General features: G+C 33.1%; 46 protein-coding genes and 1 tRNA gene (2 of these 47 only partly in view). 17 read left to right on the top strand and 30 right to left on the bottom strand.

All coding sequences use genetic code 11. The features are described 5' to 3' along the window. From Q0876_RS07635 to Q0876_RS07600, 8 genes are all read right to left on the bottom strand, one after another. Positions 1-406, bottom strand: the 5' portion of a protein-coding gene (locus tag Q0876_RS07635) for a pseudouridine synthase (RefSeq protein ID WP_299225789.1). 470 nt of this gene lie to the left of the window's left edge; 406 of the gene's 876 nt are visible here — the first part of the coding sequence; it begins with the start codon at positions 404-406; its stop codon lies off the left edge, out of view. 40 nt (positions 407-446) lie between these two features. Beyond that, entirely contained in the window at positions 447-1,397 is a 951-nt protein-coding gene (locus Q0876_RS07630; RefSeq protein WP_299225786.1) for a carbon-nitrogen hydrolase family protein, read from the bottom strand. A 2-nt stretch (positions 1,398-1,399) separates the two neighbouring features. Beyond that, entirely contained in the window at positions 1,400-2,302 is a 903-nt protein-coding gene (locus tag Q0876_RS07625; protein ID WP_299225783.1) for a geranylgeranylglycerol-phosphate geranylgeranyltransferase, read from the bottom strand. Positions 2,303-2,312: 10 nt separating this feature from the next. Then, positions 2,313-3,242 carry a mevalonate kinase gene (locus Q0876_RS07620; protein ID WP_299225780.1) on the bottom strand — a complete coding sequence of 310 codons (930 nt, stop codon included), beginning with the start codon at positions 3,240-3,242 and terminating at the stop codon, positions 2,313-2,315. Between the two features lie 38 nt (positions 3,243-3,280). Continuing rightward, positions 3,281-4,363 carry a diphosphomevalonate decarboxylase gene (locus Q0876_RS07615; protein ID WP_299225778.1) on the bottom strand — a complete coding sequence of 361 codons (1,083 nt, stop codon included), beginning with the start codon at positions 4,361-4,363 and terminating at the stop codon, positions 3,281-3,283. Between the two features lie 77 nt (positions 4,364-4,440). Beyond that, on the bottom strand, positions 4,441-4,986 hold the full coding sequence (locus Q0876_RS07610) for a DUF1697 domain-containing protein (RefSeq protein ID WP_299225775.1): 546 nt from the start codon (positions 4,984-4,986) through the stop codon (positions 4,441-4,443). Next, complete coding sequence (locus Q0876_RS07605) at positions 4,983-6,197, bottom strand: NAD(P)/FAD-dependent oxidoreductase (RefSeq protein ID WP_299225772.1); 1,215 nt, start codon at positions 6,195-6,197, stop codon at positions 4,983-4,985. The genes Q0876_RS07610 and Q0876_RS07605 overlap by 4 nt, the downstream gene beginning before the upstream one ends. Before the next feature lie 59 nt (positions 6,198-6,256). After that, positions 6,257-6,943: a glycerophosphodiester phosphodiesterase family protein gene (locus Q0876_RS07600; protein WP_299225770.1), complete on the bottom strand. Its 687-nt coding sequence runs from the start codon at positions 6,941-6,943 to the stop codon at positions 6,257-6,259. A 120-nt stretch (positions 6,944-7,063) separates the two neighbouring features. Between Q0876_RS07600 and Q0876_RS07595 the strand changes: the two genes are divergently transcribed. Continuing rightward, entirely contained in the window at positions 7,064-7,873 is an 810-nt protein-coding gene (locus Q0876_RS07595) for a hypothetical protein (protein WP_299225767.1), read from the top strand. Here Q0876_RS07595 and Q0876_RS07590 read toward each other — a convergent pair whose 3' ends face one another. The 6 genes from Q0876_RS07590 to msrB form a co-directional block, all read right to left on the bottom strand. Continuing rightward, the gene (locus Q0876_RS07590; protein WP_299225764.1) at positions 7,874-11,584 is read right to left on the bottom strand and encodes a metallophosphoesterase; all 3,711 of its coding nucleotides are present in this window, start codon (positions 11,582-11,584) and stop codon (positions 7,874-7,876) included. A 96-nt stretch (positions 11,585-11,680) separates the two neighbouring features. Next, positions 11,681-12,904, bottom strand: a complete 1,224-nt coding sequence (locus tag Q0876_RS07585) for a bifunctional alpha/beta hydrolase/OsmC family protein (protein ID WP_299225762.1) — start codon at positions 12,902-12,904, stop codon at positions 11,681-11,683. Next, positions 12,901-13,404 carry a peptide-methionine (S)-S-oxide reductase gene (locus tag Q0876_RS07580; RefSeq protein WP_299225759.1) on the bottom strand — a complete coding sequence of 168 codons (504 nt, stop codon included), beginning with the start codon at positions 13,402-13,404 and terminating at the stop codon, positions 12,901-12,903. The genes Q0876_RS07585 and Q0876_RS07580 overlap by 4 nt, the downstream gene beginning before the upstream one ends. Then, a complete protein-coding gene (locus tag Q0876_RS07575) occupies positions 13,397-13,678 on the bottom strand; it encodes a DUF427 domain-containing protein (protein WP_299225756.1) in 282 nt (93 codons plus the stop codon). Before Q0876_RS07575 ends, Q0876_RS07580 begins: the two co-directional genes overlap by 8 nt. A gap of 6 nt (positions 13,679-13,684) precedes the next feature. Further along, positions 13,685-14,230, bottom strand: coding sequence for a peptide-methionine (S)-S-oxide reductase MsrA (gene msrA, locus Q0876_RS07570; protein ID WP_299225753.1), 546 nt, complete (start codon positions 14,228-14,230; stop codon positions 13,685-13,687). Continuing rightward, positions 14,220-14,681: a peptide-methionine (R)-S-oxide reductase MsrB gene (gene msrB / locus Q0876_RS07565; RefSeq protein ID WP_299225750.1), complete on the bottom strand. Its 462-nt coding sequence runs from the start codon at positions 14,679-14,681 to the stop codon at positions 14,220-14,222. The genes msrA and msrB overlap by 11 nt, the downstream gene beginning before the upstream one ends. A 145-nt stretch (positions 14,682-14,826) precedes the next feature. Here msrB and Q0876_RS07560 point away from each other — a divergent pair, with 145 nt between their 5' ends. Beyond that, positions 14,827-16,092, top strand: a complete 1,266-nt coding sequence (locus Q0876_RS07560; protein WP_299225747.1) for a Pycsar system effector family protein — start codon at positions 14,827-14,829, stop codon at positions 16,090-16,092. On the opposite strand, the gene Q0876_RS07555 is transcribed toward Q0876_RS07560, so the two are convergent. The 10 genes from Q0876_RS07555 to Q0876_RS07510 all read right to left on the bottom strand — a co-directional run bounded on the left by Q0876_RS07555 (position 16,082) and on the right by Q0876_RS07510 (position 33,226). Further along, the gene (locus Q0876_RS07555; protein WP_299225744.1) at positions 16,082-18,460 is read right to left on the bottom strand and encodes a GAF domain-containing protein; all 2,379 of its coding nucleotides are present in this window, start codon (positions 18,458-18,460) and stop codon (positions 16,082-16,084) included. The two genes, Q0876_RS07560 and Q0876_RS07555, sit on opposite strands and share 11 nt — an antisense overlap. A 186-nt stretch (positions 18,461-18,646) precedes the next feature. After that, entirely contained in the window at positions 18,647-20,320 is a 1,674-nt protein-coding gene (locus Q0876_RS07550) for an alpha-amylase family glycosyl hydrolase (RefSeq protein ID WP_299225741.1), read from the bottom strand. A 2-nt stretch (positions 20,321-20,322) separates the two neighbouring features. Continuing rightward, positions 20,323-22,203 (bottom strand): alpha-amylase family glycosyl hydrolase, encoded by a 1,881-nt coding sequence (locus Q0876_RS07545; RefSeq protein ID WP_299225738.1) that lies wholly within the window; start codon positions 22,201-22,203, stop codon positions 20,323-20,325. A 6-nt stretch (positions 22,204-22,209) separates the two neighbouring features. Next, positions 22,210-24,690, bottom strand: a complete 2,481-nt coding sequence (locus tag Q0876_RS07540) for a TIM-barrel domain-containing protein (RefSeq protein WP_299225735.1) — start codon at positions 24,688-24,690, stop codon at positions 22,210-22,212. Next, positions 24,687-25,670, bottom strand: a complete 984-nt coding sequence (locus Q0876_RS07535) for an alpha/beta hydrolase-fold protein (RefSeq protein WP_299225733.1) — start codon at positions 25,668-25,670, stop codon at positions 24,687-24,689. Before Q0876_RS07535 ends, Q0876_RS07540 begins: the two co-directional genes overlap by 4 nt. 2 nt (positions 25,671-25,672) lie before the next feature. Continuing rightward, positions 25,673-27,640 (bottom strand): glycoside hydrolase family 13 protein, encoded by a 1,968-nt coding sequence (locus Q0876_RS07530; protein ID WP_299225730.1) that lies wholly within the window; start codon positions 27,638-27,640, stop codon positions 25,673-25,675. A 25-nt stretch (positions 27,641-27,665) separates the two neighbouring features. Next, positions 27,666-29,972: a glycoside hydrolase family 65 protein gene (locus Q0876_RS07525; RefSeq protein WP_299225727.1), complete on the bottom strand. Its 2,307-nt coding sequence runs from the start codon at positions 29,970-29,972 to the stop codon at positions 27,666-27,668. A 12-nt stretch (positions 29,973-29,984) separates the two neighbouring features. Beyond that, complete coding sequence (pgmB, locus tag Q0876_RS07520; protein WP_299225724.1) at positions 29,985-30,677, bottom strand: beta-phosphoglucomutase; 693 nt, start codon at positions 30,675-30,677, stop codon at positions 29,985-29,987. Beyond that, positions 30,670-32,034, bottom strand: a complete 1,365-nt coding sequence (locus Q0876_RS07515; RefSeq protein ID WP_299225721.1) for an MFS transporter — start codon at positions 32,032-32,034, stop codon at positions 30,670-30,672. Before Q0876_RS07515 ends, pgmB begins: the two co-directional genes overlap by 8 nt. A 127-nt stretch (positions 32,035-32,161) precedes the next feature. After that, positions 32,162-33,226: a LacI family DNA-binding transcriptional regulator gene (locus tag Q0876_RS07510; protein WP_299225718.1), complete on the bottom strand. Its 1,065-nt coding sequence runs from the start codon at positions 33,224-33,226 to the stop codon at positions 32,162-32,164. 343 nt (positions 33,227-33,569) lie between these two features. Between Q0876_RS07510 and Q0876_RS07505 the strand changes: the two genes are divergently transcribed. The 4 genes from Q0876_RS07505 (at position 33,570) to Q0876_RS07490 (ending at position 42,331) form a co-directional block, all read left to right on the top strand. After that, entirely contained in the window at positions 33,570-36,674 is a 3,105-nt protein-coding gene (locus Q0876_RS07505; RefSeq protein ID WP_299225715.1) for a TonB-dependent receptor, read from the top strand. Between the two features lie 11 nt (positions 36,675-36,685). Next, on the top strand, positions 36,686-38,239 hold the full coding sequence (locus Q0876_RS07500; protein ID WP_299225712.1) for a RagB/SusD family nutrient uptake outer membrane protein: 1,554 nt from the start codon (positions 36,686-36,688) through the stop codon (positions 38,237-38,239). Between the two features lie 19 nt (positions 38,240-38,258). Continuing rightward, positions 38,259-39,371 (top strand): SusE domain-containing protein, encoded by a 1,113-nt coding sequence (locus Q0876_RS07495; RefSeq protein WP_299225709.1) that lies wholly within the window; start codon positions 38,259-38,261, stop codon positions 39,369-39,371. Between the two features lie 65 nt (positions 39,372-39,436). Beyond that, positions 39,437-42,331 carry an alpha-amylase family glycosyl hydrolase gene (locus Q0876_RS07490; RefSeq protein ID WP_299225706.1) on the top strand — a complete coding sequence of 965 codons (2,895 nt, stop codon included), beginning with the start codon at positions 39,437-39,439 and terminating at the stop codon, positions 42,329-42,331. 113 nt (positions 42,332-42,444) lie between these two features. Here Q0876_RS07490 and Q0876_RS07485 read toward each other — a convergent pair. Then, positions 42,445-42,534, bottom strand: a tRNA-Leu gene (locus Q0876_RS07485). 168 nt (positions 42,535-42,702) lie between these two features. On the opposite strand from Q0876_RS07485, the gene Q0876_RS07480 reads away from it, so the two are divergent. Beyond that, on the top strand, positions 42,703-43,917 hold the full coding sequence (locus tag Q0876_RS07480) for a site-specific integrase (protein ID WP_299225703.1): 1,215 nt from the start codon (positions 42,703-42,705) through the stop codon (positions 43,915-43,917). Position 43,918: 1 nt separating this feature from the next. On the opposite strand, the gene Q0876_RS07475 is transcribed toward Q0876_RS07480, so the two are convergent. After that, a complete protein-coding gene (locus tag Q0876_RS07475; protein ID WP_299225700.1) occupies positions 43,919-44,899 on the bottom strand; it encodes a D-cysteine desulfhydrase family protein in 981 nt (326 codons plus the stop codon). A 92-nt stretch (positions 44,900-44,991) separates the two neighbouring features. Between Q0876_RS07475 and Q0876_RS07470 the strand changes: the two genes are divergently transcribed. From Q0876_RS07470 to Q0876_RS07445, 6 genes are all read left to right on the top strand, one after another. Next, positions 44,992-45,906, top strand: a complete 915-nt coding sequence (locus tag Q0876_RS07470; protein WP_084553660.1) for a helix-turn-helix transcriptional regulator — start codon at positions 44,992-44,994, stop codon at positions 45,904-45,906. A gap of 192 nt (positions 45,907-46,098) precedes the next feature. Continuing rightward, positions 46,099-46,926 carry an RteC domain-containing protein gene (locus tag Q0876_RS07465; protein WP_299225695.1) on the top strand — a complete coding sequence of 276 codons (828 nt, stop codon included), beginning with the start codon at positions 46,099-46,101 and terminating at the stop codon, positions 46,924-46,926. 280 nt (positions 46,927-47,206) lie between these two features. Continuing rightward, positions 47,207-47,488, top strand: coding sequence for a helix-turn-helix domain-containing protein (locus Q0876_RS07460; RefSeq protein ID WP_028283588.1), 282 nt, complete (start codon positions 47,207-47,209; stop codon positions 47,486-47,488). Between the two features lie 6 nt (positions 47,489-47,494). Continuing rightward, positions 47,495-48,142 carry a hypothetical protein gene (locus Q0876_RS07455; RefSeq protein WP_299225691.1) on the top strand — a complete coding sequence of 216 codons (648 nt, stop codon included), beginning with the start codon at positions 47,495-47,497 and terminating at the stop codon, positions 48,140-48,142. Continuing rightward, positions 48,126-48,782: an ATPase gene (locus Q0876_RS07450; RefSeq protein ID WP_299225688.1), complete on the top strand. Its 657-nt coding sequence runs from the start codon at positions 48,126-48,128 to the stop codon at positions 48,780-48,782. Before Q0876_RS07455 ends, Q0876_RS07450 begins: the two co-directional genes overlap by 17 nt. 13 nt (positions 48,783-48,795) lie before the next feature. After that, a complete protein-coding gene (locus tag Q0876_RS07445; protein ID WP_299225685.1) occupies positions 48,796-49,914 on the top strand; it encodes a hypothetical protein in 1,119 nt (372 codons plus the stop codon). Positions 49,915-49,989: 75 nt separating this feature from the next. Here the strand turns inward: Q0876_RS07445 and Q0876_RS07440 are convergent, their stop codons facing one another. From Q0876_RS07440 to Q0876_RS07430, 4 genes are all read right to left on the bottom strand, one after another. After that, positions 49,990-51,687 carry a DUF2326 domain-containing protein gene (locus Q0876_RS07440; RefSeq protein WP_299225682.1) on the bottom strand — a complete coding sequence of 566 codons (1,698 nt, stop codon included), beginning with the start codon at positions 51,685-51,687 and terminating at the stop codon, positions 49,990-49,992. Next, on the bottom strand, positions 51,678-51,908 hold the full coding sequence (locus Q0876_RS15685) for an ABC-three component system middle component 6 (protein ID WP_367276637.1): 231 nt from the start codon (positions 51,906-51,908) through the stop codon (positions 51,678-51,680). Before Q0876_RS15685 ends, Q0876_RS07440 begins: the two co-directional genes overlap by 10 nt. Beyond that, a complete protein-coding gene (locus tag Q0876_RS07435) occupies positions 51,905-52,729 on the bottom strand; it encodes an ABC-three component system protein (RefSeq protein ID WP_299225679.1) in 825 nt (274 codons plus the stop codon). Before Q0876_RS07435 ends, Q0876_RS15685 begins: the two co-directional genes overlap by 4 nt. Before the next feature lie 218 nt (positions 52,730-52,947). Further along, positions 52,948-53,601 (bottom strand): N-acetylmuramoyl-L-alanine amidase, encoded by a 654-nt coding sequence (locus tag Q0876_RS07430; protein ID WP_299225677.1) that lies wholly within the window; start codon positions 53,599-53,601, stop codon positions 52,948-52,950. A gap of 175 nt (positions 53,602-53,776) precedes the next feature. Here Q0876_RS07430 and Q0876_RS07425 point away from each other — a divergent pair, with 175 nt between their 5' ends. The 4 genes from Q0876_RS07425 to Q0876_RS07405 form a co-directional block, all read left to right on the top strand. Further along, a complete protein-coding gene (locus Q0876_RS07425) occupies positions 53,777-54,064 on the top strand; it encodes a hypothetical protein (RefSeq protein WP_299225675.1) in 288 nt (95 codons plus the stop codon). 305 nt (positions 54,065-54,369) lie between these two features. Next, positions 54,370-56,772, top strand: coding sequence for a TraG family conjugative transposon ATPase (locus Q0876_RS07415; RefSeq protein ID WP_299225670.1), 2,403 nt, complete (start codon positions 54,370-54,372; stop codon positions 56,770-56,772). Positions 56,773-56,777: 5 nt separating this feature from the next. Beyond that, positions 56,778-57,365, top strand: a complete 588-nt coding sequence (locus Q0876_RS07410; protein ID WP_299225668.1) for a conjugal transfer protein — start codon at positions 56,778-56,780, stop codon at positions 57,363-57,365. 2 nt (positions 57,366-57,367) lie between these two features. Next, positions 57,368-57,671: the 5' end (the start) of a hypothetical protein gene (locus Q0876_RS07405; RefSeq protein WP_299225666.1), read on the top strand. It continues 539 nt past the right edge of the window; 304 of the gene's 843 nt are visible here — the first part of the coding sequence; the start codon lies at positions 57,368-57,370; its stop codon lies off the right edge, out of view.

Here is a 57,671-nt window from a genome sequence, read left to right as displayed (position 1 = left end):
TTTCACTTGTGGTAGTTGCAAACCCTTTTGGTTTATTGAGTAACACGTACGTTTTCTTTTCAGGGTTAATTCTTGCGCCATCAAATTTTACTTCATCATCTAATTTTACCTTATAACCCATTTCGGTCACTACTTTACCGTTAACAGTGACGCTCCCTACAGCTATGTGCATATCTGCATCTCTACGAGAACAAATCCCAGAGTTAGCAATATATTTATTCAATCTAATTTCATCAGGATGAGATGATCTTGATGTAGTTTGCTTTTGTCTTGTTGGAGCATTTTTGTTAGAAACCTGCTTTCCTTTAACGTTGTCTTTACTGTAATCTGCAGATTTGTTGGTAGGTTTGTAAGATCTTCTTCCTGAAGGTTTCCCTTTTCCTTGTGCACCTTGTTGTCTACTCATGATAACTTAATTTTGCGCAAAGGTACTATATTAGTTCATACTAATCGAAATATTGTGTTGTAGATTGTCGTTCTCTATTAACAGTCAATTTGGTCACATCTGGCCTAGAATAGTGACCTACTGGATCAAAATTCTGCCGCTCTTCTAGAACACGATTAAAATCAATACTTTCAATAATTAAGCCTTCTTTGTTTAGAACGGGTTTTACAATCCATTCACCATCTGGTCCAGCAATACAACTTCCGCCATTTGCTAATATCTCTGGTGATTTTTCTAATATTTGATCTACATGAGGTGTTGCTTTTGGAAAATCTGCCTTTGACATTAAACTTGATACAGAAATCACATACGAACGTGACTCTCTAGCTATAAATCTGGTAATATCTTTAGTGTTGTGATCACTTCCTGGCCAAACTGCAATATGCAGGTTTTCGCCTAAACCGTAAAGTGCAGTTCTAGGTAATGGCATCCAATTTTCCCAACAATTAAGTCCACCTACAGTAAAATCTTTTAGCGCATGTACTTTCAAACCATTTCCATCACCAGGTGACCATGTAAGTCGCTCATCATATGTTGGTTGTAGTTTTCGGTGTACTGATTGAATAATCCCTTCATTATTAACATAAACTAAAGATGCATAAATACTGTGACCTCCTCGATCTAAAGGGCGTTCAATAACACCTAAATACACTGCCATTTTATACTGCTTTGCCAAATTACATATGGCATCTAAATCACCTTTTTCAATCGTAACTGATTGCTTAACGTAATATGAATGCAATTCTTTGTTAACCTTCGTGTTCCACTCTGCTCCTCCAGTTAAGGCTAACCAAAATGGATAGCCAGGCACTAAACCTTCTCCAAAAACAATAAGCTCTACCTTACTTTTCGATGCTTCTATAATGGCATGCTCTACCTTTTTAAGTGTTTCATTTTTATCTAACCAAACTGGTGAGATTTGAGCTAATGCAACTTTTAATTGATGGTTCATGTTTAGATACGATTTAAAACAACATTCACATTGATAAGTATAATACAGAACACACCAGCAACAATAATAAACTTAAGAATGTTGTGTAATATCAAAAAGTGTGTTTTCGTTTTAGATTTCCAAAGCAGTAGTAGAAAAATGAGCAGTAACATTACAGATAGGTAAAAGAAAATATACATATGTCCAATTTGGTAACAACTAAGCAATAAATAAACAGGAATTGAAGTCAGCCCAATTAAAACAGTTAACATCAGTTTTGAGGCTTTTTCTCCATACACAATTGGAATTGTTTTATATCCTAATAATAAATCGCCTTTTATATTCTCTAAATCTTTAGTTAGCTCTCTCATAGAAATCATTAAGAACAGGAAAATAGCATGTACAAAAATGACTGTTTCAAAATTTCCGTAATATAAGAAAATGGCGAAAAATGGTGTAATTGTTAGTATAGCAGAAGTTAGGTTGCCAATAAAAGGTAGTTTTTTAAGCTTATGCGAATAAAACCAAATTCCGAAGATATAGATAGAAAAAAATAAAACAGCATTAAACGAGACATAACTCGCCATAATTACAGCAAAAAAATTAAGTACAAAATAAAAAGAGAGTTTAGTATTTTGACTTACCAAGCGGTCTAATTTAGATTTTTGAGGACGATTGATAAGATCTTTTTCTGAATCATAAAAATTATTTATAATATAACCTGCAGCTATAGTAGCAGCAGAAGCTAACACAAGCATCAATAGATTAACATCTAATAACACGACCTTCAAGGGCTTATCATGAGCCAATATATATACAGAAGTTAAATATTGGGCGATAACTACGATAAGTATATTATAACCTCGCACAACAGAGAACATACTAAAAAATTTTAGCATAATGTGTTTTTGTCTGCGGGAAAACATAGGTGACGTTTTAGAAGTTATAAACCACTTCTAATTTATAATCTTTTAAGGACTGTTTTGCAGTTTCTATATCTTCAGTAAAGCCTAAAATATAGCCTCCACCTCCTGAACCACAAAGTTTTAAGTAATATTCATTGGTTTCAATACCCTTTTTCCAAAGTTCATGGAATTGTTGAGGAATCATAGGTTTGAAATGATTTAGCACCACTTTAGACAATTGTTTTGTGTTTTTAAATAAAGACTTGATATCGCCTTTTAAGAAATCATCAACGCAAGCATCAGTATGTTTAATAAATTGATCTTTAAGCATACTTCTAAATCCTTCTTGTTTCATATTCTCCATGAAAATACGAACCATAGGTGCAGTTTCACCTATTATACCTGAGTCTAATAAAAACACAGCACCTTTCCCCTCAGTTTGTTGCGCAGGAATACCTGTAGCTTCAATATTGTCTTTTGAATTGATTAGAATTGGAATACTCAAATAACTATTCAAAGGATCTAATCCTGAAGACTTTCCGTGGAAAAACGATTCCATTTCTGAAAAAACAGCTTTGAGTTTCAATAACTTCTCTCTAGTTAAATTCTCTAGAACTGTAATCTTATTATGAGCATATTTATCATAAATAGCAGCAACTAAAGCGCCACTACTCCCAACACCATAGCCTTGAGGGATAGAAGAATCAAAATACATACCCTCTTCAACATCATTCTGAAGAGTAGTAATATCGAATGTTACTAATTTTGCATCGATGTTTTTTAAATACGACACAAAGTCTTTTAAACTTTTATTTGATCTAATTGCTTCCTCTGAAGGATTTTCATCGGTCTTTAGTGCACCATTATAAAAATTATATGGAATAGATAAACCTTTAGAATCTTTAATAATCCCATACTCTCCGAAGAGTAAAATTTTTGAGTAAAAAAGGGGTCCTTTCATTTATTTAGAATAATTTCCTTTAACAAATATACGTATTATTATTGTATTTGGTTCGCGCCAAAACCAATTTGATCGCATATGTAATGTCCGTTTTGGCAAAAGCCAACTAATTCATTCTTAATGAATTCAAGCACATTGTCTTTCTCGTTTTCAGGATACAACACATGCACATTGGCTCCTGCATCTAAAGTAAAACAAATATTAGAATCATTATTGGTTCTATATAACCATATTTTATTGATGATCTCTAACGTGTTTGGTTTCATTAAAATGAAATACGGCATACTTGTCATCATCATTGCATGTAACGTCAATGCTTCACTTTCTACTATCTTAACGAATGCGTTTAAATCACCATTTTGAAACACTGAGATTAGCTTAGACAGGTTATCATGAGCTTGCGCAAAACGTTGCGTTGCATAAGGGTGGTCATGCATCAAATTATGACCTACTGTACTACTCACTTGTTTTTCTCCTTTATCAACTAAAAGTATGGTGTCTTGATAATTTTTAAAGTTTTTATGAACTTCAAATGGATACTTAATTCCAAAAAAATTTGAGCTACCTTCAATATCTTCATGTGCTCCCCAAACTATCAAATCGCCTTCTATACTTCTACAAGCACTTCCAGAGCCTAAACGCGCAAGAAATGAAGCCTTTTTATTGAAAAACTCATCAGAGATTTGCTCGTTGAGCTCTCGTTCAATACTCATCAAACAAACAGCTAAAGCACTCATTCCTGAAGCTGAAGAGGCAATACCAGAACTATGAGGAAACGTATTAGAAGTTTCAATCTTGAAGTGATATTCTTTCAAAAACGGCAGGTATCTTTCTATACGCTTAAAAAAGGTTTCTATTTTTGGCTTAAAGTCTTCTTTTTGTTCACCATCTAAAAGCACTTCAAACGAAAAATCGTCGTTAGAGTCTTTTTTAGAAAAACTAAGTTTGGTCGTCGTCTTGCAATAGTCTAATGTAAAACTAACAGATGGGTTTTCAGGAATTTGACTTTCTTTTTTTCCCCAGTATTTTACTAGTGCAATATTACTTGGTGATGACCAAGTGTAGCTGCCATTATTGATTGTTTTTGAATAGGTTTCAGGAATAAATGTATGTTCAGTCATGTTTTGGTCTACTAACAGATACTATTAAAATAGTTCAACTTCAGTATTAATTTCTCTTTTGCAAAAATAAGCAATATCTATTGGTCTTTTTCATTTTCTGAAGACATTGCTATTAACTTCGCCATTGTTTTGTAGTTTCTAGATGTAGCAGATACTTCAAGCTTTTTTTCTATAGTATTCATATTGAATTTAGTGCGCCCATAACCTGCAGAACTGTAAAAATATAGGCAATCTTTTATAATTTTAAACTCTTCATCTTCGTAAGTTACTTTCAGAACCTCATCTACCAGCTTTCTATTTGGGGTTTTATCAAATAAGACAAAATAACTACTCGCCTTTTTTTCTTTGGAAAACGGACAGGCATCAAAAACCTTTAACAACTCATTTTTAGTTTTCGCTATAGCTGAAACTTCAAACCCAAAACGAGCCTTAATGGCTTCTTGAATTTTTACTTCTATGTTGCGTTTACTTTCTGAAGATCTTAAGATAATGTTTCCGCTTTGGATATATGTTCTAACCCCTTCGAAGCCTGTTCTAATAAGCAATTCACGCAACTCTGCCATAGGCACTTTTTTATGACCGCCAACATTAATCCCTCTTAATAATACAATGAATATATTCATGATCGTGACATCGCTTTTGCTGCAATATAGGCACCAGACCAAGCATTTTGAAAATTAAATCCTCCTGTAACCGCATCAATATTTAATACTTCACCAGCAAAGTACATGTTTTTATGTAGTTTACTTTCAAAAGCTTTAAAATTCACTTCTTTTAAACTAATCCCTCCAGCCGTTACGAACTCTTCCTTAAAAGTACTTTTTCCTTTAACATCAAAAATAGCTTTGGTCAACTGAGAAGCTAACCTTTCTATTTGCATCTTATTTAAATCTGCCCAACGTGTTTCTGTTGTTATATTAGAAGCTAAAACCAACTTTTGCCATAAACGTTTTGGTAATTCATAAAGAGTAACTTTAACAACTGTTTTTTTTGCGAAATTTTGCTTCAAATCTTTTAGTTGGTTCATGCAATCATTATAAGATTGTTTTATAAAATTGATTTCAATTTGAAACTTATAGTTACGTTGGGCTAATTCTATCGCACCAAAAGCAGATAATTTTAAAATTGCTGGAGCACTCATCCCTACGTGAGTGATTAATAATGGTCCTTCACTATACAAGTTAGAATTAACGACTTTTACCTCAACGTTTGATGCAACAACTCCAGGAATACCTGCAATACGCTCGTCATCAATATCAAACGTAAAGAGTGATGGCACTGGTTTAGAAATGGTATGTCCTAGCTGTTCCAAGAGTTTCCATACTTTTGGATTACTTCCTGTAGATATCATTACGCTTTTAGCAAAAAAATCGCCTTGTGTTGTTTCCAGTTTCCAATGTTCATTTGATTTGCTAATGCCTTTCAATGCATGATTGTAATGTATGTTCACATTATATGTTCTTGCTTCTTTTAAAAAACAATCGATAATGGTTTGTGATGAATCTGTAATAGGGAAGATACGACCATCATCTTCAATTTTTAATGTAACACCTCTTTCTTCAAACCATGCTATGGTATCACCAGTCATGAATTGATGAAAAGGACCTAATAATTCTTTTTCGCCTCTTGGATAATTACGTATTAATTCTGAAGGAACAAACTCTGCGTGAGTAACATTACATCGTCCTCCACCTGAGACCTTTACTTTTTGAAGCCCTTGCTTCCCACGTTCTAGAATAGCAACTTTAAGTTTTGAATTTTGTTGTGCACAGTTTATTGCTGCAAAAAAACCTGCTGCTCCTCCTCCTACTATAATTATATCGTATGTATTCATTAATTTAAAATTACAGGCAAATCTTTATATATAAAAATCATTACTTTAGTATTGCAGTGTTATAAGCGATCAGGAACATCAGAAATAATTGCATCTACTCCATAAGCTTTCATACGATCAATAGTACCGTCATCATTAACTGTCCATGTGTAGACCTTAAAGCCCAATTGTTGAGCAAACTTCACATTGTTTTTAGTAAGTAATGCCACGTTAGGATGTACTGCAAAGGCATTTATAGTACTAGCAAATTCAATGGCATCTGTAACGCTAGCTTTTGTTAATACGCCTAACCGAAAGTCTTCATCTATTTTGAAAACCGTTTCAAGCTCATGATGTTGAAAACTAGATATCAAAAAATCGTCTTTATGCCAATTCTTTTGATCAATGTAATGTTTTAATACATTGCACGTTTGCATGGCAGTATTCTTCCCTTTAAGTTCAACATTTAAAAAACATCTATGGTCTATCAAATCTATAACATCTTCTAGTGTTGGTATAACAAATCGTTCTTTTACTTTCAACTGTTTTAGTTGTGTTAATGTGTGTTTACTAACTTCACCAGAGCCATTTGTCATTCTATCTAAGGTAAAATCATGAAATACTACTAATTCTCCCGAAGCACATAAATGCACATCAATTTCAACACCATCAACATGGAGTTCTAAGGCTTTCTCTATGGACTCTAATGTGTTTTCTACAACATATCCTTTTGCGCCTCGATGCCCTATTTTAAGTAATTTTTGCATGGACCATAAAAGTATTAATTTTGCTTATACAATTGTGCCAAAAAAAGATTTTATAAAATCTTTAAGACTTGTAATTTCTTATTCTTAATAAAAAGCTATTGTTTTAATTAAAATTGATCTATGAATACACCAACTTACGTCCTTGTTTTGGTTTTGTTTTTTTCAACCTCATGTAATTCTGGAAAGCTAACTCCAATTGTAGACTTACCTTCTAGTTTAAAAGAAACTTCAGCTATTGAAAAAACTAGTGCCTCAAATTTATTGTGGGTTATTGAAGATGCTGGAAATAAAAATCATTTATATGGTATAAACGAAAAAGGCCACATTGAAAAGGATATCGATATTGAGAACATTCAAAATATAGATTGGGAAGACCTAACTTCAGATAGCCAAGGAAATATCTATATAGGTGATTTTGGTAACAATTCTAAAAAACGAAAACAATTTGCCATCTATAAAATTTCTTCTCCTGAGAATACTACCAAGAGTGCAAAAGCAGAGGTGATTAGTTTTTCTCTACCAAAGGATATGAAATCTGAAGATTTTGAATCCTTCTTCTTACATAATAACATGTTTTATATCTTTAGTAAACACAATAAAAAGTGTGAACTGATTAAAGTTCCAAATATTATTGGTGACCATACAGCGGTATATATATCGAAATACAAATTTGAAAGTAAAAACACAAAAGTTACCTCAGCAGATATTAGTGATGATGGCAAAACAGTTGTGCTATTAAATCATGACAGGCTTTGGAAGCTTACTAATTTTAAAGGTGACAACTTTTTTAATGGTGTTGTGGAAGCTGTTGATTTTAAACATGATTCACAAAAGGAAGGTATTAACTTTATTGGCCCAAAAACACTGTTAATCACAGATGAAAAAAACAAGAGTGAGGGTGGAAATCTATATCGTTTCCGTATGGATTGATTAAAAATTTAATCCGAAACCAAATGAAAACCGTAAGCCTTCTACACTATTAAATAAATTAAATGTTCCTGAAAGTGTTTCTGCAGCTGTAACCCAAAATCCACCTCCATAATCATTATGCCATTTATCAGAAAAATCATCTTTTATCCACACTCTTCCAACATCAAAACCACCAAATACACCAAACTGCAAGGGTAAGATACTTGTTTTGAAAGTATTAAAACTGTAACGAAGATCTGTACTTCCAACAAATGAGTTCTGACCTGTGAAGCGTTCTGTCCTATAGCCTCTTAATCCATTTCTTCCACCAATATTTGCAGCTTGATAGAAAATGAGGTCATTACCAATTCTAAACTGAGCTCTTGCATCTGTTTTAAGTACTAATTTTCTGTTTTTAGTTAACGCATTATAGAAACCAAGATTAGAATTTATATAGCCATAGGTATAGTCTGTATTTTCAAATTCTGTTTTAGCTCCAAGATTTAATAGAAATGTCATCCCTCGAGTTGGATTTAATTTATCATCAAAACTTGCATAATTATATTCTGCTTCCAACGCTCCAAAAACACGCCTATCATAAAAATTTTCAGATGAAGAAGACGGCATAAACTGTGTTATAAATCGGTTTGGCGTATCATCAAGTTCAATAGCTTCAACGATAGTTCTAAAACCATAATCACTACCAAAGTTTCCTTTTTTTAGTATTCCAACTTTAGCCATATATATACTTGTTCTTACACGATTGAAGTCTAAATCTAAATCATCATCATTATTTACTGTTTCATTACCATAACCAAAAAAGTTATTTGTAAAATTTGCAGATGTGAATTGACCTCCAACATGCAAATTCCAATCATTCATTATATTGGCAAATTCGCCATCATAATTAAGAGAGAAGCCTTCAGTAGCAAAAAAGTATCCGCCTTTGAATCGATGTTGTTGTGAGAATGGGTTTCGTTGAAATCCGTTTTTAGTTCTTACATAAGAAATTCCTAGAGAGATACCGTCGTCAGGATTAAATCCAATAGCTGGAGTTATAACACTATTATTAACAATGTTTTTTTGAAAATCAAAGAGGTTGAGTTTATATACATCTGTAAGCCTTATGGTACCGCGCTTATTTTCTTTAATCGTATTGGGTTTACTTTCATGATCATACACTTTTACTCTACGACCTGACTTGATGATATAGGTGTCATTTTCTTGACCTCCAATAAGCCTTGTGAAGATTAAGTTATTGGCTTTTCCTGTTACTTCAAAAACATCTTTATCATCAAGACCGTAAATCCATAACTCTTTAGTAATATCCTTATTAAAGATTTTATCAACTATTACTTCGCCCTTTTCACCATCAATAATTCTAGAGATGATAACCTGTGTTTCATTATCACCAATTCGCTTTACTTCAATATAGTCGTCTTTATCTGTACCTGTAAGAATTACTAATTCGTTCAAGTAGTTATAATATCGCGTAGCAATGTCTATAAGATTAGAACGCCGTCCTTTGAGTTTCTTTTTAATGTCTTCAAGTGTTTCATCTTGTACTTCCTTTGGTACTTTTAAAAACGCTTTTTCAATAACCTCATCTGTGATATTCTCTTGTAAAAACTGTGCATGTTCAATCCATTTTTCCTTATCAGCTTGCTGAATCAGTACACGGTCTAATTTAATTCCTGCGGCATTCATCCATTTGATATCTTCTAAGGTTTCATCATAAACTTGGAGCTGTTTTGTTGAGCCAGATATTTTTTTCATAATGCCTAATAAAGCACCATCGAAGTTCGAAAACACTTGATCGCGATCTCTAGGTATTGGTCGATACCATTTATCTCCATTTTCCTGATCAAATTGTGCCCAACGCCATTGATCTTGATGTCTATCCCAGTCACCTACAAGCATGTCAAATAAACGCGCTCTAACTAGTGCGTTCTCATCAATCTTATATTTTTCGTCTTCTCTAATTTTTTCAATAATATCATGAGTACTTTCAATATCGTCTGCAAATCCAAAGTTCCTATCGTTAGCGTAGTTTTCTTCTGGGCGTTCTTCTATCATGTAAAGTTCGTCGCCGTAATCATTATTATATTTTCCTAAATGTTTATGTTTTGGAATATAATATAGTTTTGGGTTAGTGTGATAAATTTTCGCTGCATCAGATAAATCTGGAATGGCTTTAAATGCATAAGGATGAGCCGCAGTATAAAAATCAAAAATCAAACTTTCTATAGCTGTTTTTTCAAACTCTTCTTCAATGTAAGTTTCTTTAAATAAAACAGTCTGTAAATATTGCGTAGCACTTTTTCTCAAGGCTCTCATGTTAAGTTCTCTGCCATCTTTAGTTTTTAAACGCAAAGATCTTGTTTGGTGACCTCCTCCTGCTCTTACGATTTCTAAACCGCCATAAAGCGTATCTAGAGTAGCAACTTTAGCTTTTATTTTTGTGCTATACACATCTCTGTAGTGATCACCCCAAACAGTTTCAAAGAAACCAGTTCTGTCGGTTTCATTTTCAGAATATACTGAGGTTTCGATTTCTTGAGGAAAATTATCTGGAAGCATAGAAAGGTCAAAATCTTTTGTAGGCATAAATACTTCTCGAGTAAATAATAGTTTAGGGATTCCATTTTCTTCACCATAAAAGCTTACCCAACTACTTCCATCTTTATAAACTGTTAATTCAGCAAAACCTTGCTTCCCGTAAGAAAACAAACCATTATCTCTTAAGGCAGCATATGATTCTTTTGCTCCAGAACCTGATACAATTTGCTTTGTGCCCTCATTTTCAATATACTGAAGTGTATGTTCATGACCAGAAACAAAGACAATATTGTTAGAGTCGAACGTTAGTGTTTCTAGCCGTTTCATAAGTTTATGATAACGCTCATTATATCGGTCTTGAATAGACACCCCTCCTTGTGTTCTTATTTGAGTAACCAAAGATGCAAAGATTGGTACTGGAATTTTCTTCTGACCAGGAAAAAGGTGTTTTGAAAAGGCATACTGACCTCCATGTACACCATTGGTATACATTGGGTGATGCATAGCAAAAATGATGGTTTTATCACCTGCCTTTTTAATCTCGCCTTCTACTTCTTCAAAAAACCGCTCTCTGGTCTTTATCTCACATTCGTCATTTATTGTTGGGTTATCATTCCAGTTCTCTAAGTACCATTGCGTATCTACAATAATCAATTGAATTGTCTCTCCAACATCAATACTCTCTAGTGGACAACCATTTTCGGGCTGAAAAGTATTCTTACCTAATGCATCTTCAATATACTTTTCTTGGCGCTTAAGACCTTTTAACCCATTTGCGTACCAATCGTGATTTCCTGGGATGAACAAAGTAGTTCCTTTGAAATTCTCTACAGCTAAAATTTGACCATTGAGTGCATTTTCAGCTTCAGATCGTTCTTTTTTATCTTTCGCAGGTAAACCACTTGGATAAATATTATCACCCAAAAAGATAGTATAATCGTTTTTTGTGTCTTTGTTTTCGATGTGATTATTAAATGCAGATAATGCTTTAGACATTCCGCCTTTTGGAGATTTCCCAGCATCACCTATTAAGTAAAAAACCCGATCTACTTCTTTATCTGGTAAACTATAGGTTTTTTGGTCTTCGTCAGCATATTGTGCTTTGTAAGTTGCACAAGCATTAAAAATAAATAAGGCAATAATGAGGGTAATTATTTTATATGGCTTTATCATATTTAAGTATCTAAATGTTTTCAGAACTAATAAAGTTAGCGTTTAGTATGAATGATAAAGATATTAATTATAAAAGCAACTATGGTGCTTTTTTGTTTAATTGTCGACGATTTTTGTGTCAATAATAACTTCGTTTTGTAAGGTTTTATGAACAGGACATTTGGATGCAATCTCTTTAAGTCGTTGTTTTTGAGATTCATCCAGATTACCTACAAACTTTAGTGTTTTTTCTAAATGATCTATTTTTATTGGTTTGTCATAATCCATCATAATATCATCACTATGCTTTTTTGAATATGTTATATATGCATATACTTCTTGCAGATCCCATTCCTTACGTTCAGCATATAACTTTAAAGTCATCACAGTACAAGCTGCCAGGCCTGCACTTAAAAAATCATAGGGAGAGGGTCCAAAATCATCACCACCAATACTCTGAGGTTCATCAGCAATAAAATTATGTTTGATGGTTTGAATTGAAGTTGTAAAGTTATTTTCTTTCAAGTTCAGGTGTGCAACCAATTGTTCACCTTCAGTACTTAACATTTGATTGTCTTTAGGATCAAAATAACGTTGTACCCAAGCTCCAATCATATTTCCAACATAATTACTATCTCTTGAATCTGACAATAAATGATCTGCTTGATCTAAACTTATAAAACTTTTGGGATGATGTGCATTATGATATAATTTATTTGCATTCTCTATGCTTACGATTTGGTCGAAAGGGGCATGCATAATGAGCAAAGGCTTCCTGAGGTTTTTTGTGATTTCAGGCAAATCTGTTTTACTAAAATCTTCAACAAATTTTTCATTTATCTTAAAAGGTCTACCACCAATATTAACTTCTACTTCTCCTTTTTCTTTGACTTCTTCGATACTATGAGAAAACAAATGAGTGACATGACTAACTGTAGCTGGCGCACCAATAGTTGCTACTACTTTTATATTATCTAATTTTGATGCTGCTACGATCACAGCAGCACCTCCAAGCGAATGACCTACCAATAGTGAAGGCGCTTCATAATTAGACTCTAAATGATCACTAACCGCAAGCAAATCGTCGACGTTTGAAGAAAAGTGACTGTCTGCAAATTCACCTTCACTTCTTCCTAAGCCTGTAAAATCAAACCGCACTACTCCAAAACCATGGTTTGTCAATGCTCTACTTATATTCTTGACTGCATTTAAAGTGCTATTACATGTAAAACAATGGGCAAAAACAGCATAGTAATTTGGTTTTTGGTTAGCAGGCAATTCAAGGTAAGCTTGTAGTTTGTTGCCTTGCTTACTTTCAATCTGTAGCTTTACACTTTTCATATTAACTGCTTTAAGTTATTCGTATTTATATATTCAGAATACTGACTAAAAATTAATTGCAATTTTGGGTTAATAAACGTTTTACAAAATGGCTTGTTAGGATTATTTTGATAGTAATTTTGAATACTTTCTCTAGAGGGTCTAAATTTAGAAAACTCCAGAATTTTAGTAATCAATTGTATTTTAAATGTTTTTTGAAGCATTTTTAATATAGATATACATTCCGCTTTTTGTTCTTGTGAAAACACATAAACCGCTGAACGGTATTTATCTCTCATACTATGATAAACCGCACTTTTATGAGTATACAAATGCACTTCTACAAGGGTTTTTAAACTTATTATTGTTTCGTCAAAAGTTACGATAACTGCTTCAGAAAATGAAGCATTTATACCTGTTGAAGCTACATAACCTTGCTCAACTAGTTCAACACCTTTCAAGTGCTGAAAAACAGCCTCGGTACACCAATGACAACCACCTCCTAATGCAATTTTATTCAATGACTTCAACCCCTCTCCAAAAAGCAATTTTATTCTTAATTCCTTTAGCTAGTTCAGAAACTTCTGGATAATACCAAGCAGCATCTCTATTTTCTTTACCATTAACCTCTAACGTATAGTAAGATGCTTCTCCTTTCCATGCACATGTGGTGTGAGTATCACTAGGTTTAAAATATTGTTTCTTAATGCTTTCGTGAGGGAAGTAGTGATTGTTCTCAATAACAACCGTATGTTGACTTTCTGCAATGACCTCGTTATTCCATATCGCTTTCATGATCTTCTAATTTGTTTTTAATTTATCGGCATAAAGTTTTCTCAGTTTTGCAAGTTTTGGTTCAATTACAAAACTACAATACCCTTGAGTTTGATGATTTCTATAATAATCTTGATGTTCTTTTTCTGCTTCATAAAATACATCAAGTGGTGATATCTCAGTAACTATTGGGTTCTTGTAATAAAGAGAAACTTTTTTGACCACAGTTTCAGCAACGGCCTTTTGTTCATTATTATGATAAAAAATGACCGAACGGTATTGAGTTCCTCGATCAGCACCTTGTCGATTGAGAGTTGTTGGGTCATGAGTGGTCATGAAAATTACCAAAATTTCTTCAAAAGTGATAACATCAGCATCAAATAGGATTTGAATAACCTCAGCATGGCCTGTTAAACCAGAGCAAATCTCTCTATATGTTGGTCGTCCAGGTACAGTTCCACCTGAATACCCTGAAACCACATGTTCTACACCTCTTACCTCTTGAAATACAGCTTCTGTACACCAAAAACAACCACCTCCTAATGTAGCTGTTTGCATACTATTAGTCGTCATTAGTTACCTCCTTTTGTAGTTGCATAGATTCTGAATTGATACAATATCTCAGTCCGCTAGGTTCTGGTCCGTCTGGAAAAATATGTCCTAAATGCGCATCACAAGTATTACACATAACCTCAACTCTTACCATCCCATACGAGGTATCCCTTTCATATTTAATTGCATTTTCTTTGATAGGCTGCGTAAAGCTAGGCCAACCTGTACCCGAACTAAATTTAATCGTTGAATCAAATAATGGCGAGCTACAGCATATACAATTGTATTGTCCTTCATCATAGATACTGCATAACGCTCCAGTATGAGCTCGTTCGGTTCCTTTTTGCCTTGTAATTCTATATTGTTCAGGTGTTAATTGCGCTCTCCATTGGTCTTCTGTTTTTTCAACACGCTGATCTGGTGTTGGATTTCCATTTACTGAAAAACTGATAATATCTTTCCAAGTAAGCATATGATTGTTCCTTTCGTTTATATTGATGCTTCGTAATTATGTCGTAATTGATCTAGTATCATTACAAACAAAATCTTTATAGATAAAGCGCCTATAATATATTTAATTTTTAGTAATTTGTATCAATAAAATCGACTAATTGATTATGTCTAAATTAATTGAAAATGCTGAAAAATTTGTATTCGATCTATTAAAAAATGAATTAGATCAAACTTTTCTCTATCACAATTACAAGCATACAGAACGTGTGCTTAAGAGTACCAGAGAAATTATTGAAAATACAGATATTTCAAAAGAAAATGCTGAAATACTAGAACTTGCTGCTATATTTCATGATACTGGTTATATTGATGGTGCTGAAGATCACGAAGAGAAAAGCTGCAAAATAGCCAAGGAGTTTTTAACTAAACAAGACGTTGATGAGGCTAAAATTGAAGCTGTAAACAAATGTATTATGGCAACTAAGTTCAAAGATTCTCCAACAACAGATCTAGAGAAGATGATCAGAGATGCAGATGCATCTCATTTTGGTAAAAAATATTTTGAAGAGGCCAGCGAGTTTTTAAGAAAAGAACTTGAGATAAGAAATGTACGTCAGTTTTCTCCATCAGAATGGCGTAATGAGAACATTAGAGTGTTGGCAAAAAAGCATCAATTTTATACGGATTATGCTTTGAAAAACTGGCAACCTAGAAAAGATAAGAATCTCGCCAAGCTCATGAAAGCCAAGAAGAAGCAAAAAACTAAGCTTAAAACAGAAGAATTAAAAGCAAAATACAAGGCGCAATATAAAAATGAAAGTCCAGAACGTGCCATTCAGTCATTTTATAGAACAGCTTTAAAGAATCATATTAAATTGAGTGATATAGCAGACACAAAAGCCAACATATTGCTATCAGTTAATGCTATTATAATTTCGGTTGTTCTTGCTAATTTAATTTCTAAGCTTGACACTAATCCTTATTTAACATGGCCAACAGTAGTTTTTACATTGTTTAGTGTTATTTCAATGGTTATGTCAATTATAGCTACACGACCAAATGTAACAAGTGGTCAGTTTACAAAAGAGGATGTAAAGAATCAAAAAGTTAATCTCATTTTTTTCGGAAACTTTCATAAAATGGATTTACAAGAATATGAATGGGCTATAGCCGAGATGATTAAAGATAAAGATTATATTTATAAAGCGTTAACCAAAGACTTGTACTTTTTAGGGAAAGTACTAGAACGAAAATATAGGTTATTAAGGGTTACATATACTGTCTTCATGGTAGGCATTATCTGTTCTTTAATTGCATTTGCAATAGCTGTCAAGAACAATCCTGCGGTTAATTTAGAAGAGGTATTGGATACTCAAACGTATTTGATCGATCTAGAAAAAACGGAAGACAGCTTTGCCGTTAAGCTTTAATTTCTTTCATTAAATCATCGTAGGTATAAAATGATTTGTCTTCTTTTTTATGATATAAAATATTTACTCGTATAGCTTTCAAACCCGTTACACCTTGTAAATTTTCTAATTCTAGAATTTCTACATTTTTATCTAACACCTTCTTAGATTGGAGAAATCTTACATATTGTAAATACTCATTCTCATCTTCTTTTTGAGAATACACGATTGTGATTTTTCCTTTTTGAGTGATGCGTTCGTTTGTACCCTTGATCAACGCTTTGTCAACACGTTTTTTAACTACTTCATATCTAGCATTGTAGGTGCCATCAACATCAAATTGTTTTTCATCCATTCTAAAACGGATTGATAACGACTGGTTAAAGACAAGGATCATTGAAGCTACATCGAGCGCTATAGGATATTCATGCTGATTTTGATAGTATTCATTTTCCATCTCACACATGACTTGTAATTGCCAAAGCCTAAGGTTGTACAAATATACTTCGTTAAAGCTTTTTTCTTTGGTAATAGCTTCACCTATATACATATTATGCTCTACACCATCAGTCTTGTAACGCTCAAAATAGTGTGGATACATTTTTTGAGCTTCTACTTGCTTTTGATCTAATAGCGTTGCCATATTTTTATTAATAAGTGCTATGGTATCATCATAATTTTTTCTGTAAAAATATATGAGGTTTAAATCATCATCTATTTTGCTGAAATAATCATCAATACTATCTCTTAAGTGAACATTTTTATTGTATTGAAACTTTAATATAGGTTCAATTTCCTCTTTTAAAAATGCAGTGATGGTTTGCTCACTATCTACTTTAAAATTAGCTTTAAGGTCTTTTTTATATGCCTTAACTTGAAACTGAATCTGCTCATATATTGGTAAGCTATCTGTTTTTAAAATATCATCTATTATTTTTGAAACTAAACTTAATTGAAGTGATAAGTCTTTTTGAGTTGCCGAATTTCTAGCATCAGACGATCCTTTAACATCAATTTGACCAAATAGTGGGTAAATATTATCAAAAATGATCTTTTCAAATGTAGCTTCATTGCCAAACTTATGCTTGTCTTTTAGGAACTTTCTAGCGGCATCAACAAATTTCCAATACACACTAGGATGTATCGACGTACATTCTTGTTGTATAATTGCTTCTATTAAATTTTGCTCTTCAGATTTAGAACGCTCAACAGCTGTTACTATAAATGGCATCACATCTACCAACTTATTAGCATTAATGCTGTTTAAAACTTGGGGCTTATGAGAGATAATTTCTAATATACCCATCAGGCCTTCCTCATTAGCTATTGGAGCGAAAATAGCACTTTTTATACCTTGTTCATGTAAAACTGAAACATGAGGCGCTTTACCTTCAGATATTTTATAAATTCTATCTACATCAGAAACAGAAAAATATTTTTTCTCCTTCAAAAGTCTATTGTATGACCAGCTACAAAGTGCGTCAGAACATTGCTTGGTTTCAGCATCTTTTAATAGAAAACTATGGACTCCTGTACCATATACACGCTCAAACACGTCTTCTTCTTCATTGTATATTGAAAACCCTACATTTATATCTTTAAGCCCTAAAAGTGAACGAAATATTTCATGGAAATCTTCCATAAAGGTTTCGTCTTTACGTTTATCATCACCGATTAAACTTGACTTGATGTTTGATATGGATTGGTCGTCAGTAATGTCAAAAATATTTGAAATCACAAAGCCTTTGAAAGTATAACTGTTAGGCGGAAACTTTTCTTTCCAAAGTTCTATATTTTCAAAATTATCGAGTAAATTTTTATAATCTTCTTCAGTTATTTTTGGCGCATTTTCATTAGCCTTGATATCTGTAAAATCAGCATTATATAAGATTTTATAATAACGCATGATCCCTTTAGCATCAGGGATTTCATAATAAAAAGGCCTCTTGAAGTTTATTTCATAACCATAACAAAGATTTAAAATGATCGTACATGCAATGATATAGGTATCATCTTTTGGCATATTCTTTATCTCTAGTTCAAAATCTTTGCCAGCAGCATCAATAATAGATTTGAACCGTTCTGATGAATTAAAAATAAGATTATGAAATGGTACAGAAGCTGTTTTTATTTCATTTTTAGTCAAAATAGGACTAAATGAATCTTGAAGTATGATGCGGATTTCTTTTTCTCTTTTGACCAAATGTGCAGGATTGGTTATACCATCTCTTAATTCTGGAAACCCTTCTGCTGATTTCAATACACGACGTGCTTTTGCAGCTATAAATTCATCTTCGCTTTTTGCTAATGATTCATAGTGCTTAAGAATAGTTTCGAAACTCACCTTAAGTTCAAAGGGAGATTCGATATTTTCATTAATATCGCTCATAATAACTTTTCGATGCATACAAAGTTACAAATTAATAGTTTAGTCGTTATTAATGAGACTTTCTAACAAAAGAAATGTTACACAAAAAAGTATTTTTAACAATATTGGCGTTAATCTTTTAGAACTCGATTAATGTGATAATTATAATTACGAAGCTTTTGCAAATATTCTTTTTGGTTTTATGAGTTATTTTTGTTCTAGAAGTACGATGTCAAACTCTGAATTAACAATAGCCTTTCCGTCACTAACTGTTATATCTTGATTAGAATATGCATCATGTAAAACTATACCATTTTCGTATAGATTAGATACGTCTAACGTTTTAACTCCTTTATCGAGTGATAACCCAATAACTACAAGATCTTTAAAATGTTCTGTAGAAAAACTTCTGTAGAAGAGATAAGGAGTTTCTGTTATCATTTGGTGATAACCCGCACCAACCGCAGGGTGTCTTTCTCTAAATTTACCTAATTTCTGCCAATGAGTTAAGATCGCTTGCGTTTGTGCATCATTTTCAATGGCGTCCCAATTCATATTAGAACGTAAATTAGCATCTCCTGTAGCATCTTCTACAACTAAAACACGAGCAGACTCATCGCCATAATAAATTTGAGACGTTCCTGGTGCCAATAACAATTTGGTTGCAGTTTCAAAGGGTTTTTCTCTTTTTGGATCATAGGGTTTGCCATCATCATGAGAACTTAAATAATTGAGTGTTCCATAATCCTTGAGATTGTCATTCAGCAAGTCATTATAACGCTTAAAAAAGGCTTCATAAGTTTGTTGAGCAGCATTATACTTAAACTCAAAATTAATAAGACTATGAAATGCACTATCGAAATAATTGACAACTTTATCTCCATAATCAAAAGCTTTACCTGCACTAATGTTGTAATTATAAACTTCGCCTACTAAATAAAAATCGTTATCATCAAGTACTTTTTCTGGGTTGTTATTTTTCCATTCTGAAAAGCTTGTGTCACACAATGTTTTGAATTCTTGCCAAACGTATGATTCTGTATGCTTTACTGTATCTACTCTATAACCGTCAATACCAAACTCAGTAATATAATCTGTAAGCCATTTCATAATGTAGAAGCGAGGTGATCTTGGGTGTCCCGTTTTTTCAAAAAATGCATCTAACTCGCCTACTTCTTCTTCATAACGTCCTTCAGCTTTCCATTTTTCAACCAATTGAGGTGGTAATTCAACAACTTCATCACTTTCTGTCTTTACATCTGGCAGATTTTCAACTAGAGTGCAGGCAACTGTATTTTCGTAATTATCAAACTTACATTTAGGACTAGTTCTTACCCATTCTTCTGGCCAAACACTATCTTTATTGGTCACAGGACCTGTATGGTTTATGACTGCATCTAAAACGACGCGAATGCCTTTTTTGTGAGCAGATTTAATAAGCGCTCTTAAATCTTCTTTTGTACCATAGTTCGGGTCTAGAGCTGTCCAGTCTTTCGTCCAATACCCATGAAAACCATAAGTAATCCCTGTTCCCTCGTTTGTGCCGCCATGGATTTGTTCTACAATAGGAGTCATCCAAATGGCATTGATCCCCAAATCTGTAAAATATCCTTCTTCAATTTTTTGAGTGATCCCTTTCAAGTCACCACCTTCAAAACCTCTAAGTTTTCCTGTTTCTTGATTACGATCGAAATTTATATCGTTAGATGTATCACCATTTTTAAAACGATCTGTCAATAAAAAATACAGATTGGCGCCTTCCCATACAAATGGTGTCGTAACCTCTTTATTATCTGGCTTTTCAAAAGTATTAAAATTTGATTTATTTTCTTTACAAGCCATAGTCAGTACAGCTATGATTATTACTATGATTCTGTTCATATTTATTCAATCTTTAAAATAAATGACTCTAATGGTTTTATGTCAATTCGTGTTTTTGCTATTCCATTTTTAATTGTTAAAGCTGCAGTATGAGTTTCAAACAATTGATCTTCAAGCTTATAAGTTCCATCTTCAAGCTCAAGTTTAGATACTAATTCTTTTGGTAATTGTAGCTCAAATCCATAAGCGTTCTCAGCACTGAAATTAGAAACAATGATAAGTTTCTCATCACTACTCCAACGTACGAATGACAATACTTTATCATTATACCATTGTGTGTTTTGCCGATTATATAAGTGTATGTCTTCATAGTTAGCGGTTAAAGCAGAACTATTGATGGTAAAATTTAGTAGCCGTTTGTAGAAATCTCTTAATTGTTTTTCATCTTCTGTAGATTGTCCTCCATCGAAATTTTTATTATTGACCCAACGCACTACGCTTGGCACACTTCCATAATCAAAAATAGAGGTACGAGTAGGATCACCAAAACCTAAATCTTCATTACCGGGTTCTCCAAACTCTTGACCAAAATAAATCATTGTAGGTGATGTACTAATTGTAGCAGATATCACCATTGCTGGTTTTCCTTTTAAGGCATTGTTAGCAAAATCTGGACTAGCGATGCGTTGTTCATCATGATTTTCAAGAAAATGCAACATATGATGTTCTATGTCTTTAAGATCATCCTGTATTGGTGGTATATGATCTGTTTTACCTTGACCTTGCATGACATGCTTAAGGGTATCGTAAAGTTGTACTTTGTCATAGAGGTAGTCCATTTTACCTTTCTTAATGTAATCTCTATAGATACTTGGGTTGTATACCTCAGCTAATAAAAAGGCATCTGGGTTTTCCATTTTAATAGCAGAATTCATATAACTCCAAAATTCAACTGGCACCATTTCTGCCATATCATAACGAAAGCCATCAACACCTTTGGCGGTCCAATACAGAGTAATCTCTTTAAATTTTTTCCATGAACTTGGTACGATCTTGTCTTCCCAAAATTTGAAATGTGCTTTGTAATCTTCGTTATCAAAACCAGCTGGTAATGCCTCAAAGTCTTTTTCTCCGTCTGGAGAAATACCGTAGTTTACTTTAACCGTTTCGTACCAATCGTTCATGTCTGGTTGTGAAGCTCTTGAACCATTACCTGTCCATTTAGCAGGATTCTCATCAAACTTACCATCTGCCATTGGATGATTTTCACCTCCTAAAGGTTTATATCCATTTTTCCATTCTGGCACTATGAATGCTTCTTCAGGGTTATAATAGAAATTGTTATTAACATCATAGCTGATGGTTGTATCATCCTCTGCACCAAAATCTGTAGCTCCTTTAGGATTGGATAAGCTTTGATAGTTTCGAGCTACGTGATTAGGAACAATATCAATAATTACTTTTAAGCCAGCCCTGTGAGATCGTTCAATAAGCGCCTCAAACTCTTCAAGTCTACGCTCTACGTTTTCAGCTAAATCTGGATTAACATTATAATAATCTTTAACTGCGTAAGGTGAACCAGCCCTTCCTTTAACCACATCTGGATCATCATTTGTAATCCCATATTGCGTATAATCTGTTATAACATCATGGTGTGGCACACCTGTATACCAGATATATGTTACTCCTAAATCCTTGATCTGTGACAAAGCCTCATCAGTAAAATCATTAAATTTTCCAACGCCATTCTCATCAAGAGTTCCCCAAGGTTTATTAGTTGTATTTGTATTTCCGAACAATCTCGTAAATACCTGATAAACTACTTGTTTTTTTTTCTTTTCTAGCTTTGGTTTAGGTGATTTCTGCACAGTTACTTGTTCGTTTTTGCATCCAAAGAAACTCATGGCTATAACAGTTGATATTATGATTTTGAAGTGTTTCATTTTGGATTATTTTTTAAGTTTTACTCTAATTTTTTTATCCTTTGAAGTATTCCATAATATAGGAATCGTCAACATTTTTTTTTCAAAATTCCAATTCAAGGAAGTTTTGTCTTTGATACTTATAAAATCTGACGTATTGTCTGTATGGCTATTAAGCCTCTTACCATCAACTTTAATACGTTTTGGTGTGTTTTGAATATTATGAACTACAAGTTCAATTGTTTTTATATTTGTTTGATAGTTTGCTCCAGTATCAGCTTCAAATTCTATTTCTAGCCAGCGTCCTTTCATTTCGGCTTCAAACTCTAAAATTTCGTATTGCTCTTTTTCTAATGCATTAAATGTTGTTCCATCATCATTATAAAATTCGCGTTCGCTTTCAGTAATACTCTTATCAAAATAGTAGTGAATCTCTAATTTACTACCATCATAGTCAGCTGTAGATTGCACAGGCTTTGCTAATGGAATAAATGCTCCTGCACGAACAAATGTTGGGATACTATTTTCTTTAAGATCATATACAATAACACTTCCCCCTTTATGTTTTTTATCTGAATAAAAATCGAACCAATCTGATGATTTAGGAAAATAAACTGTTTTATGCTTTAACTGTGAAATCGTTATTGGTGATACTAAAAAGTCATGTCCCCAAAAATATGCTGTAGCATCATCTTTAAGAATTTTACTATCATCTTCAAAAAACAGAGGCCTCATTAATGGCTTTCCTTCTAAATGATTCAAAGCCATGAGATGATAATTATAAGGTAACATGCGATAACGTAATTCTATAGCTTCCTTAGCTAATGCTTTAGCTTTATCACTTCTAAATACAGGTTCGCTAGCAACTTCCTCTTGGGCATGCGGACGGTAGATAGGCTGAAACACGCCATATTGTAACCATCGTGTATAAAGTTCATCATTTAGATTTGCACCTGCAAAACCGCCAAGATCACTATGCATGTAGCCTAAACCTTGCATTCCCATTTGTAATGCAATCTCTGGTTGTGATTGTAGTCCTCCCCAAGTTCTATTAACATCACCAGACCATGGAACCATACCATAACGTTGTGATCCAGAATAACCTGCTCGCATCAAAATAAATGGTCGTTTATTAGGATTGGCTTCAAGGCTAGACTCATAAACTAATTTAGCCCAGTCGTGACCGTAAATATTATGAACTTCATCTGCAGAACCTTTAGCATGCTGTACCCAGTTAGGATGCACTTCAGGTTCGCCAAGGTCTCCCCAAAACCCATTAACTCCTAGTTTAGATAACTCTTTATATATATTTTTAAACCAAGTTTTCCCTGAATTACTATAAATATCAATAATACCTGTATTTCCAAAGTAAAAATCGTAAGTCGCAGGATTTCCAATTGAATCTTTCGCAAGAATATCTTCTCGAACAGCTTCATCCCAACGGTTTGAAGTTGTCAAAACAAATGGTTCGGTAATTAAGATTGTTTCAACATTTTTAGACTTTAAAGTCTTGATCATTTGTTGAGGATTAGGGAACGAGTCTTTTAAAAATTCTAAATTCCCCATAGTACCTTTAATGTCTTTCCCAAACCAATATAAGTCTAAAATAACAGCATCAACTGGAATCTCATCTGCTTTGAATTTATCAATGGTTTCAATGGTTTCACTTTGGGAATGGTAACCAAATCGACTAGAGAAATTCCCCAAAGCCCAGCGTGGCAGCATTGGTTGTTTTCCAGTTAATTTGGTATAATTTTCAACAACATCATACCAAGATTCTCCAGCAATCACTTGGTAGGTTTTACGACCAGAAATAGTTTCGTAAGTAAGAGTGTTCTCTTTTTTACTATCAAAATCTAGGTAGCCAATTGGTGCATTATCAAAATGAATCATGTATTGCTTTGAAGAGATCACAATTGGCATTGTGTAGTTCATAAGTTTTGATTCGGTTTCATAACCATAGTGCGCTCTGTTAAATAATGGTAATCGATGTCCACGTCTATTCATTCCTAGTGCTCTTGCTCCTCCACCATATAATATTTCGTCTTCGGTAAGATTGAATTCTATTTTTTCGGTATTGTCAACGACAATGTTGCCGCTTACCATCTCCATAGGCTCGTGTTTGCTTTTGAAATAACCTCGTCTTTCTGAAATTAATTCTTCGCCATCGTATTGATAAGATATTTTGAAAGGTTCTGTCGTAATAGCTACAGAGATCCCCTTAGAGCTATATGTAATAACATTACCTTCATAGGAATAATTGGTATCAACTCTTTTTGGTTCAAGAACAACAGCATGTGAAGCTTTGCTTTCGGTTTGGTCTTTAGGGATGAACGTTGCTTGAATCATGTCTTCAGAATAAAACTGGAATACATATGTTCCATCATTAACCCTAACTTGAACTGTTCCATTTTCTTCGATATGAGATAGGTATTTACGACTTGTATTTTGAGCACAAACAAATTGAAATGACAGTAATGCTAGGACCAAGTATATAAAGTGCTTCATTTGTTTTTATCTAATAAAAAGATCAATGGTATATCTAATCTTTGATTCCATGAGTTTTCAGAGTGATCGGCACCTTCAAAAAACAAGTTCTTTGAATCTATATTGGTGTAACCTTTTCCTTTTAAAATCTCATCTACCCTAGATGCATATTTTGGGTAATGCTTATCTAAGGTTTTATTTCCGTAATCAAAATATAATTTATGCGTGTCTGCTTTGGGCAAATTGGCTTCCATATACTTAAAAATAGCATCAGGATATGGATTATATGGCATTGGCATTGCGCCAATCCAATGTGTTGACAAACAGCCAGCTCCGCCAAAAATTTCAGGATATTCAGATATGGCATACATTGAAGTTAATCCACCCATGCTTGATCCCATAACGAATGTGTTTTCTTTATTAGGATATACTGTATATTGTCTATCTATTAAAGGTTTTAGTTCTTCAACAATAAATTTCAGGTAATTATCACCATTGAATTTTATATCTGTTTTACCAGCAATATCTACAAGTGAATCTTTTACATTTTCGTCAATAAAATTAAGTGCCTTTTGAGGAAACAAGTCTTGCCAACGAATATTTGGAATATTATGAATAGCAACTACTATAAAATCATTGGTCTTGCCTTCAGCAATCAATTGGCTTCCCCATTCATCTACTTTCCACTCCTGCTTATTCCAAGTGGTTGTTGAATCAAATAGCATTTGCCCATCGTGCATATACAACACACTATAATTTTTAGTTCTAGTATAACCTTTTGGCAGCCAAATATCGACAGGTCTTGGTGTGATATATTTTGATGGAAAACTATCAATTCTTATTAATTTTCCGGCATATATACTGGCATCATTAACAGGTTCTAAATCGTAAGTTGTGCTATTAGCAATTATAGTCTCTGAATCAAACTGAGTTTGTTTTTCTTCATTTGCACATGAAACCAAAACAATACAAAAACATAAAATAACTATCAGTCTTTTCATGATTAAAGCTTAGTGGTATATAAATAGCTTCCTTTTTCCTTTAGCTCTAAAGCTTCAGACCAAATAACGGTTTCACCTGAAATAACGTTTTTTAAGGTTTTTCCATCGAGACCAATTTCTGCGTAACGTTTTAAATCTAGAGTCATTGGTTCTTCATTTTTATTTAAGACAAGTACAACTGTTTCGTCTTCATAAGTTCTTGTGAGAACATATACACCTTGAAATGGAGCAAAGTGAATCGTTTTTCCTTCGTGAATAGCTTTACTTCCTTTTCTGTAGTTCAAAAGTTTTTTTACAAAAGATTGCATCTCTTTTTGTGCTGTTGTTAAACCTTCGCCTGTAAAGGCATTTGTTTTGTCACCATTCCAACCACCTGGATAATCGGTACGAATTAAGCCATGATCTCCTGGCTTTTCGAAGTCATTCATTAGAATTTCAGTACCATAATATATTTGTAAAATTCTTGGCATTGTAGCGTAGGTCGCCAAAGCCATCTTTGTGTTTACTACATCACCCTCAAGTTGAGTGAAAATACGGCTCATATCATGATTGTCTGGAAATATCATAATGTCTTTCGGGCTTGCATAATGAAAGTCGTTAGCCAAGCCTTCATATATTTTAACTAAACCTTTATCCCACGACTCAGTTTCTTTTAGCCCTTCTACAACTTTAACTTGCATGGCAAAATCCATAGGCGATTTTAAATTTGAGTCGTAGCCATCTTTATTATTTGCACCTTCTTGCCAATATCCTATTAGCAGAGGATTATAACTCCACTCCTCTCCTACAATTGAAAAATTAGGATATTCGGTCATGATTGCTCCAGCCCAATCACTCATAAATGCCTTATCTGGGTAAGGATAGGTGTCTTGGCGAATGCCGCCTAATTGAGCAGTTTCTATCCACCAAATACTGTTTTGAATAATGTATTTTGCCATAAATGGATTACGCTGATTCAAATCTGGCATAGTAGCTACAAACCAGCCATTAGAATTACCATCACTATCATAATTTGAAGCATAAATATCTTGGTTTGTCGTACGTCTATGATTAGAATTGATATTTGTTTCCCAACTCCAATGATCTATATTCTTTTCGTAATTTTCTTGAAGGTTTACCCAATCTTTAAATGGTAAATCTTTCATCCACCAATGCTCTAACCCACAATGATTAGCTACCTGATCCATAATAAGTTTCATGCCTTTATCTTTTAATTTTTGAGATAAATACTGATACTCTTCAAGGGTACCAAATCTAGGATCTATTTGATACAAATCAGTAACAGCATAGCCATGATACGATCCTTTTTGCATATTATTGGTAAGTAATGGTTGCGGCCAAATAGCTGTAAAACCTAAATCTGAAATATAATCGACATGTGCTGTAATTCCCTGAATATCTCCACCATGACGTGCATAATCATTACTTCTATCGATAACTCTATCTAATAATTCTGGTTGCCCTTCCATAGCCAAAGGGCTATCGTTATTTGTATTTGCATTTGCAAAACGATCTGGCGTAATTAGATAAATAGCGTCTGTACTATTAAATCCTACATAGTCTGACGCAGGTTTTTTTCGTTCTTTTAGCTGATATAAATCTACTAACTCTTTGCTGTTTTCATTTTCAAACTTAATATTAAATGTACCGGCTGAAGCCGTTTCAGAAATAAGCAGATCGATAAACAAATAATTATCACTATTATCACTTTTAGTGACTTTTAATATTGAAACACCGTTATGGGATATACTCGGTTTAAAATCACTAATTCCATCATGTTTAACGAGTAATTGTAAGGTGTCATTTTCAAAATCAATCCACCAATTTGGTGGTTCTATTCGCTCAATATCTTTTTGATCAATAAATTCAGTATCAAAAGTTGATCTGTTATCATCGTTAGAAGAACGTTCGCTACAAGACATACTCAAAACCAATAAAAATGATAGAACTATATTGCTTACTTTTTTCATAATAAAAGTTTTAAGTGGCTTTAATTTATACAGTCACCAAACTATTAGGACTTATGGTAACTCGTTTTCCATTAACTAAAATATCTAGATCTTGATGACCTTCAAGTTCAAAGTGTGTATGGCCTTGACATGCGTTAATTTTAATAATTTGATTTCTAAAATTAACCTTGAACGAATACGCTTCCCATTGTTTTGGTATTTTAGGTTCAAATGATAACATATTGTCTTTAATACGCATTCCTCCAAATCCTTCTACAATACTCATCCATGTTCCTGCCATAGACGTAATATGCAAGCCTTCTTCGACCTCTTTATTATAATCATCTAGATCGAGTCTGGATGTTTGCAAATAAAACTCATATGCTTGCTCCATACGACCTAACTTGGCTGCTTGGATACTGTGAACACAAGGTGAAAGTGAACTTTCGTGTACAGTGAATGGCTCATAAAAATCAAAATGACGCTCTAATTCTTCATCAGAAAAGTGATCTTCAAAAAAGTAGAACCCTTGAAGTGTATCTGCTTGCTTTATATATGGTGAGCGTAAAATACGATCCCACGACCATTTTTGATTTATTGGTCTTTCTGAACTTGGCAAATTAGAAACTGTAATTAATTCTTTATCTAAAAAACCATCTTGTTGTAAGAATACTTGGTTTTCTTCTGAAAACGGAAAAAACATACCATCTGCTACAACTTTCCATTGTTGTAACTCGGCTTTTGAAAGCTTAGCTTTATGCATAACTCTTATGTAATCTGAGTTATACTCTCTTTCTGTTTTTTGAATATTTTCTATAGTGTAATCAATGCACCATTTGGCAATATAATTAGTATACCAATTATTGTTTACATTATTTTCATATTCATTTGGCCCTGTTACACCGAGAATAACATATTTGTTTTTTGCTTCAGAAAATGTAGCGCGTTGATGCCAGAATCTTGAAATTCCAATAAGCACCTCTAATCCTTTCTCTGGAATATAGCTATAATCATTAGTATATCGATGATAATTATATATAGCAAATGCTATGGCTCCATTACGATGGATTTCTTCAAAAGTAATTTCCCATTCATTATGGCATTCTTCACCATTCATAGTCACCATAGGGTATAATGCGGCACCATTAGAGAACCCAATTTTTTGAGCATTCTCGATTGCTTTTTCTAGATGATTGTAGCGATACTCAAGTAAACTTTTAGCCACATTTTGATCTTTTGTAGCCATATAAAATGGAATGCAATATGCTTCGGTATCCCAATATGTGCTTCCACCATATTTCTCTCCAGTAAATCCTTTAGGACCTATATTTAAACGTGCATCTTTACCTAGATAGGTTTGATTTAATTGAAATATATTAAACCTAATACCCTGTTGCGCTTCAACATCACCTTCAATTGTGATATCGGACATGTTCCAAATTTTTGCCCATGCCTGTTTTTGCATTTCTAATAACGTATTGAATCCCAATTCAGAGACTTTATTAAGTGTCTTCTTTGCTACAGAAATCAATTCATTTTTATCATGATTTCTATCTGAAGTATAACCTCCATATTTTGTAAGTGTAATTGTATCGCCTTTATTGACTTGATTTTGATAGGTAAACTCAATTTTATCTATAGAATCACTAATGGTTTTATCTTGTTTTATAACCTTACCATTAAGTGACACTTGTGTTTGCATTGATGTACACACATAAAAATGTGTTTTCATTGTTTTTGATACAATGAAAGCTTGTTCATTTTCATGATTTACACTTAGTACATCCCAGAACTTATCATCCCAATTAGAGTCTTCATTAGTAATCCCATTATCTAAATAGGGTGAGAAGTTAATTTGAGCATCATTATTTATGGGCGTTACATTATACTCTATAGCTCCTACTTCATCTATATCAAGGCTCAAAAAACGTTTAGTTTCTATCTTAACTTGAATGAAGTTTTGAAGTGTTGCAACGAAACTACGAGACAACCAACCTTCTTTCATATTAAGCTCTCTCTTGAAATCTTCAATTTTATTGCACGTGGCTAAATCTAAGACCTCATCATTAATAGTTACATTAATTCCGATCCAATTAGGTGCATTTAATACCTTTGCGAAATATTCTGGATACCCATTTTTCCACCAACCTACTCTAGTTTTATCTGGATAGTAGACTCCTGCAACGTAGCTCCCTTGAAATGTATCACCAGAATAATGTTCTTCAAAATTAGCACGTTGGCCCATAGCACCATTCCCCAAACTCATTAAGCTTTCTGATGACTTAACACGTTCAGGCTTAAACCCTTCTTCTATGATTGACCAATGATTTGGTTGTATATAAATATTGTTCATTCTATTTAAAGATCAATTATTGATTGATATTTTATTTTTTGGTTGTATTTTGTTTGATATGATGTGTTCGATAAAAACTTGAGATACCTCAGTAAAGTCCTTAAAAATATAGTCAGCTTCATGTAGAACTTTTTCATCTCCAATTCCAATTGAAATCATATTTGCTGTATTTGCTGCTTGTATACCAGCTACTGAATCTTCAAATACAATACAATTTTCAGGCATTATATTAAGCAACTTTGCTCCAATTAAAAACACTTCTGGATCTGGTTTGGCCTTTGAAACATCATTACCATCTACTATAGCTTCAAATTTGCTCAATAAATTTACTTTGCGAAGAATTGATGTTGCATTTTTACTTGCAGAACCTAAAGCTATAGCCTGTTTTTTTTCAATTAAAATATTTAATATTCTTGTAACGTCTGGAAGAATTTCTGACTCGTCCATATTGTTAATATAAGTGAGGTAATCATCATTTTTTAAGCCCATTAGCTTCATGAATTCATCCTCTGAAAGGGTTTTATTTCCCCATTCTAATATTTTTTCTAACGAACGTACTCGGCTAACACCTTTGAGTTGCTCATTTTGTACTTCAGAAAAATCAACACCAATACTATTGGCTAATTTTTTCCACGCTAAAAAGTGATACTTTGCTGTATCAACGATAACTCCGTCTAGATCAAATATGAATCCTTTTTTATGCATTGAGTACTTTATCCTTTTTGTCGTTAATCTTAAATGATAGTAATCCAGCTATAATGAAACTTATACCACTTACTACTAATGCAAAGATTGCATGATTATCATAGGCGTATTTAACAAGCGGACCTCCAATGATTCCATTAATAATTTGAGGGATGACTATAAAAAAATTGAAAATTCCCATATAAACACCCATCTTTTTTGGAGAAATCGATCCAGCTAGCATGGCATAAGGCATTGAAAGTATACTTGCCCATGCAATTCCAATGCATACCATTGGCAATATGAGCCAGTTCTCATTAGGCATGAAGTAAATTAATATCAAGCCGATTCCTCCAATGAATAAAGAAAGAGCATGAGTTTTCTTCCTACTTATTTTTTTTGCTATCACAGGCAATAAAAAAGCAAAAATTGCGGAAACTCCGTTGTAAATTCCAAATAGAATACCTACCCAATTACCAGCTTCTTGATAAGTTTCGCTACTAGCATCTTCTGGAGGCAATCCATATATATGCTGTGCTATTGCTGGTACAGCAAAAACCCACATTCCAAATAAAGCAAACCAAGAGAAGAATTGTACCCAACTTAATTGTCTCATGGTTTCTGGCATTTTTCTAAAATCCTCAAAAATATCAGTAAGCTTGGCTTTACGTTCTTCACCATCTTCTTCTATTGCCTTTTGATGTGCTTTTTCATCTTCGAATTGAGCTAGTTCTTCAGGTGAATATTCTTTAGTTGTAAAAATGGTTATTAATATAGAACCTATAAGTACTACAGCACCTATAATAAAAGACCATAATAAATTTTCAGGAACTGTTCCATCTGTAGATGTTTTTGCTACCCCAAACCAGTTACTTAACATCCAAGGCAGCCAAGAACCAACCACAGCTCCAACACCAATTAAAGCCGTTTGGACACTAAATCCTTGAGTTGTTTGTTCATCTGAAAGATTATCTGCAACTAGTGCTCTAAATGGTTCCATGGCAATATTAAAAGAGGCGTCCATTATCATAAGCATACCTGCTCCAACCCAAAGTGCTGGGAGAATAGCGATCATAAAATCAGCTTGAGGAATTAGTATCATTCCTATTGAAGCTAATACAGCACCAAGTAGGAAGAACGGTTTTCTACGACCAAATCGAGTCCAAGTGTTATCACTATAGTGACCTATTATTGGCTGAACTATAAGTCCCATAAATGGAGCAATTAGCCAAAACCATGATAACTCATGAACGTCAGCTCCAAAAATCTGTAAAATTCTACTAGCATTGGCATTTTGAAGGGCAAAACCCATTTGGATTCCTAAGAAACCGAAACTCATATTCCAGATTTCCCAAAAACCTAGCGTGCGCTTTTTCATAATAGTATGTATTAATTAATACTATTGACAAGCGATGAAACTTATCAAAACTTAAATGTAGAAGTGAAAATATAAGTTTTGATTAGGGTGTAAATATAGTAAAGTTTTTATTATTGAGGTGTTAAATTTAAGATTTGGTAGATTCGCGCTCTATCAAATCGGTTTCAATTATCACCGTTTCATAGTATTCTTCCTCATCTTCTGCAATCTCATCTTCATCATCCATTTCAAGCCTATTAATTAACAAATCCGCTGCTTTTTCGCCTATTTCTTGACCATGTTGACTTACTGTAGTTAAACTGGGTGTGGAATGTTTTGATAACACACCATCTGTAAAGCTAATAACTTGTATATCATTAGGCACTTCGTAACCAAGTTTTCTTGCCACTTTCATAGCTGTAACAGCATACAATTCATTTACTGCAAAAATACCATCGATACTTTTATTTGATTTAAACAATTGTTCAATTTCTTTTTCTAAAGCATCTAAATGATCATCTGAAAGTAATTTATCATCAACTTTTAATATTAATGAAGATTCTGGTTCTATCTTATGATCATCTAAGGCAGTAAGATAGCCTTGTGTTCTTAACTTCCCAACGCTAACATAATCTTTAGTTGTTATAATACCTATATGTTTACAGCCATTACTAATAAGTTTTTCTACAGCTTTTTTGGCACCTTCAATATCGTCTACAATAACCTTATCACAAGGAATTTCATTAACCACACGATCAAACATAACAATCGGCATACCTTGGTTAATAGTCTCTATAAAATGGTGATAATCTTGTTGTTGTAATGTTTCTTTTGCAATTGATAAAATAAACCCATCTATACTACCATTTGCTAGCATTTGCATGTTGATTACCTCTTTATCAAATGACTCATTTGAAAGTCCAACAATAACATTATATCCTCTCTTATTAGCTACCAATTCAATTCCAGTAATCACTTTAGAGAAAAAATGATGTACAATCTCTGGTATAATTATACCAATGGTTTTTGTCTTTCTATTTTTTAAGCTAAGTGCTATATTATTTGGTCTGTAATTATAAAGCTTAGCGAAAGCTTGTACTTTTTGACGTGTATCTTCACTAATTTCAATACTGTTTCTGAGTGCCTTAGAAACTGTCGATATAGAAACATCGAGCTCTTTTGCTATTTGTTTTAATGTAATTTTCCTCTTCATTTTAATGGTAGCTGTATTTTGATAAAAGTTTAAACTAATGACGTCTAAACACGAGTGACTTAAAATTGTCTTTTTCTTAAAAATTCATTATTTTAATAAAAAAAAGGATTGCGCCAATATTTTATATATGGCAATAAAGATATTATTTTATTGCAATATCAATAATTATTGGTCATTTATTGTTGATTTCTGTTAATTTAAAAAAAGTTTTTAACACGAAAACGTTTTCGTTTAGCCAATGCATTTTCATAATGTAAAATTTACCCAAATTTTACATAGTTTTAACCCTAGAAGTGAAAATATAAACGAATTAACTAAACAGAAACTAACTTAAAAATAGTGTATGAAAACATTTTTAAATAGCTTACTATTACTTACTTTTTTGTTGTCAGCAAATTTATTTGCTCAAACAACAGTAACAGGTACTGTAACAGATTTAGCTGACGCATCACCACTACCAGGCGTTAATATCCTTGTAAAAGGAACTACAACTGGAGCTTCAACAGATTTTAATGGCAATTACAGCATTAAGGTCAATGAAGGTGACATTCTTGTTTTTTCTTATCTAGGATATGTTACACAAGAAATTACTTACAACGGGCAATCTACAATTGATGTTACTTTAGCAGAAGATGCTGCTCAATTGGATGAAATTGTATTAATAGGTTATGGATCTGCCAAAAAAGAAGATTTAACAGGATCAGTAGAAGTTGTATCTTCTAAAGATTTTAATAAAGGCGCCATCATTTCTGCAGATCAATTACTTCAAGGTAAAGCTGCGGGTGTTAGAATTACAAGTGCTGGTGGTCAACCAGATGCTGCACCTAATATTAGAATTAGAGGAGGCGCTTCATTATCTGCAAATAACAGTCCTCTAATTGTTATTGATGGTGTACCATTAGATAACGGAGGAACAGCAGGTGTAAGTAATCCATTAAACTTAATAAATCCAAATGATATTGAAAGTTTTTCAATATTAAAAGATGCTTCTGCTACAGCCATCTATGGTTCTCGAGCATCAAATGGTGTTATTATAATAACAACTAAAAAAGGTACTTCTGGAGCACCTCAATTTACGTTTAGTGCTAATACTTCTATTAGTTCGATTCCTGATTCAGGGATTATTGATGTTATGAACAGCAGCGAATATGTTAACTTCATACAACAATTTCACCCTGAGGAAACAGGTCGGTTAGGAGTTCCTGTTGGTTCAGTAAACACCTCTGAAAGACCTTCACAGATTATTACTGGTTTTGACGGTTCTTTAAGAGAAATATACAATACAAGCTGGCAAGATGCTATTTTAAGAACTGCTATTTCTTCGGACTATAATTTTAGTGCTAGAGCCAATCTGTTTGATAAATTACCTTTCCGTGCCTCAATAGGATATAACAATTCTGAAGGTGTTGTTGATACTGATGATTACGAAAGAGTTAGTGCTTCATTGAAATTAACACCTCAGTTATTTGATGATCATTTAAAGATTGACTTAAATGCAAAAGGAATTTACATTGAAAAAAATGCAATTGATAATGATGGGGCTTTAGGAAGTGCATTAAACATGGATCCTACAAAACCTATTTACGATGCAAATAGCCAATTTGGTGGTTTTTATAACCAAACGAATCCTTCTAACGCTAGTTCTAATCCAAATGCATTAATAGGAGCTTCAAACCCTTTGGCTTTACTACAACAACGTACTCGCCCTGAAGAAGTAAAGCGTTTACTAGCAAATATTAAGTTTGACTATAAACTACATTTCTTTCCAGATTTAAGAGCCGTTTTAAATTTAGGTATAGAAGCTTCTAGAGCAAATATCGAAGAGGTATTTAGTGATAACGCTATTTCTACTTATAGACAAACTGCAACTCCAGGCGAATTTATTTTCAATCCAGGTGTAAATTACAGAGAAGAGCAACACATAACAAATACAACGCTTGATGCATATCTTGTATATAATAAAGAGTTTGAAGGTTTTGTAAGAAGTGTTGAAGCACAAGGAGGTTACGCTTATCAAAATTTTAAAAACGATGGTTTTAAAGAAGAGTTTGTTTATGCAGCAACACCTGAACAAGGCGAAGTTGGAACAAGAGTCTTAAATTTTGATCCGAATAATCCAAACAATCGCTTTTTCAGCCCTTTGAACTTACAATCGTTCTTTGGACGTGCCAACGTAAATCTTAACGAGAAATATCTTTTAACCTTCTCTTTTAGAGCTGATGGATCATCGTTATTCACTGAAGACAACAGATGGGGATATTTTCCTGCAGCTGCTTTAGCTTGGAAAATCAAAGAAGAAACATTTTTAAGTAATGTAAACTTTATCAACGATTTAAAAGTAAGAATTGGTTGGGGAGAAACTGGACAACAAGACATCACTGGTTTAGCAGGATTTTTTCCAGCGGTTCCCGTATTTGAAATTGGTTCCCCAAACAGTCAATATTTATCAGGCGTAAATTTATATTCTGCAAAAGAGTTTAATCCAGATCTTACTTGGGAGAAAACAACTACATACAACTTAGGTATTGATTTTGCATTTTTTAATAGTGGTTTCCTTTCAGGTTCGTTTGACATATACAAAAGAAATACATCAGACTTATTAGTACTAACAGATGTACCTCCAGGCCAAGCGTTAAGCCCACAGGTAATTCAAAATATTGGTGAAACGGAAAGTGAAGGCTTTGAATTAAACTTGAACATCGATGCTGTAAATTCTGAAAACTTCAACCTTTCACTTAATGGAAATATAGCTTACAACAGAACAGAAGTTACTGATCTTGATGGCGCAGCATCTATCAATCAAACACCAACAATTCCAGATGGTACAGGAACATTTCTTTTTCAACACGCTTTAGGAGAGCAGGCATATTCTGCTTTTGTGTATAAGCAAATTTACGATGATAATGGAAATCCAATACCTGGCGCCTTTGTTGATTTGAATGGAGACAACTTAATCAATGAGAATGATAGATACTATCAAGCAATTAGGCCAAATTGGACCTTTGGTTTTGGGTTTACAACCAATTATAAGAACTGGGATTTGAGTGCCTCTTTCAGAGGGCAATTAGATGGTAAAATTTATAATTCAGCACGCTTAGTAGCTGGTTTCACAGAAAGAGCTGTTCAAACCCAAACTGAAGCCTTGAATAATGTATTAGATTTTAATTCTGGTGCTGCTAATCCTGTATTTTCGCAAATACAAAACCAACAGCCTTTATCTGATTACTTCTTAGAGGATGCTGCATTCTTACGTTGTGAGAATATTGCTCTTGGCTATACGTTTGATGGTATAATAAAAGACACACGCCTTAAATTATATGGAGCTGTTACTAATCCGTTTTTAATAACTGATTATTCTGGTCAAGATCCTGAAAATTTCAATGGTCTTGATAATAACTTTTACCCAAGACCTACAGTATATACTTTAGGCTTGAATTTCGATTTCTAAAATAAATGACTATGAAAAATTATTTAAATTATGTTTTAATTACACTGGTCTTCCTATCAACATTAGGATGTACTGATGACCTAGACACCGAGCCTATTGTGGAGCTGTCTTTAGAAGAATTACTTGCTAGAGACCCACAAGCTATTGAAGGTATTTTATCAAGATTGTATGCTTCATTTGCACTTTCAGGTCCAGATGGACCAGGAAGTTCTGATATTCCAGATGACGCAGGAGAATCACCTTTTTTAAGAGGAATTGTAAATCTACAAGATTTTACTGCTGATGCAATGAAAAATCGTTGGGGAGACAATGGTCTTGACCAATTAACTACAACCTCCAACTGGACTGCAGATAACAAATTTTTTAGATACCTGTACAACAGAATTTACTACACCATACCGCAGAGTAATAATTTAATCAATGTATTAACTGCTGTTGATGTAGACAATGAAGAGGTAGTATCATCAGAAATTAGATTTATTAGAGCTCTAGCTTATTACTATCTTATTGATACTTTTGGAAAAGGTGCTTTGATCACTGATGAAGATTTTGGTGTAACAACACCAGTACCTGAAGCTTCAAGACAAGACCTGTATACTTATGTTGAATCAGAATTATTAGCAATCATTCCGCTTCTCCCTCCTACTAATGATTATGGTAGAGCTTCAAGACCAGCAGCAGAAATGTTATTAAGTAAATTATACCTTAATGCTGAAGTGTATACAGGTATGGAAGAAAATGACAATGCTGCTCAATTCATAAACAGAGTTATTGACGATGGTGGTTTTACACTAGCTTCAGACTTTAGATTAAACTTTTCTGCTGATAATAATACATCTCCAGAAATAATTTTCCCACTAATTGCTGATGCAGTTAACAGTCAAAGCTTTGGAAATACAACATACATTGTTAATGGCAGCATTAGTACAGAAACCATGGATCCAAACGATTTTGGTGCAACGCAAGGATGGACAGGTCATAGATCTTCAAAAGGATGGTATGGTCTATTTGGTTCAAGCGCAGGAGAATTAGCTGCATCAAGTGATGTAAGAGCTAGCTTGTTTTGGACTAACGGACACAATTTTGAAATGGAAGATTACACACAATGGACAGATGGTTATCCATCTACGAAATTTAGAAATACTAATGTTAATGGAACATCCGTTTCGACAGATTTCTCAGGAACAGATTTTCCTTTGTTCCGCTTAGCTGATGCATATCTCATGTATGCTGAATTAGCACTAAAAGGTGCTGCTGGAACAGACATGAATACGGCCACAAATTATGTGAATATGGTAAGAACACGTTCAAATGCGTCAACTATAACTGTTTCTGACCTCGATGAGCAATTCATATTAGACGAACGTGCTAGAGAATTAAATTTAGAAGGACATAGAAGAACAGATCTAATTAGATTTAACAAATTTACTGGAAGCGCTTACATTTGGCCTTGGAAAGGTGGAACAGCAAACGGTACATCAATACCTGCTAACTACAGATTATTTCCTATTCCTTTAAATGCATTACAATCAAATCCGAACTTAACACAAAACCCAGGATACTAATAATTAAAAACATAGCAACATGAAAAAAATAAAAATTTTAGGATTCGCATTAATTGCCTTTTTAGGTTTTAATGCTTGTGAAGAAGATGACAACTTCACAATTGACGGTAATCAAACTGATACTGCCGTTATTAACTTACCACAAAACCAAGAAAGTTTTGTTTTAGATATCGCTAATCCGCAAGCTACAGCAGCTACAGTTGTTTGGGATGGTGCAGCCTATTCAGTTCCTACTGCAGTAACATATACAGTACAATTAGCATTATCAGGAACAGATTTTGCAAATCCGATAGATGCAGGTACAACAACTGAAACTTTTTTAGTTTGGACTAATGAAGAACTGAATGGTGTTTCTGTTGATGGTTTGGGTTTAGTTCCTTTTTCTGCTGGCGATGTAGATCTAAGAATCAAATCGGCAATTGGATCTGAAGGAGCAGAAGAAGCATTTTCTGAAGCCGTCACAGTTTCTATAACTCCTTATACTACATCTCTACCAAGATTTGCTGTACCAGGAAATCACCAAGGATGGAATCCAGACATCAACGAACCAGGAATAGAATTTGTTCCTTACATCGCTTCTTCTGAATTTGGAGCAACAGACTATGAAGGCTATGTTTGGTTAGATGGCGAATATAAATTTGTAGAACCAAATGATTCAGGTGAATTTGTATGGGGAAATACAGATTGGGGTGATGACGGTTCATTTTCTGGAGTGATGGTTAGTGAAGGCGAAATTAATTTTCCTGCTGCAGCACCTGGTTATTACTTTATAAGAGCTAATACTGACCCAGAAGATAGCGATTCTGCTACGTATTCTGTTGATGCTGTTATGTGGGCAATTACTGGTGATGCAACACCTTTAGGATGGCCAGACAATGGTGTGCAAGATCAAGATATGACATACAACAGTACAACTGGAAAATGGGAAATTACTATTAACTTATCAGATGCAGGGGCATTTAAATTTAGAGCTAATGATGCTTGGGATATAAACTATGGTGATGAAGGTGCTGATGGTATTTTAGATTTTAATAACGGTAACAACATGACCGTTAGTACTTCTGGAACTTACTTTGTTGAACTAGATTTAAGTAATCCTAGAGAATATACTTACACTGCTACACTGCAGTAAATCAGAGAAAAATAAAAAGGCTGTTCAAAATTAATGTTCAGCCTTTTTTATAAATACTAATTGCTATGAAAAAAATCATTACCCTTCTTACATTTTCCTTTTTATCATTTGGTATTTCAAATGGTCAAGTACAAGATATTTTTTTTGAAATTGACCCTTGTACAATTCAAGAAAACATTAACTTAACTATTACCGTTGATGGATCCACTGTAGATGAATCATTATGGAATATCAACGATAATGCCATCTACCTTTGGGCTTGGTCTTTTGACAGCAATAACGAGAATATTCAAGATGCTCCGTCTAATGGTCAATGGACTAACTCAAGTGAAGACAATAGGTTTGCCTATAATAATGTTGATGACACTTACACATTTAGTTTGGTCCCTAGCACTTTTTATAACAGATCTGGTATAGGTCGTATTGGTTTTCTAATCAAAGCAAAAAGTGGAGATGGAGATAAAAAAACGCCTGATCACGTATTTGATGTTGGCGAATCATCTTTTAGTTTAACTATAGATTCTCCTTCTCAACCAGATAATGTTATTAATAGTGGACAAAGTTTATCTTTTTCCGCTATGAATTCGTGTGGAAATGCATCTTATATACTAACTGCCAATGGAAGTATTATTGATACACAAAACAATACAACTTCATACAGCTTTACAGTTAATAATATAATAACTACAACTACCTACGTCTTAGAAGCTACATTTAATGGCGTCACTAGAACTTATAGTGCCTCAGCTATTGTAAGTCCTTCTGTTACTACAGAAGCTTTAGATGAGACGATATTCCGTGAAGGCATAAATTATGATACTTCAGACCCAACTAAAGCAACATTGGTTCTCGATGCACCTTTAAAAGATTATGTATATGTCGTTGGAAGCTTCAATAATTGGCAGCCTTCTAGCGCATATGTCATGAAAAAAGACAATAACTCAAGTAAATTTTGGTTAGAGCTCACTGGATTGTCACCTCAACAAATTGAAACTTATCAATATTGGGTCGTAGATGAAACACCAATATCTGGTTCGCCTTCATTAGTAAAAACTGCAGATCCATATTCCACTCTAGTATTATCCCCTTTTGATGATCCATTCATTCCAGAAACCACATTTCCTAATCTCCCAGAATATCCTGTAGGTCAAGAGCGTGAAGTAACAGTGCTACAAACAGGACAAACTGAATACAACTGGGTAATAGACAATTTCCAAAAACCAAAAAAAGAAGACCTCATTATTTATGAAGTACTAATTAGAGATTTTGATGCAAACAGAAATTACCAAAATTTAATAGATCGTATTGATTATTTCAAAAACCTGAATATTAATGCCATACAACTAATGCCTGTTATGGAGTTTGAAGGCAATGAAAGTTGGGGATACAATACTTCATTCCATCTAGCTTTAGATAAGTATTATGGAACTGAAGAAAAATTTAAAGAGTTTATAGATCTTTGTCACCAAAACGGAATTGCAGTAATCTTAGATTTAGCAATAAACCATGCTTTTGGAAGAAATCCAATGGTAAGAATGTGGATGAATGATCCAGACAATGATGGTTGGGGCGAACCAAGTAATGAAAGCCCTTATTTTAATGAGTTCTCTACACATAGTTTTAATGTTGGGAGTGATTTCAATCATCAGTTACCTAGAACTGTAACGTATACCGAACGCGTACTTGAACATTGGATTCAAGATTTTAAAATTGATGGTATTCGTTGGGATTTGACCAAAGGCTTTACTCAAAACTGTTCTGGAGGTGATGATACCTGTACAAATGCTTATCAGCAAGATAGAGTTGATAAACTAAAAAATTATGCAGATTACTCTTGGTCTCTAGATGATTCACATTATGTTATCTTCGAGCATCTAGGTACTGATCCAGAGGAAAGACAATGGGCTGACTATAGAATTAATGAAGGAAAAGGCATTATGTTATGGGGAAAAATGACCAATGAGTATAGCCAATTGACAAAGGGCTTTTCTCAAAATGCCAATATTGAAAGAATGGGACATATAAGTCGTGGTTTTTCAGACAAAAGGTTGGTTGGATATGCTGAAAGTCATGATGAAGAACGATTAATGTACCTCAACTTACAAGAAGGGAATTCGGCACTAGCTTCTCATGATGTTAAAGATTTAAATATTTCACTATCAAGAATGTCTGCTCTAGGTGCAGCTTCAGTAATGATTCCTGGACCTAAAATGATTTGGCACTTTAGCTCATTAGGTATGGAAAATTCAATATTCACTTGTACCAACGGAAATGTAAATACTGAAAATGACCCAACTCCTGGAGATTGTAAGTTAGACACAAAACCACAACCTCAATGGGTTGAAAACTGGTTGTCAGATCCTGCAAGACGACAAATTTATGATGATTGGTCTAGGCTTCATGAATTAAAGATTACTGAAGATGTCTTCGAAGGTGATTATACTATCGATCCATATATCAATGATATTAGGCAACGTATTTATATTTCTGACGACAATTTACCTACAAATCAACTACGTAATGTTGTTATTTTATGTAATTTTTCTGTAGCAGATTTAGATATTGTACCAGACTTTCCATACACGGGGAATTGGTATGACCTTATGGATGATTCTGGTAGTACCTTTTTAAATGTAACAAGTACTAATAGTCCTATTTCAATTCCAGCTGGTCAATTTAGAATATTTGGTAATCAACCATCCACTCTAAGTACTGAAACGTTTGCTAGCGATACCTCATTTACTATCTACCCAAATCCAGTTGATAATTCTTTTAGAACAAACAAGTCGATTGAAACTCTTCAAATCTATGATATTACAGGGAAAATAGTAAAGTCATTTACTGGTGAGTTTACAAAAAATGATTCTTATAATATTTCAGATTTGAAACCAAGTCTTTATTTAATTAAAATTGAAAATAGTAGCGGTCAAACTTTGACCTCAAAACTTATAAAACTTTAGATTGATTTTATAGCAATTTGAATTAGCCTGTTAAAAGCTTCTTTTCGTTTAGATTAGAAGCTTTTTTATTAACTAAAAAAGCCAACTCTCAAAGAGTCAGCTTTCTAATTAAGTACAGGTGGCGAGACTCGAACTCGCACACCTCGCGGCACTAGATCCTAAGTCTAGCGTATATTGCACCAAAGAAACATAAATACACTCATTTTCAATGATTTAAGTGTTTGTCAATTTTCTTTAAAGTCATATAATATCATATGATATCAATATTTGTTGTACCTATGTTGTACCCAAACGCAGATAATAATTTGTATCTTTACATAAGTACTTAATCAAATGATATCCTGATTTGACTTTCGCAAAACAGGTCAACGATGTCAGCAAGTGCAAAAATAGTTCTACGTAAAAAGCCCAACACCAAAGGGCTTTATCCACTTGCAATTAGAATAACTAAAAATCGACGCTCTACGTATAAGCTTTTAGGTCATTATATAGATTTAGAGGATTGGGATTCAAAAAATAATGAAATAAAAAAATCCCATCCGAATTCTGAAGGTTTAAATAACCTCATAACATCAAAATTATCTGAAGCTAGGAAAGGTCTTATTACTCTACAAACCAACAATAAAGATGCTTCTGCAAATCAAATTAAAAAAGAGATTTACAAACCCACATCAAACCTAACATTTTTTGATTTTGTTGATGAACACCTTGAAGCTCTAGAAGTTGAGGGGAAAATGAATCGTCTTTCTACTGACTCAGCTTGGGTTAGTTATATAGAAAAATATTGTAAAGTAAGACATCTAACTTTTCAAGAAATCGATGAACGGTTTCTCAAAAAATTTAAAATATATTTAAAAGGCAACTGTTCTCTTACCGAAACTACCGCAATGAATGTCATGGTTTTTATTCGTCTGTTATTCAATAGAGCGATTAAGGATAAGGTTGTAAGTAAAGAGCTTTATTGCTTTGGGTCAGGAAAATTCAAAATAAAATTTCCAGAAACTGTCAAAGTTGGACTCTCAGAGAAAGAGTTAAAAGTCATCGAGAGCTTAGATAACCTATCTGATGTAGAACGTCATTCATTGAATGTATGGCTTTTTAGTTTTTACTTTGCTGGAATGAGGGTTTCAGATGTTCTAAAAACAAGATGGTCTCAAATTTATGATGGTAGATTACATTACAGAATGGGTAAAAATTCCAAATTGCTTTCTCTCAAAATACCATTAAAAATCGATATAATTTTAGAGGAATATGTTTGCAATAAGAATTATGATGATGACTTTATATTTCCAGAATTAAAAAAAGCTAATCTTGACGATGCTAAAGACTTATACAATAAAATTAAAACTGCTAATAAAAAATTCAACAAGAACTTAAAGTCTATTGCTCTGAAAGCTGGAATAAATAAGAAAGTAACAATGCACATTGCTCGCCACTCATTCGGAAATATTGCTAGAGACACCATCCACCCATTGATGCTTCAAAAGCTGTATCGTCATAGTGATTTAAAAACTACAATTAATTATCAAGCTAACTTCATTCATACAGAAGCTGATGATGCTTTGGAAAGTGTAATCAACTTTTAAGTTATTTTAAAAGTTCTTCGGAATAATAAAAATTTGCCGGTAAGCCACCTGTATGCCAAAAGAGCACATTAGAGTTTTTTTCTATCTTATTATTTTTAAGATGATCTATCATCCCGTAAAAAGCTCTACCAGAATAAACAGGGTCTAACAATATACCCTCACTTTGAGCCAATTGCTTTATGGCCATCTTTTCGTTTTCAGTAATTACTCCATAACCAGGTTTATCATAATCTCTAATAAGTGTTGCATCTTTAATTGAGTACGTTTTTTGAATACTCAATTCTTTTTGACCTTGATGCAGTATCTCTAAAACAGCATCGTCTAGTGTTTTATCTCCTAAACCAATTTTATCTATACTAATTGGCATTAGTTTTATATCAAGATCGTATAAATCTATACCAAGTTTAAGCCCAGCTTGTGTTCCGCCAGAACTTGATGCAAAGAAAATGTAATCGATTTTCAAGTTATTTTCTAAAAGTTGTTCCTTCAATTCTTTAACAGCATCTAAAAAGCCGTAAGCTCCAAGTAAATTAGATCCACCATAAGGAATTTCGTAAACATTTCTTTTCTGTATTTCTAAATCTTGCTTTAATTTAATTATATCTTCCCCTTTTCTATTATCTCCAGTAAAATGAATTTTAGCTCCTAATAAATGAGAAAGCAATAAATTACCATTGTAATTTTTAGGCTTCTTACCACCTAACAGTAGATGGCATTCTAGTCCTGCTTTAGCACAAGCTGCTGCTGTTTGTCGGCAATGATTAGATTGTTGGGCTCCAGCTGTAATAATCGTATCACATCCTTTACTTAAAGCTTCATAAATAAAAAACTGAAGCTTTCTTACTTTGTTTCCGCCAGATGCTAAACCTGAGTTATCATCTCTTTTGATATACAAATTATAGTTTGGATAGACTTTGGATAAGTTATCCATTCTCTCCAAAGCCGTAGGGAAAAGACCTAGTTTATACTTGTTATTCAGCATTTTACGATTTATAATTTTTGATTCACACTAAGATAAGTTATATTTAGTACTCTCGGAATTTTAAGTTAAAATATTGTTGTACATGTGGTTATATGTTTTACTTAATTCAAAAATATCGATTTGTCCCAGAATACACCTACGCTTCTTCTATGCATTGGGTGGTGCTTTTCTTGTGCATAGTTATTAGCATAATCATAATTTTTCAACTTTTTAATATTGGATTTGGTAAGCGTCAAAACATTAAATCTAAGTATCGATATCTAATTTTAGCTATTATTTTTCTACTATATAATCTTTTGAATGGTTTATTACCAGACGATAACTTTCCTGGTCCTAGATTCCTTCAATACATAATAACTTATTCAATTTCAATTGTAATGTGCATCTATCTAGTTTGGTATTTATATAAAGAATTTAATATTAAAACACCAAATACATTTTTCAAAATAAAGAACTTAATTATTATTCTTTCCCTTTGTTTTGCATTACTTTTTATAATCCCCTATTACTATACAGGCTCTCTAGATTTCGCTAGAAGTCTATTTCTAATTTTCCCTACTATACTTTCCATAGTTTTTATTGTATATTTCTTTCTAGTGATTAAAAAGAAAACTAAAAGAGACCGCTATTTTAAAATTCAAACGAATCTAGGTTTAAGTTCAATTTTCTCTTTAGTTATGCTTCCTGCATTAACTTATTTCGGCGATTTTCAGCCCATAACGCATTCCATAATGACGTCATCATTTTTTTTCGTTACTATAATGGAAGTAAATAGCTATTTATATCGATTAAAGAACACCTACAAATTAGATCAAGATATTGCAGACCTATACGGTCTTACAAATAGAGAAAATGAAATTGTACTTCAGATAATAGAAGGCTACAGTTATAAAAAAATAGCTGAAAATATGTTTATATCCTATGGTACAGTTAGAAAGCACGCTTCTAACATCTTTAACAAATCAAACTGTTCGAGCAGACAAGAACTTATTGATAAAGTGAATTAATAAACTAATCTCAATAGCATTTATGAATTGTGTATAAAATTCACATAGCAAATACGCAAAATTTACACAGTTTATTGTCCTTCATTTATGTATTTCTAACCATCTTTATTAAACTAACCTAAAATCTACCAAATACTATTAAAAGTCAATAGATAATCTATTGGGCACCGCGTGTATAACTAAACTTTTGTGATGGATTTTACTTTACGCAATACTATCTACACTAAGGAACTTGAAAAAATCGAACAAAGTTCTTTATCCATCCTTGACACGTCCAGACAAATCATAATTCTATCTCGCAACACTTTAAATGATTTTAAAAAAGCTATTATTAAAACGGATTTTGTTTCAGTTCCAAAGGAAGTAGAATTCTTCAAACATCAAAAACAAACCTCTTTAATTCAACTTATCTATTATACCGAAATACGTTCTTTTGAACTTCAGTTTCCAAAATCAAATGTTCAAGACCAAGAAAAAGCTTTAAAGAAAAAACTTCGAAAGCTTAATCGGTTCTATTTATACAATATTGATTTCAACCAATATGTTGAAGCTAAACTCCATCACTTTGATAAGCAATATTACACAAGAGGCCATTTAGACCGTTTTTCAATCTCATCATCAAAATTCTATTTTCAAGATCCTGATTTTAGTACGCCACGTGATATGCTTTTAGGTAAGATTAAAGCCTACAAGCTTTTTATGAATTACCTAAAATTAAGGCTTGATAAAATCAAAAATAGAAATTCAACCAATTACGTAAATAATACAAATCTAAAATGGACATCTTCTAAATCTGCATTGACAGAATTAATCTATGCACTTTATTATAATCGCGTAATAAATAATGGAAACGTCGACATAAAAGAAATAGCAATTGCGTTACAAAAAGTATTACAATTTGACCTTGGGGATTTCTACAAAATATTCTCTGAAATCAAATCTCGAAAAATAAGCAGAACCAAATTTTTGGATGATTTATCCAATGGTTTACTCCTACAAATGGATAGCGCAGAAGAATAAAATATCTTCCTTTTTTTAACCACATACGGTTGACCTCCTGCTTTCATAATTTTGTTACAATTATATTCTTTTTTAAATCTAAAATTCACTTATTACAACCCCAAAACGTACCAAATAGCATCAAATTTAATAATGTTAAAATTTGACCGTACTCTGGTCGTACTTGTGATTAAAATCCATCAATACTATTCAAATTTGTAGAACGAAAGTCAAATCAGGTCAAGGACTATCATTTTAGTTGAAAGAAAAATGGTAGTTCTTTTCTAAAAATAGTTCTACTATGCCAGCAACAATTATTACTACAGATGATCTCAGAGATTTTAAACTTGAATTGCTCGACGACATCAAAAAACTATTAAGTAAACAAGCACAAGGTAAACTGAAGAAATATCTAAAATCTTCAGAACTCATGGACTTACTGCAAATTAGCCCTGGCACTCTCCAGAATCTTCGAATTAAAGGCACACTACCCTATACAAAGGTTGGTGGAATTATTTTTTATGATTCCGAAGAAATCCAAAAGGTTATGGACAACAACCGTGTGCATCATAAAACGGAATAAATATGTATGAATTATATAAAACATCTCAATGCTGTATTTCAAAAATTCTATGCAGACAAAAGGCTAAACACAACTCATGTCAGCTTGTATATGGCTTTGTTTCAGTTTTGGAATTTAAACCGATTTCGAGAAGAATTTTACATAGACAGGCAAGAAGTTATGGAACTCTCAAAAATTGGTTCGACAGCAACCTATCATCGCTGTTTAAAACAGATGGATTCATGGAATTATCTAAAATATTTCCCTTCACACAATCCATATAAAGGCAGTAAAATCAAGTTGTTCAATTTCGGTACAACCTCTGAACAAGCTGTGAATGAGTTTGAAACAACTACTGAACAAGCATTGATACATAATACAAACAGTAATAAACAAATAGAAAACATAAATAAAACTAAGCTACCAAAAAATGAATTTGAAGTGATTGATTTTTTTAAAAAGAAAAAATGGCCTGCTAATGAAGCCAAGAAATTCTACAACCACTATCAAGGCATCGGATGGAAAATTGGTGGCAAAATAAAAATTGAAGATTGGTATGCTACAGCGAATAATTGGATGCTAAAAGCCAACGAATTTGAAACTACAGATGCTGTTCAAAAAAAAACGGACAACCTGAGAACCAATAAAAACAAAGATTATGGTCAACCCTTGTAAAATAGTCGAAGAACACAAAACGTATGACATTGGCACGTTTGATGGCAAAGAAGTGATATACGATTTTGAAAAAATCTTAATCTACCTCGATGTTAAAGGAAAAATGCTCTTTGGTAACCAATTTAAAATCTACGAAGAAGACCGACCAATCATCTTAAAACTCTGCCATTATTTCATAAAAGACAAAGAAAATTGCGAGAAAAATGAGATTGACCCAAATAAAGGCATTTTACTTTCTGGTCCTGTTGGCTGTGGTAAAACGAGCCTAATGATTTTGCTAAAAAACATCGTACCGTTACAAAAACCTTACATCCTAATTCCTTCCAGAAACATCGTATTTGGCTTCAATCATATTGGCTATAAAACCATCGAGGATTATGGCTGTAGACAGTTTTTCTGTTTTGATGATTTAGGCGTTGAACCTATTGGAAGACACTACGGAAAGGACTGTAACGTCATGGGCGAAATCTTACTCTCACGTCATGAACTTTTTATAAACCATCATATAAAAACACACGGAACTACAAATCTAAATGCTGAAGAATTGGAAGATTTATATGGCAATAGAGTACGCAGTCGCATGAGAGAATTATTCAATCTTATAGCATTCGATCAAGACACCAGCGATAAACGAAAATAAATATTTAGAAATTATGAAAATAGCAACTTTTAATGTTCAGAACTTATTCCACAGAGACAGAAGTCTTTTAGAAAAACTAACCGAAAATTTAACTGCCGATTGGACAACAGAACTCGACAAACTCATGGTCGAACCTTCTAAATCATTAAACCAACAAGATCGGATTAGAGAACTCTCATTTTTAATAGGTTTTGAAAAATCAAGTCCGCGACCTTATGCGGTTTTGAGACGAAAAGCAGGTTTTCTCTTTATGAAAGGTCTTAGCCATTCCATTGACAACAAAGCAGGTAATCTCACAGATTGGAATGGATGGATAAAACTACAAACTGTTCCTATTCATCCTAAAGCAACACAACATAAAGCACAAGTTATTGCCGACGTAAATCCAGATATTTTACTGCTACAAGAAATTGAGGATAGAGTTTCATTTGAAGACTTTAATCAGCTCATTCTACCAGAATTTGACTGTAAACCTTTTACTCACTCTTTTGTGATTCAAGGCAATGATATGGATAGTTTAGAAATGGGAATAGCATTGCGCCAAGGCTATAATCTCGATGCAGTTAGAACTCACAATATCAATGCAGCAACTAATGACGACTATAAAAATTTGATTGAATATGAAATTAGCACACCATCAAAAGAAACCATTTGGTTATTAAATGCTTATCTAAAAAAGCCAACAAAAGACAGGAAGCTATCCGATAAGATTAGAAAAAAACAAGTTTATAAGATTGCTGAAGTTTATAAAAAGCTAATAGCTGAAGGTAAAACCAATGTCATCATCGCAGGTACATTTAACGCGCCATCTTATTGTAATTCTTTATCGCCTTTAATTCAAGACACAGACTTAAAAGATATTACAAAACATCTCTCTTTTGAAGTGGATATTGATAAGGGAAACGATGGTACTTACTTTAGATTAGGTGCTTACAGAATGGGTGTTAATATTAAGCAGAAAGATTACATGTTGTTCTCTCCAACTTTATTTAATAAGATGAAAGATAGTGGCTTAAATCGCAAAGCGATGTGGCCAGAAAAACATCCGCAATGGTCTATCTACAAATCCGTTTCTAAAAGAAATGTTGCTGCTAGTGAGCATCCTTTGGTTTGGGGGAAAATTGAATTATAGCTTAGAAAAAAATTGAACAGAAATGTAATTTTACATGAATATTTACACAATACTTTATTGTGTCCAATTTGTTTTCTAGATTTTAAATAATTTACTTTCTTGAGATAGTTTTAATACTTCATAAATGGAAATATTCATATCTGACGGAAGTTTATCCCTAAGAACTGGTGCTATATACTGACAATTTATTTCATTTATAATAGTAGTCATCAAATTCAAAATTTGGTTTCCATGTACTGTTTCTATCTGGTCATGAATAATGAAATGTAGGGATTCAATATCAAGCGAATCAGCAAATTGAATATATGCTAAATCAAAAGCAGCAATTTGCCCTTTCTTTTTTCCCGTTCCCAAATTTCCACTAAGGCTTGTTATATTTAATTCATAGCCTTTTTCTGATTTATCAGAACTCATAACGAACTGTTCTCCGTATAACTTATTAGAAATTGATGAAAAATACTTATTGAATTCGGATATTCTCTCTTGTATTAAACCGTCTTTATCAGTAATTGATTTATCTATTTCATCCAAATCATCAGAAATTTCATCTAACTTATCCATGGATTTCTCCCATAATCTTTTCAATTCTTCGAGACTACCTTTTTTTTCATAAGCTATGTTAAGGCTTGTAATTATTTCTTGTAATTCTGAAACTGCACCTGACTTTTTTAGCTTTGTAGTAAATTTTTCTTCGTTAATTAATAATTCTTGAAGCTCTCTCCTCTTGGATATTATTGATTCATTTAGTGAAGGAAGTTCTTCAGTTATGAAATTAATTTTTTCTGAAAGCATTGAATTATGAAAATTCAATGTTTCTTCAAACGACTTTTGGATTGAAGGATTTAAAATTTTAGCTTCTTCATATAAAAATTGAATCTGTGAGGCATCAATATTAGAATATTCTTTTTCAAGTTCGGATTTACTTTCTTCAATGAGCTCTTTCCTTATTTCTGTTTTACTTATATCAGTTGAAATTTTATTGATTTGAGATTTTATAGTATTCAATGACGATAAATCATTGTCATAATTTTCATTTATATTGAAATTCTCCTTGGTAATTTCCAATTCTGAAATTGAACGATTAACAACAGTTAATGATTGTTTAATCTGAGATAGATTACTCTCTTTGCGTAATCTTTTTTGTAAGTTCTCTTCAATTTTCTTTTGTGAAAGTAATCGTTGCTTCTTGTCTGCATCATCCAAATCGATACCTAACCAAAAAAGATATAATGGTTCGTACTCATCAGCAGTAGTGTTAAAATGCAATACTTTTACTGCATTAACAAGTCTGTTTTTTTCATCTCGAATATTTTTGGCGATAAGTTGTCTGAAAGTTGGTTTTAGTTTCTCCGAATGAAAAATTAATTTCTTTAATTCTTTTTTGAAATTTTCATCATTGAATGGCTCTCCATCTATTTCTTGGATTTTCTCTTTTCTAGCCAAAAAATTTCTACGTATTGTAATTTCTCTTGATTTAGGAACATCTAAATCTTCTTTTAGAACTAAAGTAATTATAATGTTGTTTCCTTTAAGAAAGGTTTCAATTACATTGTTTCCTTTGCTTTTAAATTCTTGATCTTGATAAATGTTTTTTCCTTTGCCACCAAGACAAAAATCGATAAGCCTTATAACAGTTGTTTTCCCTACATTATTACCAGATTCTTGTTCATTATCTGAGTTAGTTTCATCTACAATTAAATTTATTCCTTTATGAAAAGGAATATCTCTAATGATATTTTTATCATTTTCTATTTTTAAAAGCTTTAGAAACATTTTTCTATTTTTCCTTTTTTGATGTCTACAACTCCATTTAGAAACAACCAATCTAAACTGAGAGTAAATATATTCATTGTAATTGGATGATTATCTCGAATTCCACGATATACTTCTAAGAAATCGGAATTTTTATCATCAGACCTTATCAGTTCATTAATAATTAACGAACCTATAAAATATAGTGAATGTTCTGGATTTATGTCTTTATTTAAAATCATTTAGGCTCCTCCAAAATTTTACATCTAACAAATGCATCAACAATAATAATTTTCATACCAACATTTACAGCTTCAAAAGGAATATCTTCTTTAGCATTTGGGCTTTTTTCATATAATTCCCATAAATATTTTTCGACAAGTTCAATTAATTTATCTGCATTTTTTCGAATGTTTTCAATACTAGTATCTATTTCAAGTAATTCTCCTTTGGCTTTTAAATATAATTTATTGATATTTTGTAAAAGCAATTCTTTTTTAAAAGAACCTTGCTTTTCAATTTCAGAGTAAATTTTATTCAATTTTCCATGATAAACTTTATACTCTTCAAGAATTGGTTTATAAACCACAACTTCATTATAAGTGATTTTTTTATCAGGACTATAAATATTAGTTGAAGTCAGCATATCGACATTTTCTATGTCTATTGAACTGATGTGATTAATAATCAAAGCTAAAGATGAAGGGTATTTATTTAAAATATCTGATGCACCAATTTTTCTCAAAACTTCTTTCTCATGGTCTTGTTTCATCTTTTTTAATGATAAAACCGTGTGTTTTGAAACATCATTAGTTGTAAGATGATGGTTAGCACATAGCAAAATTAAATTTTCATAACTAGCTCTTTCTTTATCAGTCATATTAGGATCATATCTTTCTCCTCCTTTTTCTGCACCTGCAATATGACATATATTTGAAAGATTTGTATCGTTCTCTGGGTTTGTAAAAGTTATAGGGCAACCAGGAAATGCACATTGGTTACCTGATAAACTGAAAAGTCTAGTTCTTGTTAGTTGACTATAATTTCTTGGTCCTTTTCCCATTAAACAAATGTAAGTAATTCTTTAATTTAAAAAATAGTTTAATAGATTGTTAGCTAACAATTTTTTAAAGCATTTAACACTCCTGAATATTTTAAAGAATAACTATATCTATAATCTTTCCCTAAAGCATTAATTCTATTTTCATTTTTGGAATAAAATATTAAAAAACACAACTAAAATTTCTTTTAAAATCTTAACAATCGCAATCATAAACTCACTCATAACCCCAAAAATTTAATAATCGATTGAAGTATAACCAAAGCAACAGCACTTTGAGACTCTTCTTTAGATAAATATATCGCCTCATCAGTTTGAGATAAAAATCCAAGTTCTAAAAGAACCGTTGCATTACTATTGTCGTTATCTCGTAACACCTGAAAATTTCCATATTTTAATCCTCTGTTTTTAATGCCAAGTATATCTGCCAATCCTTTTTGTATCATAAATCCTAAATAGGCAGATTCTTCGGCTTGCACTTCGCTTTTAGGATGAATGAAAACTTCTGTTCCTGATGCTGTTCTGTTTATGGCTTGATTACAATGTATCGAAATGAATATATCAGCTTTTAGTTTTTTGGATAGTTCGGTTCTATCACTAAGTGATATCAATGTGTCTGTGTATCTCGTTAAAAATAACACTATAGGGTTTTCAAATAAGGTGTTATTTAGCACCACTATTTTAGAAGCAATACCCAAAGCAATATCTTTTTCCTTTATACCAGTTCTGGTTGTTGCACCAGCGTCTTTTCCACCATGTCCAGGATCTATAACTACAATAGGATTCCTAACTTGGTCTTTACCATTTTGTGTATAAGTAAGATTTAAAAAAACTAGACAAAATAGTAAGAGTGTAATTTGATTTAATGTGTTCATAATAATCGTTTTAGATTACACAATATTCAAGAAATCAATCACTTCCTTAATAATCTTTAAAAGTTTAACACCAACTCGCGTTAAAATTTAGAGATTTTCTTCCTTCATCTTCATTTCATAATAGATTTCATAAAGTAAAATTAGAAACTGCCTCTACAGGCTAAACCAAATAATTATGAAAAAATCAATTTTTATCTTACTCGCATTCTTGATGACATCAGCATCAAGCTTTGCACAAATTGGTGGTATTGAAGATTCTGTAAATGATGTTTCAGATACTATCAGAGCCATTTTCCCAATCATTCTAGGTGTCATCTTCCTTGTTGGATTTCTATTTAATGCTGGTCATTTCTTTGGCGAAAACGCAGACCTTAAAAAAGGGATTACTCGTGTTTTAGTATTTGTTCTCATAGCTGGTGCTGTGGTAGGCATCTTCACTTACTTAATAACAATAGTAGTTTAATGACCCTCATCGAGGGCTTTATTAGAAAAGCTGTATGAAAAAGTACGAAGTCTATAAAAACATTAGGAAACGGGCAGTCATTTTTGGATTGCCCATTTCCCTGTTTGCCTTAATGACGGTTTCTATATTAGCATCATTATTAATTATCATCTTCTCTTTCAGTTTTGTGTTGATAATTGGCATTCTGATTTTCAATTCAGCCTTATATGTTGCCTTGACGCGCATAACCCACAATCCACAACTTTTTCAGATGGCAAAAGCCTTCCCAAGAATTATAAGCAACAAAAGAAATTCCGGCTTCGATTATGAACAAGATTAATATTTCAGCGTATCAACCCATTGTAGATATTCAAGACCATATCGTGTTTGCCAATAATGGCAATGTGGTTTTATGCTATGAAGGTAATCTGCCAGAAATCTATTCCTTATCCGAAAAGGATTTTGAAGATATGCATGGTGCATGGTTTCAAGCTTTGAAATCCTTACCTATTGGAACTGTTGTCCATAAACAAGACATCTACCTAAAAAAAACGTATGCTTCGGAACAACTTCCAAATAACACCTTTTTAGAAAAAGTCACACACCAGCATTTTAAAGGTCGCGGACATATTGAGCACAAATGTTATTTGTTCTTCATATTAACCAAAAACAAGGCTCTCAATAATCCGAAATACGTCAATCCCTTCAGAAAAATTTCAAAAGGCATTGTACAAGAATTGGACGATAACATTAAGAGCTTCGCAAACGCTGTAAACGATTCGGTTTCCTTTATAAATAATAGTAGAAAAATAGAATTCCTTCCACTAAATACAGAAGACATTCAGCAATTAACGAGCAGTTATTTCAATGGTTTCAATGAAGGATTCGATACAGATATTTTATTTGAAAAGAAAAACGTCAATATAGGCGAAAACCATTTTGATGCGCTTGCCATCAACAGCGAATTATGCTTTGGCGAAAATGTACAAAGTAGCAAAACCAATGAGAAATTCACTTCGGACGATTTTGTATTTCATCAAGGATTTATTGATGGTCTAGGTCTAACTCTTAATGAAAATCATATTGTTAACCAGATACTCTATTTGGATGACAAACAGAAGTGGCGCAAGCTACTAGATAAGAAAATAGAGGAACTTAATAAAAGTTCCAATTTTGGTTCACAGAACAAAGTGGTGCTTGGTAAAATTCAGCACATTTTGGACCAAATCAATGCAGATGATAATTCACGAATCATACGTGGTCATCTCAATATTGTGTATTGGTCTAAGGATGCTAAAGAACTAGATAAAATAACTTCTAAGATTAAAACCGAATTTAAGGAACTGGATATCATTCCTTATTATCCAAGAGGCGAGGAACGTAAAAATTACATACTGAATAGCTATTGCTGTTTTTCGTCTAATTTCTCGAACAACGATCTATACGTAACTGATTTAAAGCATGCCCTTTGCTTGTTTATAAATAACACCAATTACAAATCGGATAAAACAGGCATCATCTTTAATGATAGAGAGCATAATATTCCGGTATTAAAAGATGTTTGGGATGAAAAAAAGAAGCGAATCAAGGCTAGAAATTTTGCCATTTTCGCACCTACAGGCGAAGGCAAATCATTTTTGGCGAATAACATTCTGCGCCAATATTTTGAAAGTGGTGTTCGCTTAGTTGTTATTGATTTGGGTGGTTCTTATACCAAATTCGCCAAGCTCTATCCTGAAAAATATACCGTATTACGATACGAAAGCGGAAAGAACTTAGGTATCAATCCCTTTTATATTAGTGATGTAAATGATTTAACACCGGAACGGTTAGAGGATTTATCGGTATTCCTTTTTGAATTGTTTGCTTCGGATTTAAAAGTAACTAAAGCGCAATCAGTTTCGGTTAAAAAGATACTGCGCCATTATTACAATAGCACTTCAGAAAATCATTCATTGGAAGGTTATTACAACTTTATAGAAAGGCACCAGGAAAATCTTCTGAGCACATTAAAAATCCATCCCGACTACTTTAATGTTACAAGCTTTCTGCATGTGATGTCTGAGTATGTTGGCGATGGTCTATATAGTTTTCTATTTGAGGTCAGCGAAGACCAAACTTATAAAATAGAAGACAAACGATTAATTGTTTTTGAACTCGACGAAGTAAAGGACAACAAGGAAATCCTGTCTGTAATGTTGAAGCTGATTAAATCTGCCATCCAAAGAACCATTTGGAAAAACAGAGCTGAAAAAGGTATCATCTTATTTGATGAGTTTGCCAAACAACTGAAGTTTGAAAATGTTCTTGAAAGTGTAGAGTTCTACTATCAAGCTATCCGAAAACAAAATGGCGCTATTGGTATTATTCTGCAATCCATTAATCAGCTTCCGAATAATTCAACATCCGCAAGCATATTAGAAAACACGCAAGTTATCTACAGTCTGAATAATGAAAAAGGTTATGATGAACTGGTTAAAAGACTCAACCTCTCTAGCCATGATCTGAACCAATTAAAATCTATAAAAAACAATCTTTCTGGACAAAGGAAGTACACCGAAATGTTCATCAAAATCGGAAAGGAAAGCAACATTTTTAGGCTCGAAGTTCCAAAAGAAGTGTATGCAGCCTATTTAACCGATGGACGAGAAAATGAGGACATCATGAAGCTCTACGAAGAGCATCACGATATGCAAAAAGCAATAATTCAATTCACATCTAAAAATTAAAAGCAATGAAAACAAAAATCAAAACAGTAATAATCGGGTTAATCTTTAGTATTGCCTTTTTATTGCCTAGCGGTGCTACCGCCCAAGGTATGCCCACTTATGACAATACCAATTTTATCAGTTTGGTAAAACAACTTGTAGAATCTGGCAAACAGACCGCTCAAATGATTAAGTCTGTGAAATTTCTAAAAGATGCAAAAGAAGCCATAGAAAAAGTGTCGAGTGTGGTGCAGCAACTCAGAGCGGTTGAGGAAATTGCGCAAAACAACCAGCGACTTATTCAGGTTATGCAAAACGATTTGCAAGACATTTTGAACTCGCCTTATATAAAACCTGAAGAAGTTACACGAATTGCAGAATCATTCGATGCGATAGTCCAAAACTCATTGGACACCGTTGAATTTATGGGCGAAATTTTATCCAGCGATAATCTTAAAATGACCGATGCCGAACGTGCAGAAGTTCTTAAAAAGAAGGAACAGGAATCCAAAGAAATGGTATCTAATATAACTACAAAAACAAAACGATACAGAGACATTATTTCCTTCAGAAAAATGCAGGATAAAGTCAATAATCGCGAAACAAACTATTAAAAATGACCGCAACCATCATTTTAGGAATTGGGCTAGAATATATCGACACGGTATTTCAAACCATACAGAACAGCAGTTTTTCGCAATATACCATTGCAGGAATGAAAACGCTTGCTGTATTGTTTTTTCTGGTCAATATCCTAAAAAAATACAATGAAGGTATTGTGGATAAAGATGGCTATTCTTGGGGATTGAGTCCAGGCGAACTCGCAAAGAATTTTGCTGTGGTGCTATTGGTTATTTTTTCAACGCAGGTGTTAGGGTTTTTCGATGGTATTTTAGTTGCTATTGAAGGACAATATCGAG

Source organism: uncultured Psychroserpens sp. (assembly GCF_947503375.1).
Lineage (GTDB): Bacteria > Bacteroidota > Bacteroidia > Flavobacteriales > Flavobacteriaceae > Psychroserpens.
This window is presented reverse-complemented; position numbering and strand designations above follow the sequence as displayed.

What these genes read in the sequence shown, in the direction of transcription:
- Q0876_RS07630 (WP_299225786.1), bottom strand. Translation starts at nt 1,397, where the DNA reads ATGAACCATCAATTAAAAGTTGCATTAGCTCAAATCTCACCAGTTTGG.
- Q0876_RS07625 (WP_299225783.1), bottom strand. Translation starts at nt 2,302, where the DNA reads ATGTTTTCCCGCAGACAAAAACACATTATGCTAAAATTTTTTAGTATG.
- Q0876_RS07620 (WP_299225780.1), bottom strand. Translation starts at nt 3,242, where the DNA reads ATGAAAGGACCCCTTTTTTACTCAAAAATTTTACTCTTCGGAGAGTAT.
- Q0876_RS07615 (WP_299225778.1), bottom strand. Translation starts at nt 4,363, where the DNA reads ATGACTGAACATACATTTATTCCTGAAACCTATTCAAAAACAATCAAT.
- Q0876_RS07610 (WP_299225775.1), bottom strand. Translation starts at nt 4,986, where the DNA reads ATGAATATATTCATTGTATTATTAAGAGGGATTAATGTTGGCGGTCAT.
- Q0876_RS07605 (WP_299225772.1), bottom strand. Translation starts at nt 6,197, where the DNA reads ATGAATACATACGATATAATTATAGTAGGAGGAGGAGCAGCAGGTTTT.
- Q0876_RS07600 (WP_299225770.1), bottom strand. Translation starts at nt 6,943, where the DNA reads ATGCAAAAATTACTTAAAATAGGGCATCGAGGCGCAAAAGGATATGTT.
- Q0876_RS07595 (WP_299225767.1), top strand. Translation starts at nt 7,064, where the DNA reads ATGAATACACCAACTTACGTCCTTGTTTTGGTTTTGTTTTTTTCAACC.
- Q0876_RS07590 (WP_299225764.1), bottom strand. Translation starts at nt 11,584, where the DNA reads ATGATAAAGCCATATAAAATAATTACCCTCATTATTGCCTTATTTATT.
- Q0876_RS07585 (WP_299225762.1), bottom strand. Translation starts at nt 12,904, where the DNA reads ATGAAAAGTGTAAAGCTACAGATTGAAAGTAAGCAAGGCAACAAACTA.
- Q0876_RS07575 (WP_299225756.1), bottom strand. Translation starts at nt 13,678, where the DNA reads ATGAAAGCGATATGGAATAACGAGGTCATTGCAGAAAGTCAACATACG.
- msrA (WP_299225753.1), bottom strand. Translation starts at nt 14,230, where the DNA reads ATGACGACTAATAGTATGCAAACAGCTACATTAGGAGGTGGTTGTTTT.
- msrB (WP_299225750.1), bottom strand. Translation starts at nt 14,681, where the DNA reads ATGCTTACTTGGAAAGATATTATCAGTTTTTCAGTAAATGGAAATCCA.
- Q0876_RS07560 (WP_299225747.1), top strand. Translation starts at nt 14,827, where the DNA reads ATGTCTAAATTAATTGAAAATGCTGAAAAATTTGTATTCGATCTATTA.
- Q0876_RS07555 (WP_299225744.1), bottom strand. Translation starts at nt 18,460, where the DNA reads ATGAGCGATATTAATGAAAATATCGAATCTCCCTTTGAACTTAAGGTG.
- Q0876_RS07550 (WP_299225741.1), bottom strand. Translation starts at nt 20,320, where the DNA reads ATGAACAGAATCATAGTAATAATCATAGCTGTACTGACTATGGCTTGT.
- Q0876_RS07545 (WP_299225738.1), bottom strand. Translation starts at nt 22,203, where the DNA reads ATGAAACACTTCAAAATCATAATATCAACTGTTATAGCCATGAGTTTC.
- Q0876_RS07540 (WP_299225735.1), bottom strand. Translation starts at nt 24,690, where the DNA reads ATGAAGCACTTTATATACTTGGTCCTAGCATTACTGTCATTTCAATTT.
- Q0876_RS07535 (WP_299225733.1), bottom strand. Translation starts at nt 25,670, where the DNA reads ATGAAAAGACTGATAGTTATTTTATGTTTTTGTATTGTTTTGGTTTCA.
- Q0876_RS07530 (WP_299225730.1), bottom strand. Translation starts at nt 27,640, where the DNA reads ATGAAAAAAGTAAGCAATATAGTTCTATCATTTTTATTGGTTTTGAGT.
- Q0876_RS07525 (WP_299225727.1), bottom strand. Translation starts at nt 29,972, where the DNA reads ATGAACAATATTTATATACAACCAAATCATTGGTCAATCATAGAAGAA.
- pgmB (WP_299225724.1), bottom strand. Translation starts at nt 30,677, where the DNA reads ATGCATAAAAAAGGATTCATATTTGATCTAGACGGAGTTATCGTTGAT.
- Q0876_RS07515 (WP_299225721.1), bottom strand. Translation starts at nt 32,034, where the DNA reads ATGAAAAAGCGCACGCTAGGTTTTTGGGAAATCTGGAATATGAGTTTC.
- Q0876_RS07510 (WP_299225718.1), bottom strand. Translation starts at nt 33,226, where the DNA reads ATGAAGAGGAAAATTACATTAAAACAAATAGCAAAAGAGCTCGATGTT.
- Q0876_RS07505 (WP_299225715.1), top strand. Translation starts at nt 33,570, where the DNA reads ATGAAAACATTTTTAAATAGCTTACTATTACTTACTTTTTTGTTGTCA.
- Q0876_RS07500 (WP_299225712.1), top strand. Translation starts at nt 36,686, where the DNA reads ATGAAAAATTATTTAAATTATGTTTTAATTACACTGGTCTTCCTATCA.
- Q0876_RS07495 (WP_299225709.1), top strand. Translation starts at nt 38,259, where the DNA reads ATGAAAAAAATAAAAATTTTAGGATTCGCATTAATTGCCTTTTTAGGT.
- Q0876_RS07490 (WP_299225706.1), top strand. Translation starts at nt 39,437, where the DNA reads ATGAAAAAAATCATTACCCTTCTTACATTTTCCTTTTTATCATTTGGT.
- Q0876_RS07480 (WP_299225703.1), top strand. Translation starts at nt 42,703, where the DNA reads ATGTCAGCAAGTGCAAAAATAGTTCTACGTAAAAAGCCCAACACCAAA.
- Q0876_RS07475 (WP_299225700.1), bottom strand. Translation starts at nt 44,899, where the DNA reads ATGCTGAATAACAAGTATAAACTAGGTCTTTTCCCTACGGCTTTGGAG.
- Q0876_RS07470 (WP_084553660.1), top strand. Translation starts at nt 44,992, where the DNA reads ATGTTTTACTTAATTCAAAAATATCGATTTGTCCCAGAATACACCTAC.
- Q0876_RS07465 (WP_299225695.1), top strand. Translation starts at nt 46,099, where the DNA reads ATGGATTTTACTTTACGCAATACTATCTACACTAAGGAACTTGAAAAA.
- Q0876_RS07460 (WP_028283588.1), top strand. Translation starts at nt 47,207, where the DNA reads ATGCCAGCAACAATTATTACTACAGATGATCTCAGAGATTTTAAACTT.
- Q0876_RS07455 (WP_299225691.1), top strand. Translation starts at nt 47,495, where the DNA reads ATGAATTATATAAAACATCTCAATGCTGTATTTCAAAAATTCTATGCA.
- Q0876_RS07450 (WP_299225688.1), top strand. Translation starts at nt 48,126, where the DNA reads ATGGTCAACCCTTGTAAAATAGTCGAAGAACACAAAACGTATGACATT.
- Q0876_RS07445 (WP_299225685.1), top strand. Translation starts at nt 48,796, where the DNA reads ATGAAAATAGCAACTTTTAATGTTCAGAACTTATTCCACAGAGACAGA.
- Q0876_RS07440 (WP_299225682.1), bottom strand. Translation starts at nt 51,687, where the DNA reads ATGTTTCTAAAGCTTTTAAAAATAGAAAATGATAAAAATATCATTAGA.
- Q0876_RS15685 (WP_367276637.1), bottom strand. Translation starts at nt 51,908, where the DNA reads ATGATTTTAAATAAAGACATAAATCCAGAACATTCACTATATTTTATA.
- Q0876_RS07435 (WP_299225679.1), bottom strand. Translation starts at nt 52,729, where the DNA reads ATGGGAAAAGGACCAAGAAATTATAGTCAACTAACAAGAACTAGACTT.
- Q0876_RS07430 (WP_299225677.1), bottom strand. Translation starts at nt 53,601, where the DNA reads ATGAACACATTAAATCAAATTACACTCTTACTATTTTGTCTAGTTTTT.
- Q0876_RS07425 (WP_299225675.1), top strand. Translation starts at nt 53,777, where the DNA reads ATGAAAAAATCAATTTTTATCTTACTCGCATTCTTGATGACATCAGCA.
- Q0876_RS07415 (WP_299225670.1), top strand. Translation starts at nt 54,370, where the DNA reads ATGAACAAGATTAATATTTCAGCGTATCAACCCATTGTAGATATTCAA.
- Q0876_RS07410 (WP_299225668.1), top strand. Translation starts at nt 56,778, where the DNA reads ATGAAAACAAAAATCAAAACAGTAATAATCGGGTTAATCTTTAGTATT.